The 57,671-nt window shown below is 32.6% G+C and carries 58 protein-coding genes, 1 tRNA gene, 1 rRNA gene, 1 riboswitch and 4 other annotated features (1 of these 65 running past the window's edge); of the genes, 1 reads left to right on the top strand and 59 read right to left on the bottom strand.

Annotated elements, in window-relative coordinates; translation table 11 throughout:
- From rpsH to K8M07_RS08025, 44 genes are all read right to left on the bottom strand, one after another.
- Positions 1-62: the 5' portion of a 30S ribosomal protein S8 gene (gene rpsH, locus K8M07_RS08240; RefSeq protein WP_223377660.1), read on the bottom strand. It extends 334 nt beyond the left edge of the window; only the first 62 of its 396 coding nucleotides appear in the window; the start codon lies at positions 60-62; the stop codon falls past the left edge of the window.
- Positions 63-93: 31 nt separating this feature from the next.
- The gene (locus tag K8M07_RS08235; protein WP_005583198.1) at positions 94-279 is read right to left on the bottom strand and encodes a type Z 30S ribosomal protein S14; all 186 of its coding nucleotides are present in this window, start codon (positions 277-279) and stop codon (positions 94-96) included.
- An 18-nt stretch (positions 280-297) separates the two neighbouring features.
- Positions 298-840 carry a 50S ribosomal protein L5 gene (rplE, locus tag K8M07_RS08230; protein ID WP_223377658.1) on the bottom strand — a complete coding sequence of 181 codons (543 nt, stop codon included), beginning with the start codon at positions 838-840 and terminating at the stop codon, positions 298-300.
- Between the two features lie 29 nt (positions 841-869).
- Positions 870-1,181, bottom strand: coding sequence for a 50S ribosomal protein L24 (rplX, locus tag K8M07_RS08225; RefSeq protein WP_223377657.1), 312 nt, complete (start codon positions 1,179-1,181; stop codon positions 870-872).
- Between the two features lie 15 nt (positions 1,182-1,196).
- Positions 1,197-1,565: a 50S ribosomal protein L14 gene (gene rplN / locus K8M07_RS08220; RefSeq protein ID WP_223377655.1), complete on the bottom strand. Its 369-nt coding sequence runs from the start codon at positions 1,563-1,565 to the stop codon at positions 1,197-1,199.
- Between the two features lie 28 nt (positions 1,566-1,593).
- Positions 1,594-1,848, bottom strand: coding sequence for a 30S ribosomal protein S17 (rpsQ, locus tag K8M07_RS08215; protein WP_223377653.1), 255 nt, complete (start codon positions 1,846-1,848; stop codon positions 1,594-1,596).
- Between the two features lie 6 nt (positions 1,849-1,854).
- Positions 1,855-2,061: a 50S ribosomal protein L29 gene (rpmC, locus tag K8M07_RS08210; RefSeq protein WP_223377651.1), complete on the bottom strand. Its 207-nt coding sequence runs from the start codon at positions 2,059-2,061 to the stop codon at positions 1,855-1,857.
- Positions 2,051-2,494 carry a 50S ribosomal protein L16 gene (rplP, locus tag K8M07_RS08205; RefSeq protein ID WP_223377649.1) on the bottom strand — a complete coding sequence of 148 codons (444 nt, stop codon included), beginning with the start codon at positions 2,492-2,494 and terminating at the stop codon, positions 2,051-2,053. The genes rpmC and rplP overlap by 11 nt, the downstream gene beginning before the upstream one ends.
- A gap of 33 nt (positions 2,495-2,527) precedes the next feature.
- Entirely contained in the window at positions 2,528-3,208 is a 681-nt protein-coding gene (gene rpsC / locus K8M07_RS08200) for a 30S ribosomal protein S3 (protein ID WP_223377647.1), read from the bottom strand.
- A gap of 15 nt (positions 3,209-3,223) precedes the next feature.
- Positions 3,224-3,559, bottom strand: coding sequence for a 50S ribosomal protein L22 (rplV, locus tag K8M07_RS08195; RefSeq protein WP_223377646.1), 336 nt, complete (start codon positions 3,557-3,559; stop codon positions 3,224-3,226).
- 37 nt (positions 3,560-3,596) lie between these two features.
- Positions 3,597-3,881, bottom strand: a complete 285-nt coding sequence (rpsS, locus tag K8M07_RS08190; RefSeq protein ID WP_223377644.1) for a 30S ribosomal protein S19 — start codon at positions 3,879-3,881, stop codon at positions 3,597-3,599.
- A gap of 31 nt (positions 3,882-3,912) precedes the next feature.
- Positions 3,913-4,743, bottom strand: a complete 831-nt coding sequence (gene rplB / locus K8M07_RS08185; RefSeq protein WP_223377642.1) for a 50S ribosomal protein L2 — start codon at positions 4,741-4,743, stop codon at positions 3,913-3,915.
- A 30-nt stretch (positions 4,744-4,773) separates the two neighbouring features.
- Entirely contained in the window at positions 4,774-5,064 is a 291-nt protein-coding gene (gene rplW / locus K8M07_RS08180; protein WP_223377640.1) for a 50S ribosomal protein L23, read from the bottom strand.
- On the bottom strand, positions 5,064-5,687 hold the full coding sequence (gene rplD, locus K8M07_RS08175) for a 50S ribosomal protein L4 (RefSeq protein WP_223377638.1): 624 nt from the start codon (positions 5,685-5,687) through the stop codon (positions 5,064-5,066). Before rplD ends, rplW begins: the two co-directional genes overlap by 1 nt.
- 30 nt (positions 5,688-5,717) lie before the next feature.
- Positions 5,718-6,347, bottom strand: coding sequence for a 50S ribosomal protein L3 (gene rplC, locus K8M07_RS08170; protein ID WP_223377636.1), 630 nt, complete (start codon positions 6,345-6,347; stop codon positions 5,718-5,720).
- 57 nt (positions 6,348-6,404) lie between these two features.
- On the bottom strand, positions 6,405-6,722 hold the full coding sequence (rpsJ, locus tag K8M07_RS08165; RefSeq protein WP_223377635.1) for a 30S ribosomal protein S10: 318 nt from the start codon (positions 6,720-6,722) through the stop codon (positions 6,405-6,407).
- A gap of 386 nt (positions 6,723-7,108) precedes the next feature.
- Complete coding sequence (gene tuf / locus K8M07_RS08160) at positions 7,109-8,302, bottom strand: elongation factor Tu (protein WP_223377609.1); 1,194 nt, start codon at positions 8,300-8,302, stop codon at positions 7,109-7,111.
- 26 nt (positions 8,303-8,328) lie between these two features.
- Positions 8,329-10,401, bottom strand: a complete 2,073-nt coding sequence (gene fusA, locus K8M07_RS08155) for an elongation factor G (RefSeq protein WP_223377633.1) — start codon at positions 10,399-10,401, stop codon at positions 8,329-8,331.
- Positions 10,402-10,464: 63 nt separating this feature from the next.
- The gene (rpsG, locus tag K8M07_RS08150) at positions 10,465-10,935 is read right to left on the bottom strand and encodes a 30S ribosomal protein S7 (protein WP_223377631.1); all 471 of its coding nucleotides are present in this window, start codon (positions 10,933-10,935) and stop codon (positions 10,465-10,467) included.
- Between the two features lie 121 nt (positions 10,936-11,056).
- Complete coding sequence (rpsL, locus tag K8M07_RS08145) at positions 11,057-11,470, bottom strand: 30S ribosomal protein S12 (RefSeq protein WP_223377629.1); 414 nt, start codon at positions 11,468-11,470, stop codon at positions 11,057-11,059.
- Positions 11,471-11,503: 33 nt separating this feature from the next.
- Positions 11,504-11,746, bottom strand: a complete 243-nt coding sequence (locus K8M07_RS08140; RefSeq protein WP_223377627.1) for a ribosomal L7Ae/L30e/S12e/Gadd45 family protein — start codon at positions 11,744-11,746, stop codon at positions 11,504-11,506.
- Between the two features lie 111 nt (positions 11,747-11,857).
- Positions 11,858-15,409, bottom strand: a complete 3,552-nt coding sequence (gene rpoC / locus K8M07_RS08135; protein ID WP_223377625.1) for a DNA-directed RNA polymerase subunit beta' — start codon at positions 15,407-15,409, stop codon at positions 11,858-11,860.
- A 50-nt stretch (positions 15,410-15,459) separates the two neighbouring features.
- Complete coding sequence (rpoB, locus tag K8M07_RS08130) at positions 15,460-19,107, bottom strand: DNA-directed RNA polymerase subunit beta (RefSeq protein WP_223377623.1); 3,648 nt, start codon at positions 19,105-19,107, stop codon at positions 15,460-15,462.
- 363 nt (positions 19,108-19,470) lie between these two features.
- Complete coding sequence (rplL, locus tag K8M07_RS08125; RefSeq protein WP_223377621.1) at positions 19,471-19,857, bottom strand: 50S ribosomal protein L7/L12; 387 nt, start codon at positions 19,855-19,857, stop codon at positions 19,471-19,473.
- Between the two features lie 35 nt (positions 19,858-19,892).
- The gene (gene rplJ / locus K8M07_RS08120) at positions 19,893-20,429 is read right to left on the bottom strand and encodes a 50S ribosomal protein L10 (RefSeq protein ID WP_223377619.1); all 537 of its coding nucleotides are present in this window, start codon (positions 20,427-20,429) and stop codon (positions 19,893-19,895) included.
- Positions 20,430-20,445: 16 nt separating this feature from the next.
- Positions 20,446-20,583, bottom strand: a sequence feature (ribosomal protein L10 leader region).
- A gap of 45 nt (positions 20,584-20,628) precedes the next feature.
- Entirely contained in the window at positions 20,629-21,348 is a 720-nt protein-coding gene (gene rplA, locus K8M07_RS08115; protein ID WP_223377617.1) for a 50S ribosomal protein L1, read from the bottom strand.
- A 51-nt stretch (positions 21,349-21,399) separates the two neighbouring features.
- Positions 21,400-21,825 (bottom strand): 50S ribosomal protein L11, encoded by a 426-nt coding sequence (gene rplK / locus K8M07_RS08110; protein WP_223377615.1) that lies wholly within the window; start codon positions 21,823-21,825, stop codon positions 21,400-21,402.
- A 96-nt stretch (positions 21,826-21,921) separates the two neighbouring features.
- Complete coding sequence (gene nusG, locus K8M07_RS08105) at positions 21,922-22,473, bottom strand: transcription termination/antitermination protein NusG (protein WP_223377748.1); 552 nt, start codon at positions 22,471-22,473, stop codon at positions 21,922-21,924.
- A gap of 39 nt (positions 22,474-22,512) precedes the next feature.
- Positions 22,513-22,716 (bottom strand): preprotein translocase subunit SecE, encoded by a 204-nt coding sequence (secE, locus tag K8M07_RS08100; RefSeq protein ID WP_223377613.1) that lies wholly within the window; start codon positions 22,714-22,716, stop codon positions 22,513-22,515.
- Between the two features lie 30 nt (positions 22,717-22,746).
- Positions 22,747-22,896 (bottom strand): 50S ribosomal protein L33, encoded by a 150-nt coding sequence (gene rpmG, locus K8M07_RS08095; RefSeq protein WP_223377611.1) that lies wholly within the window; start codon positions 22,894-22,896, stop codon positions 22,747-22,749.
- Between the two features lie 253 nt (positions 22,897-23,149).
- Positions 23,150-24,343 carry an elongation factor Tu gene (gene tuf / locus K8M07_RS08090; protein ID WP_223377609.1) on the bottom strand — a complete coding sequence of 398 codons (1,194 nt, stop codon included), beginning with the start codon at positions 24,341-24,343 and terminating at the stop codon, positions 23,150-23,152.
- A gap of 63 nt (positions 24,344-24,406) precedes the next feature.
- Positions 24,407-24,482: transfer RNA gene (locus K8M07_RS08085), tRNA-Thr, on the bottom strand.
- 56 nt (positions 24,483-24,538) lie between these two features.
- Positions 24,539-25,186 (bottom strand): RNA polymerase sporulation sigma factor SigH, encoded by a 648-nt coding sequence (sigH, locus tag K8M07_RS08080; RefSeq protein WP_223377607.1) that lies wholly within the window; start codon positions 25,184-25,186, stop codon positions 24,539-24,541.
- Between the two features lie 79 nt (positions 25,187-25,265).
- Positions 25,266-25,799, bottom strand: coding sequence for an NYN domain-containing protein (locus K8M07_RS08075; protein WP_223377599.1), 534 nt, complete (start codon positions 25,797-25,799; stop codon positions 25,266-25,268).
- Entirely contained in the window at positions 25,783-26,529 is a 747-nt protein-coding gene (rlmB, locus tag K8M07_RS08070; protein ID WP_223377597.1) for a 23S rRNA (guanosine(2251)-2'-O)-methyltransferase RlmB, read from the bottom strand. Before rlmB ends, K8M07_RS08075 begins: the two co-directional genes overlap by 17 nt.
- 34 nt (positions 26,530-26,563) lie before the next feature.
- A complete protein-coding gene (gene thyX, locus K8M07_RS08065; protein ID WP_223377594.1) occupies positions 26,564-27,322 on the bottom strand; it encodes an FAD-dependent thymidylate synthase in 759 nt (252 codons plus the stop codon).
- A gap of 26 nt (positions 27,323-27,348) precedes the next feature.
- Complete coding sequence (gene cysS / locus K8M07_RS08060) at positions 27,349-28,746, bottom strand: cysteine--tRNA ligase (RefSeq protein ID WP_223377568.1); 1,398 nt, start codon at positions 28,744-28,746, stop codon at positions 27,349-27,351.
- A gap of 115 nt (positions 28,747-28,861) precedes the next feature.
- Positions 28,862-29,072 (bottom strand) — a binding site (T-box leader).
- Positions 29,073-29,132: 60 nt separating this feature from the next.
- On the bottom strand, positions 29,133-30,614 hold the full coding sequence (gene gltX / locus K8M07_RS08055) for a glutamate--tRNA ligase (protein WP_223377567.1): 1,482 nt from the start codon (positions 30,612-30,614) through the stop codon (positions 29,133-29,135).
- Positions 30,615-30,687: 73 nt separating this feature from the next.
- The gene (locus K8M07_RS08050; RefSeq protein ID WP_223377565.1) at positions 30,688-31,548 is read right to left on the bottom strand and encodes a DUF1002 domain-containing protein; all 861 of its coding nucleotides are present in this window, start codon (positions 31,546-31,548) and stop codon (positions 30,688-30,690) included.
- 322 nt (positions 31,549-31,870) lie between these two features.
- Positions 31,871-33,595, bottom strand: coding sequence for a proline--tRNA ligase (locus tag K8M07_RS08045; protein ID WP_223377564.1), 1,725 nt, complete (start codon positions 33,593-33,595; stop codon positions 31,871-31,873).
- A 71-nt stretch (positions 33,596-33,666) separates the two neighbouring features.
- Positions 33,667-33,901 (bottom strand) — a binding site (T-box leader).
- Between the two features lie 55 nt (positions 33,902-33,956).
- Positions 33,957-34,433: a 2-C-methyl-D-erythritol 2,4-cyclodiphosphate synthase gene (ispF, locus tag K8M07_RS08040; RefSeq protein WP_223377562.1), complete on the bottom strand. Its 477-nt coding sequence runs from the start codon at positions 34,431-34,433 to the stop codon at positions 33,957-33,959.
- An 11-nt stretch (positions 34,434-34,444) separates the two neighbouring features.
- Positions 34,445-35,185: a 2-C-methyl-D-erythritol 4-phosphate cytidylyltransferase gene (gene ispD / locus K8M07_RS08035; RefSeq protein WP_223377560.1), complete on the bottom strand. Its 741-nt coding sequence runs from the start codon at positions 35,183-35,185 to the stop codon at positions 34,445-34,447.
- Positions 35,186-35,289: 104 nt separating this feature from the next.
- On the bottom strand, positions 35,290-36,387 hold the full coding sequence (locus K8M07_RS08030) for a PIN/TRAM domain-containing protein (RefSeq protein ID WP_223377558.1): 1,098 nt from the start codon (positions 36,385-36,387) through the stop codon (positions 35,290-35,292).
- An 80-nt stretch (positions 36,388-36,467) separates the two neighbouring features.
- Positions 36,468-36,950 carry a CarD family transcriptional regulator gene (locus K8M07_RS08025; protein ID WP_223377557.1) on the bottom strand — a complete coding sequence of 161 codons (483 nt, stop codon included), beginning with the start codon at positions 36,948-36,950 and terminating at the stop codon, positions 36,468-36,470.
- A gap of 222 nt (positions 36,951-37,172) precedes the next feature.
- On the opposite strand from K8M07_RS08025, the gene K8M07_RS08020 reads away from it, so the two are divergent.
- Entirely contained in the window at positions 37,173-37,595 is a 423-nt protein-coding gene (locus K8M07_RS08020) for a DUF1573 domain-containing protein (RefSeq protein WP_223377555.1), read from the top strand.
- Between the two features lie 48 nt (positions 37,596-37,643).
- Here K8M07_RS08020 and disA read toward each other — a convergent pair whose 3' ends face one another.
- The 15 genes from disA to rrf form a co-directional block, all read right to left on the bottom strand.
- On the bottom strand, positions 37,644-38,678 hold the full coding sequence (gene disA, locus K8M07_RS08015; protein ID WP_223377553.1) for a DNA integrity scanning diadenylate cyclase DisA: 1,035 nt from the start codon (positions 38,676-38,678) through the stop codon (positions 37,644-37,646).
- Between the two features lie 84 nt (positions 38,679-38,762).
- Entirely contained in the window at positions 38,763-40,151 is a 1,389-nt protein-coding gene (gene radA, locus K8M07_RS08010; protein ID WP_223377551.1) for a DNA repair protein RadA, read from the bottom strand.
- 116 nt (positions 40,152-40,267) lie between these two features.
- Entirely contained in the window at positions 40,268-42,712 is a 2,445-nt protein-coding gene (locus tag K8M07_RS08005) for an ATP-dependent Clp protease ATP-binding subunit (RefSeq protein WP_223377550.1), read from the bottom strand.
- A 12-nt stretch (positions 42,713-42,724) separates the two neighbouring features.
- On the bottom strand, positions 42,725-43,741 hold the full coding sequence (locus K8M07_RS08000) for a protein arginine kinase (RefSeq protein WP_223377548.1): 1,017 nt from the start codon (positions 43,739-43,741) through the stop codon (positions 42,725-42,727).
- Between the two features lie 5 nt (positions 43,742-43,746).
- Positions 43,747-44,259: a UvrB/UvrC motif-containing protein gene (locus K8M07_RS07995; protein ID WP_223377546.1), complete on the bottom strand. Its 513-nt coding sequence runs from the start codon at positions 44,257-44,259 to the stop codon at positions 43,747-43,749.
- Positions 44,260-44,274: 15 nt separating this feature from the next.
- Entirely contained in the window at positions 44,275-44,733 is a 459-nt protein-coding gene (locus K8M07_RS07990) for a CtsR family transcriptional regulator (RefSeq protein ID WP_223377545.1), read from the bottom strand.
- 84 nt (positions 44,734-44,817) lie between these two features.
- Positions 44,818-44,891: riboswitch (cyclic di-GMP riboswitch) on the bottom strand.
- 139 nt (positions 44,892-45,030) lie between these two features.
- The gene (gene fusA, locus K8M07_RS07985; protein ID WP_223377542.1) at positions 45,031-47,094 is read right to left on the bottom strand and encodes an elongation factor G; all 2,064 of its coding nucleotides are present in this window, start codon (positions 47,092-47,094) and stop codon (positions 45,031-45,033) included.
- A gap of 173 nt (positions 47,095-47,267) precedes the next feature.
- A complete protein-coding gene (locus K8M07_RS07980; RefSeq protein ID WP_317845486.1) occupies positions 47,268-47,588 on the bottom strand; it encodes a putative heavy metal-binding protein in 321 nt (106 codons plus the stop codon).
- Positions 47,589-47,764: 176 nt separating this feature from the next.
- Positions 47,765-50,875, bottom strand: a complete 3,111-nt coding sequence (gene ileS / locus K8M07_RS07975) for an isoleucine--tRNA ligase (RefSeq protein WP_223377539.1) — start codon at positions 50,873-50,875, stop codon at positions 47,765-47,767.
- Positions 50,876-50,923: 48 nt separating this feature from the next.
- Positions 50,924-51,146, bottom strand: a binding site (T-box leader).
- A 53-nt stretch (positions 51,147-51,199) separates the two neighbouring features.
- Positions 51,200-52,186 carry a lipoate--protein ligase gene (locus K8M07_RS07970; RefSeq protein WP_223377537.1) on the bottom strand — a complete coding sequence of 329 codons (987 nt, stop codon included), beginning with the start codon at positions 52,184-52,186 and terminating at the stop codon, positions 51,200-51,202.
- A 75-nt stretch (positions 52,187-52,261) separates the two neighbouring features.
- Positions 52,262-53,554 carry an NAD(P)H-dependent oxidoreductase gene (locus tag K8M07_RS07965; protein ID WP_223377535.1) on the bottom strand — a complete coding sequence of 431 codons (1,293 nt, stop codon included), beginning with the start codon at positions 53,552-53,554 and terminating at the stop codon, positions 52,262-52,264.
- Positions 53,555-53,578: 24 nt separating this feature from the next.
- Positions 53,579-54,805 carry an NAD(P)/FAD-dependent oxidoreductase gene (locus tag K8M07_RS07960; RefSeq protein ID WP_223377533.1) on the bottom strand — a complete coding sequence of 409 codons (1,227 nt, stop codon included), beginning with the start codon at positions 54,803-54,805 and terminating at the stop codon, positions 53,579-53,581.
- Positions 54,806-54,954: 149 nt separating this feature from the next.
- The gene (locus K8M07_RS07955; protein ID WP_223377531.1) at positions 54,955-56,211 is read right to left on the bottom strand and encodes a uracil-xanthine permease family protein; all 1,257 of its coding nucleotides are present in this window, start codon (positions 56,209-56,211) and stop codon (positions 54,955-54,957) included.
- 412 nt (positions 56,212-56,623) lie between these two features.
- Positions 56,624-57,016 carry a Fur family transcriptional regulator gene (locus K8M07_RS07950; protein WP_223377529.1) on the bottom strand — a complete coding sequence of 131 codons (393 nt, stop codon included), beginning with the start codon at positions 57,014-57,016 and terminating at the stop codon, positions 56,624-56,626.
- Positions 57,017-57,303: 287 nt separating this feature from the next.
- Positions 57,304-57,420 (bottom strand): 5S ribosomal RNA (gene rrf / locus K8M07_RS07945).
- Between the last annotated feature and the right edge of the window lie 251 nt (positions 57,421-57,671).

The following is a 57,671-nucleotide window of genomic DNA, read 5'->3' as shown; positions in this document are numbered from 1 at the left end:
TGTTTTACATTATTCCCGTTTCTTATTCTCGTTAACATATCTGCAATTGGGTCAGTCATCATAATTAGCTACCTCCTTTCAAGACATTAAATACTACCAACTCGCTTTTCTAACTCCAGGGATTTGACCTTTATATGCCAATTCTCTAAAACAAATACGACATATTCCGTATTTTCTTAAATAACCATGAGGTCTTCCACATATTTTGCATCTATTGTACTCTCTAGTACTAAATTTCGCTTTCCTTTTCTGTTTAGCGATCATTGACTTCTTTGCCAAAATATCCTTCCTCCTTTTCTATTTTTTAAATGGCATACCCATTAATTCTAAAAATGCTTTCGCTTCTTCATCTGTATTAGCAGTTGTAACTATTGATATATCTAGTCCTCTCACGCTTTCCACCATATCATATTCTATTTCTGGGAAAATCAATTGTTCCTTTATTCCCAATGCATAATTGCCTCTACCGTCAAATGATGAACCACTTATTCCTCTAAAATCCCTAACTCTTGGTAATGAAATGTTTGCTAATTTATCTAAAAAGTCATACATCTTTTTTCCTCTTAAGGTTACCTTAGTACCCACATTCATACCTTTACGAATCTTAAAGTTAGAAATTGATTTTTTTGCTTTTGTTACTACTGGTTTTTGACCTGTGATAAGTTCCAATTCTTTAACCGCATTCTCTAAAGCCTTTGGATTGTCTTTAGCTTCTCCAACCCCCATGTTTATTATAATCTTTTCAAGTTTTGGAACCTCCATAACACTTTTATATTTAAACATCTCCATTAGAGCTGGTATAACTTCATTTTTATATTTTTCTTTCAATCTGGAAGTCATTCCTATTACCTCCTTTCAATAGTACATTATTAATCCAATACTTCTCCACATTTTTTACATATTCTAACCTTCGAACCATTATCTAGAAATTTATGTCCTACTCTAACTCCTGTTTTATCTTTACTGCAATAGTACATAACCTTTGATGCATTCATTGGCCCTTCTTTAGTAATTCTTCCTCCTTGTTGATTAGCTCCTTGTGCCTTGACATGCTTAGTAGTCATATTTAATCCTTCAACGATTACTTTATTTTCTTTAGGTAATACTTTTAGAACCTTACCTTTTTTGCCTTTGTCTTTTCCAGAAATAACCACCACGGTATCTCCATTCTTAACATGCATACTATACACCTCCTCTTATAATACTTCCGGTGCTAAGGATATTATTTTCATGTAATTTCCTCTTCTTAATTCTCTTGTTACTGGGCCAAATATACGCGTTCCAGCTGGATTATTATCATCTTTTATAATAACTGCTGCATTATCGTCAAATTTAATATAAGATCCGTCATTTCTTCTTACACCGTGCTTAGTCCTTACGACTACAGCTTTAACTACTTCTCCTTTTTTAACAACTCCTCCAGGTGTTGCACTTTTAACAGAGCAAACTACAACGTCTCCTATTTTGGCATACTTCTTATTAGTTCCTCCTAATACTCTAATAACTTGCAACTCTTTTGCACCTGAATTATCAGCAACTTTCATTCTGCTTTCTACTTGAATCATTGGATACCCTCCTTTCCAGGTATAAGGACTATTTTGCTTTTTCTATAATATTTACAAGTCTCCAACATTTATCTTTACTTAATGGTCTAGTTTCCATTATTTTCACTACGTCTCCAACTTTGCACTCATTGTTTTCATCGTGAGCTTTAAATTTTGTAGTCTTCTTAATTTGTTTTTTATATAAAGGGTGTGTTACGAATGTTTCAACAGCAACTACTATTGTCTTATCCATTTTATCGCTTACAACTTCACCTGTTCTTACTTTACGGTTTCCTCTTTCCATATGAGGTTAGACCTCCTTTCTTATACCTAATTCTCGTTCCCTGATTATAGTTTTAATTCGAGCAATATTTTTTCTTACCGTTTTTATTCTCATAGGGTTATCTAATTGACCTGTAGCCAATTGAAAACGCAAGTTAAATAATTCATTTTTAAAATCTAACAATTTTGTATTTAACTCTTGATCTGTCATTTGGCGAATTTCCTTAGCCTTCATTAGCTTCACCACCCTTTTCTCCACTATCCTCACGAGTTACAAATTTAGTCTTTATAGGCAATTTGTGTGCTGCCAACCTCATGGCTTCTCTTGCTACTTCTTCAGATACTCCTCCCATTTCAAATAGGATCCTTCCAGGTTTAACCACTGCTACCCAATACTCAGGAGCTCCTTTACCTGAACCCATTCTAGTTTCAGCAGGTTTTTCAGTGACTGGTTTATCAGGAAATACTTTTATCCAGATATTTCCTCCCCTTTTGATGGATCTTGTCATGGCACGTCTAGCTGCTTCTATTTGATTAGAAGTTATCCATACTGGTTCAAGAGCTTGTAGTCCATATTCACCATAAGTAAGCTTATTCCCTCTGGTTGCATTTCCTTTCATTCTTCCTCTATGAACTCTACGATATTTTACTCTTTTAGGCATTAACATTTTACCTTCCTCCTTCCTACAGCTACTTATAATCTATTTTCTTTTATTCTTTTCTCGATTTTTTTCTTCTTCATCTACTTTTTTAGTAGGAAGAACTTCTCCTTTATATATCCAAACCTTTACTCCCAATTTTCCATAGGTAGTATCTGCTTCAGTAAATCCATAATCTATATCAGCTCTTAAAGTTTGAAGAGGTATTGTTCCTTCACTATAGCCTTCAGTCCTTGCCATATCAGCTCCACCAAGTCTACCAGATATAGATGTCTTTATTCCTTTAGCACCTGATCTCATAGTTCTTTGGATCGCTTGTTTCATAGCTCTCCTGAATGAAACTCTTCTCTCAAGTTGAGATGCAATATTTTCTGCCACTAACTGAGCATCTAGTTCTAGTACTTTTACTTCCTCTACGTTTATGATTACATTTTTACCTGTAAGCTTTTCAATTTCTTTTCTTAATATTTCGACACCAGAACCACCTTTACCTATTACCATGCCAGGTTTAGCTGTATATACGGACAACTTAATTCTATTAGCAGCTCTCTCTACCTCTATTTTAGAAATTCCAGCTATATATAGCTTTTTCTTAATATATTTACGAATTTCATGATCTTCAATTAAGAGTTCGTTGAAGTTCTTCTTATCGGCATACCATTTTGAATCCCAATCTTTTATTACCCCAACTCTTAATCCATGTGGGTTTACCTTTTGACCCATTTTATCCCTCCTTTTCTACTCTTTTTCGTCTACTACTACTCCTATATGGCTAGTTCTTTTTATTAAAGGATAAGCCATTCCTTTTGCTTTTGGTCTCCATCTTTTGAGCTGAGGACCATCGTTAGCATAGGCTTCTTTAATATATAAATTGTCTCTATCCATATTAAAATTGTTTTCCGCATTTGCAATAGCTGAATTCAAAACTTTTTCAAGTTCTTTTGCACCTTTCTTCGGTGTAAATCTTAGAATTGATAGGGCTTCATCTACTTGTTTGCCTCTAATCTCATTGCATATATAATTTACCTTTAGAGGTGAAATTCTTATATATTTAGCTATAGCTCTGGCTTCCATGCTAATTCCCTCCTTTATCCTCTATTTCAATGCTATTCTATTTTAACGCTGTTGACTTTTCAGTCTTACTACCATGGCCTCTAAACGTTCTAGTAGGCACAAATTCGCCAAGTTTATGTCCTACCATATCCTCAGTAATATATATTGGTACATGTTTTCTACCATCATGTACTGCTATAGTATGACCGATCATTTGGGGAAATACAGTGGAACGACGTGACCAAGTCTTAATAACTTTTTTATTGTTATTTTTATTTAATTCTTCTATCTTCTTAAGAAGATGTTCATCACAAAAAGGACCCTTCTTCAAAGATCTACCCATTACTATTCCTCCTTTCAGATAACGACATAAACTATTTTTTCCTTCTTCTTACAATATATTTGTCAGATTTTTTATTCTTAGATCTAGTTTTATATCCTATAGTTGGTTTACCCCATGGAGTTACTGGAGATGGCATACCTATAGGTGCTCTTCCTTCTCCACCGCCATGTGGATGATCTACTGGATTCATTACACTTCCTCTAACTGAAGGTCTTCTACCTTTATGTCTGTTTTTCCCAGCTTTACCTAGTGTTAAGTTCTCATGATCAACATTTCCTACTTGACCAATTGTTGCACGACAATCTAATAATACAAGCCTAAATTCTCCTGATGGCAATCTAAGTTGTGCATATCTTCCTTCTTTAGCCATCAATTGAGCTTCAGAACCAGCAGACCTAGCTAATTGTCCTCCCTTGCCTGGTGTAAGTTCAATATTATGAACAGTAGTACCTACAGGTATATTTCTAAGAGGTAAGGTATTACCTATTTTTATATCAGCATCTACTCCTGATTCTATTATATCTCCAACTTTTAATTTATTTGGAGCAAGTATATATCTCTTTTCACCATCAGCATAGTTAATAAGTGCAATGTTTGCAGTTCTATTTGGATCATATTCTATTGCTGCAACTTTCCCTGGTACTCCATCTTTATTCCTTCTAAAATCGATAATTCTATATTTTTTCTTTGCTCCGCCTCCTCTATAGCGTGCAGTTATCCTACCTTGTGAGTTTCTTCCGCCTGTCTTTTTCAAACTAACAACCAGTGATTTTTCAGGTTTTCTCTTAGTAATCTCTTCAAATGAGGAAACAGTCATTTGACGAATTGCTGGGGAAGTTGCTTTGTATTTTTTAATACCCATTAGTATTCCCTCCTTTTTATAAAAACTTTACTACATTCCTTCAAAGAATTCTATTTCCTTAGAATCTTCGGTTAAAGTAACTATTGCTTTTTTCCAATTTGGTCTCCTTCCGGTGTGTACTCCCATTCTCTTTTTCTTTCCTAGCATATTCATGGTATTTACCTTTTTAACTTTAACATCAAATATCTTCTCTATGGCTTTTTTTATTTCTGATTTGTTTGCTCTTCTATCAACCTTAAAAGTATATTTGCCTTCAGCCATAGAATCCATACTTGCCTCTGTAATTATAGGTTTAATGATGATATCGTGTGGAATACGCATTATGCATACACCTCCTCCACTTTCTTTACTGCATCTTTAGTTATGATAAAAGAATCAGATTTTAATATATCATAGACATTTAACGTATTAACCAATGCAGTTTGTACATTAGGAATATTTCTCGCAGATTTGACTATGTTTATATCCTTTTTATCCATTACAATAATAACTTTTTTACCAGCATTAACATTAGCTAATATCTTTGCCATCTCTTTAGTTTTAGGTTCTTCTAAACTTAACTGATCTAATACAATTATTTCATTATCTAAAACTTTTGAACTTAATGCTGATTTCATTGCAAGTCTTTTAACTTTCTTAGGTACTTTAAAACTATAATCTCTTGGCTTTGGTGCAAAGACAACTCCGCCACCAGTCCATTGTGGTGATCTTATGCTACCTTGGCGAGCTCTACCAGTACCTTTCTGTCTCCATGGTTTTCTTCCTCCACCTCTTACATCAGCCCTTGTCTTAGCTGACTGGGTTCCTTGCCTTTTGTTAGCAAGTTGACTCTTTACTACTTGATGAAGTGCATCATGATTTACATCTATGCCAAATATATTTTCATTTAATTCTATTTCTTCTACTTGTTCACCTAACATATTATGAACATTCACCTTAGGCATGCTACATCCTCCTTTCCTAACACTACGCTACTATTTATTTAGAACAGATTTTCTAATTGTTATTAATCCGCCCTTTGGCCCTGGAATAGCACCTTTTATTAATAATAGATTTCTATCTGCATCTACTCTTACAACTTCAAGATTTTGAACTGTTACTCTCTCATTGCCCATTCTTCCAGGCCCTTTTCTTCCTTTAAATACCCTACCTGGATATGCAGCCGCAGATCTTGCTCCCCCTCCTCTATGGTATTTTGAACCATGCGTTTCAGGTCCTCTGCCATAATTATGTCTTTTAATAGTTCCTTGAGTTCCTTTTCCCTTAGATGTTCCTACAACATCTATTTTGTCTCCTTCTTCAAATATATCAACTTTAATCTCTTGACCTATTTCAAAATCATCTATATTATCTATTTTAAACTCTTTAGTATATTTTTTATATTCTACTTCCGCTTTGTCAAAGTGGCCTTTCATAGGTTTATTAACCCTATCTTCTTTCACTTCTCCAAAGCCTACTTGAATTGCGTTATAACCGTCTTTTTCTTCAGTTTTCTTTTGAATCACTTTTAGCGGTCCTGCTTCTATTACTGTAACTGGAATAAATATTCCATCTTCGTCAAAAATTTGAGTCATTCCTACTTTTCTACCTAATATATTTTTCATACTACACCTCCTATTTTCCTACAGCGGATTACTCTTGTTGGTAATCATCCTAAGAAATTATAGCTTAATCTCAATATCAACTCCAGCTGGTAAATTTAACTTCATTAATGAATCTACCGTTTTTTGATTTGGATTAAGAATATCTATCAATCTCTTGTGTGTTCTCTGTTCAAATTGTTCTCTTGAATCCTTATACTTATGAACTGCTCGTAAAATTGTAATAACTTCTTTCTCTGTTGGTAGTGGCACTGGCCCCGATACATTGGCACCTGTTCTCTTAGCAGTCTCCACTATCTTCTGAGCTGAATTGTCTAACAATTCATGATCATAAGCTTTTAATCTAATTCTTATTTTTTGTTTACTACTGTTTGCCATTTAATTCCCTCCTTCTATCGCATGTTAGCATTTTTACATGCGACATAGAATTGCCAATACACACTTCCAGGTGTGTTGCGCATAGGGCAATTCCAGTCGCCCGATTTTAAACCGGACATTCTCAACAAAAATTCCCCTAACATTCAATTATATAAACAATCACAATGATTTCCAAAATATACTTAAAGAATTGAATGTCAAGCAACCTTTTGTATCATCGCAATGTCTAAAATAAAACACTAATATAGTTTATAGTAAATTAGACAAAAACTCAAGTGTTTTTTTAATATAAATTAATTTTTTTATTATTTTTTTACTTGCTTCTTATACTAAATAAAATATCAAAAGAAGGGGCGTTGTATCCCCCTCTTAAATATCAATTTTAATTATTCAATAACCTTAGTAACAACTCCAGAACCTACAGTTCTTCCACCTTCACGTATTGAAAATCTTAATCCTTCTTCTATCGCTATTGGTGTTATTAATTCAATAGTAAACTTTGCATTGTCTCCTGGCATTACCATTTCTACTCCTTCATCTAATTCTATGTTTCCTGTTACGTCTGTTGTTCTGAAGTAGAATTGTGGTCTGTATCCATTAAAGAATGGAGTATGTCTTCCTCCTTCTTCTTTTTTCAATACATATACTTCTGATTCGAATTTTGTATGTGGTGTTATTGTTCCTGGTTTTGCTAATACTTGACCTCTTTCTATGTCTGTTCTTTGTACCCCTCTTAATAATGCTCCTATGTTGTCTCCTGCTTGTGCTTCGTCTAATGTCTTTCTGAACATTTCTACTCCTGTTACTACTACTGTTCTGGATTCATTTGTTAATCCTACTATTTCTACATTATCTCCTGTTTTTACTACTCCTCTTTCTACTCTTCCTGTTGCTACTGTTCCTCTTCCTGTTATACTGAATACATCTTCTATTGGCATTAGGAATGGTTTGTCTGTATCCCTTTCTGGAGCTGGAATTGTTTCATCTACTGCTTTCATCAATTCTAATATCTTGTCTCCCCATTCACTGCTTGGATCTTCTAGTGCTTTTAATGCTGAACCTATTATTATTGGTGTATTGTCCCCATCAAATTCATATTCTGATAACAATTCTCTTACTTCCATTTCTACTAATTCAATTAATTCTTCGTCATCTACCATGTCTGCTTTGTTTAAGAATACTATTATGTTTGGTACCCCTACGTTTCTTGATAGTAGAATATGTTCTCTTGTTTGTGGCATTGGTCCATCTGCTGCTGATACTACTAATATCGCCCCATCCATTTGTGCTGCTCCTGTAATCATGTTCTTTACATAGTCAGCGTGGCCTGGACAGTCTACGTGTGCATAGTGACGATTTTCTGTTTCATATTCTACGTGAGCTGTAGATATTGTTATTCCTCTTTCTCTTTCCTCTGGTGCTTTATCTATGTTGTCAAATGCTACAGTTTCTCCTGTTCCTAATCTATCGTTTAGCACTCTTGTTATGGCTGCTGTTAATGTTGTCTTACCATGGTCTACGTGACCTATTGTCCCTATATTAATATGGGGTTTTGTTCTTTCATATTTTGCTTTTGACATCTTTTATTCCTCCTTAGCAAATATTATTATTTATGACCCAGTATTTTTTCTGCAATATTATTTGGTACTGGATTATAGTGATCAAATTGCATTGTATAAACTGCTCTACCTTGGGTGTTAGAACGAAGGTCTGTTGCATATCCAAACATTTCTCCTAATGGTACAAATGCTCTTACTACTTGAACACCATCTCTTGGATTCATTCCCTCAATTCTACCTCGTCTTGAATTAATGTCTCCTATTACATCACCCATGTATTCCTCTGGCACAATAACTTCTACCTTCATCATTGGCTCTAATAATTCTGGTTTTGCTCTTTGCATAGCTTCCTTGAAAGCCATAGAACCAGCTATCTTAAATGCCATTTCTGATGAGTCGACTTCATGATATGAACCATCGTAAAGTGTAACCTTTACATCTACTACTGGGTATCCACCAAGAATACCTGATTGCATAGCTTCCTGTATCCCAGCATCAACAGATGGTATATATTCTTTAGGTATAGCTCCTCCTACTATCTTGTTAATAAATTCATATCCCTTGCCAGATTCTTGTGGTTCAATCTTTATCTTAACATGGCCATATTGACCTCGGCCACCAGATTGTCTTACATATTTTGTATCAGTTTCTGCAGAGGTTGAAATAGATTCTTTATAAGCTACCTGAGGGCTACCTACTGTAGCTTCTACTTTAAATTCCCTAAGTAACCTGTCTACGATTATTTCAAGATGCAATTCTCCCATACCTGCAATTATAATTTGTCCTGTTTCATCATTTGTAAATGTTCTAAATGTAGGGTCCTCTTCAGCAAGTTTTGCTAAAGCTATGCTCATCTTTTCTTGGCTAGCTTTTGATTTTGGTTCAATAGCTACTTCTATTACAGGCTCAGGGAATTCCATAGTTTCTAATATTATTTGATTATTTTCATCACATAATGTATCTCCTGTGGAAGTATCCTTAAGCCCAACTGCTGCTGCAATATCTCCTGCATAAATTTCATCAACTTCTTGTCTTTTGTTAGCATGCATTAATAGGATTCTTCCTACTCTTTCTCTTTTACCTTTTATAGAATTATAAACATAAGATCCTGCTTTAAGTGTACCTGAATACACCCTAAAATATGCAAGTTTTCCAACATAAGGGTCAGTTACTATTTTAAATGCTAGTGCAGAAAATGGTTCATCATCGGATGAATGTCTCTCTAACGTTTCATCTGAAGAACCAACTGAAATACCTTTTATAGATGGTATATCAACTGGTGATGGTGAAAAATCTACTATCGCATCTAATAAAGGTTGAACTCCCTTATTCTTATAAGCAGTACCACATAATACTGGTACAATATCTACATTAATTGTAGCAGTTCTTATTGCATCTATAATCTCTTGAGGTTCTATTTCTTCTCCTTCAAGATATTTCATCATTACATCTTCATTATAATCAGCTATATTTTCCAATAGACTTTCCCTATACTCTTCTGCCAAATCTTTTAACTCCTCAGGGATATCAACTACTTCTATATCCTGGCCAAGATCATCATTATATACCCTAGCATTCATATTTATTAGGTCAATGATGCCTGTAAAGTTATCTTCTTTACCAATAGGTAATTGTATGGGGACAGGATTGGTTTTTAGTCTATCCTTCATCATATCTACGACTCTAAAGAAATCTGCTCCAACTATATCCATCTTGTTGACAAAAGCCATTCGAGGAATATGATACTTATCAGCTTGCCTCCAAACTGTTTCTGATTGAGGTTCTACCCCTCCTTTTGCGCAAAAAACTGCTACTGCGCCATCTAAAACTCTAAGAGATCTTTCAACTTCTACAGTGAAATCCACGTGCCCTGGCGTATCAATTATGTTAATCCTATGATCTCTCCAATGACATGTAGTGGCAGCAGATGTAATAGTAATTCCTCTTTCCTGTTCTTGTTCCATCCAATCCATTTGAGCAGCGCCTTCGTGTGTCTCTCCTATTTTATGAATCTTTCCAGTGTAAAACAATATTCTTTCTGTGGTAGTTGTTTTTCCTGCATCTATATGGGCCATTATTCCTATATTTCGTGTTTTTTCTAATGCAAATTCTCTAGGCACAATAATTCCTCCTTCCTGATTCTATGTCCCCTTTTACATATTTCATTATCTGTTATCAAAATGCTACCATCTATAATGCGCGAATGCTTTATTAGATTCCGCCATTCTATGAGTATCTTCTCTCTTTTTGACACTAGCACCTGTATTATTAGCTGCATCCATTATCTCTTTAGATAATCTTTCTTTCATAGTTTTCTCGCCTCTTGCTCTTGCATAACCAACAAGCCAACGAAGCCCTAAAGTTTCTCTTCTTTCTGGTCTTACCTCTACTGGCACTTGGTAAGTTGCTCCACCAATACGTCTTGCTTTAACTTCTAAAACCGGCATTATATTGTTCATAGCTTTATAAAAAACTTCAAGTGCATCTTCACCAGTTTTCTCTGCTACTAAGTCAAATGCACCATATACTATGTCTTGAGCGATTCCCTTCTTACCATCCAGCATAATGTTATTAATCAATTTAGTAACAACTTTATCGTTGTATATAGGATCTGGTGTTACTTCTCTTTTTGCTATATATCCTTTTCTAGGCACTTTACTTCCCTCCTTAACTATATATACAGTAAATTCATTGGTACTCGACAGCATAAGACTGCCGTTGTGCACATAAATGCATTTATATTAAATGGATTAATTCCATGGCATCATTGCACAATTATTTTTTAGGTTTTTTAGCTCCATATTTGGATCTACTTTGCATTCTATCTTCCACTCCAGCAGTATCCAATGTACCTCTAACTATATGATATCTAACTCCTGGAAGGTCCTTAACTCTTCCACCTCTTATAAGAACAACACTATGTTCTTGTAAATTATGGCCAATTCCAGGAATATACGCATTAACTTCTGCACCATTTGTAAGTCTAACTCTTGCTATTTTTCTTAAAGCTGAATTAGGCTTTTTAGGTGTAACAGTCCTAACAGCTGTACAAACTCCTCTTCTTTGTGGTGAGTTGACTGTAGTTGTCTCTTTTGTTAATGAATTATAGTTTACACCCAATGCTGGAGATTTAGATTTTTCTATGACTCTTTTTCTACCTTTCTTAATCAACTGATTAATTGTTGGCATATTTGCACCTCCTTCAAAAGTTATAATATAATATTATTTTAATATAGCAGCGCTAGCTGCATTAACATCTATGTTGCAACATTTACCTAGTTTTTCCATTGTGTCTATATATATTATTTCAACATTTTCCTTATTACAATTTTTAATTATTTCGCTTGTTATTTTTTCATCCGCATCTTTAGCTATATATACTTTTCTTACTTTTCCCTTAGCTAATGCTCTTTTTACTTGCTTTGTTCCAACTATCTTTTTACCAGAGTCAAACGTTGCCTGCATAAGTGTACTCCTCCTTTTAACATTTTAAAGATTATGTGGATGATATCATCCACATAATCTTTATGTTGTCAAAGAGCTAACTTCATTTTTACGCACTTATATATTTTACCATCACTTAATTTCAGTGTCAACATTATTTTCTTCTAATGTTTCAATTTCTTTATCAATTTCTACATCTTCTTTATCTTCATATACTACATCTATATTTTTATACCTTCTCATGCCTGTTCCAGCAGGAATCAATTTCCCAATTATTACATTCTCTTTGAGTCCTATTAGATGATCTTTTTTTCCTTTTATGGCTGCTTCAGTCAATACTCTAGTAGTCTCTTGGAATGAAGCTGCAGAAAGGAAAGATTCCGTGGATAATGAAGCCTTAGTTATACCGAGAAGAGCTCTCCTCCCTGTTGCAGGCTTCTGTCCATTTTGTTTGATCTTTTCATTTATTGCTTCAAATTCATAGATATTTACAAGACTTCCTGGTAATAAATCTGTATCACCTGCATCTTCAATTCTTACTTTGTTTAGCATCTGTCTTACTATTACTTCTATATGCTTATCATTTATATCTACACCTTGTAGCCTATACACTCTTTGAACTTCTTTTACAAGATATCTTTGTACTCCCTGTGCTCCATTGATCTTCAATATGTCATGAGGATTTACTGATCCTTCTGTTATTTCATCTCCCGCTTCAACAAAGTCTCCAGGTCTTACCTTTAATCTAGAACCATAAGGAATATTATATGATTTACTGTTCCCATCTTTGGATGTAATAGTGATCTCTCTCTTCTTCTTATTGTCATTTATGCTTACTTCTCCAGATATTTCGGTAATAATAGCAAGTCCTTTAGGTTTTCTAGCTTCAAATAGTTCTTCTACCCTTGGCAAACCTTGAGTAATATCATCACCAGCTACTCCTCCTGTATGGAATGTACGCATTGTAAGTTGAGTACCAGGCTCACCTATGGATTGAGCTGCAATAGTACCTACTGCCTCTCCTACATTGACTGGATCCCCTGTAGCTAAGTTCCTACCATAACAATGAGCACACACTCCATGACGAGTTTTACAACCTAAAACAGATCTAACCTTCACTTCCTTTATACCTAGCTCTTCTATTTTTTCAGCTGCCTCTTCCACAATCATAGTACCTTTTTTAACTAATATTTCTCCTGTTTCAGGATTTATTATATCTTCAGCTGAATATCTACCAGCTATTCTATCTTTAAGATCTTCTATTACCTCTTTGCCATTCATAAATGCCCTAGCTGCTAGATATTGATCAGTTCCACAGTCATCTTCTCTTACTATAACATCTTGACTAACATCTACTAATCTTCTAGTTAAATAACCAGAATCTGCTGTCCTCAAGGCTGTATCTGCCAATCCTTTTCTAGAACCGTGCGTTGATACGAAGAATTCTAATACATCTAATCCTTCTCTAAAGTTTGATGTTATAGGTATTTCTATAGTTTGCCCAGAAGCACTAGCCATTAAACCTCTCATCCCAGCTAATTGCCTGATTTGGTTTCTACTACCTCTAGCTCCAGAATGAGCCATTATAAATACATTATTCATAGAATCTAAGTTGTTCATCAATTCTTCAGTAATTTCCTCTGTTGTTCTATTCCATATTTCGATTACTTTTTCATATCTTTCCTCATTTGAAATCAATCCTCTTCTATAGGATTTCTCAAATTTATCTACTTCTTCTTCTGCTTTGCTAATTAACTCTTCTTTTTTGTCTGGTACAATTACATCTTCCATACTTATAGTTATAGCACCTTTTGTAGAATATTCATATCCTAATTCTTTAATATTATCCAACATCGCCGCCGTAACTGTATTTCCATGTTTTCTATAACATCTCTCTACAATAAGTCCTAAAGCTTTTTTATCAACTAGCATATCTATTTCTAAGGAATACTTATCAACTTCTCTATCTACAAACCCTAAATCCTGTGGTATATGTTCATTAAATATAAATCTTCCTACTGTACTTTCTACTAAAACTCCCCTATCATCTTTATCTAATTTTTTCCTTACTTTTACCTTAGAATGTACATCTATATCGTTATTATAATAAGCATGAATCATCTCATCATAATCTTTAAATATCTTATTTTCTGCTTTCCCATCAGGATAATCAACGGTTAAATAATAACTACCCAATACCATATCTTGAGTTGGTGTGGTAATTGGCTTCCCATCTTTTGGTGCAAGAATATTATTTACAGATAACATCAGAAGTCTTGCTTCAGCTTGTGCTTCAGTTGATAATGGTACGTGTACTGCCATCTGATCTCCATCAAAGTCAGCATTATATGCTGTACAAACAAGAGGATGCAATTTTATAGCTTTTCCTTCAACCAATACAGGTTCAAAAGCTTGAATTCCTAGTCTATGAAGGGTAGGTGCCCTATTCAATAATACAGGATGATCCTTTATTACTTCATCTAATACATCCCACACTGCTGGTTTCATTCTTTCTACCATACGTTTGGCAGATTTAATATTGTGAGCAGAGCCTTCTTCTACTAGTTTTTTCATTACAAAAGGCTTAAACAATTCTAAAGCCATTTTTTTTGGTAATCCACATTGGTAAAATTTCAATTCTGGACCAACCACTATAACAGAACGTCCAGAATAATCCACTCTCTTACCAAGCAAGTTCTGCCTAAATCTACCTTGCTTACCCTTCAACATATCTGATAGGGATTTAAGTGGTCTATTCCCTGGTCCTGTCACTGGTCTTCCTCTACGTCCATTGTCAATCAAAGCATCTACAGCCTCTTGAAGCATTCTTTTTTCATTTCTAACAATAATATCTGGTGCCCCTAAATCCAACAATCTCTTTAGTCTATTATTTCTATTAATTACTCTTCTATAAAGATCATTCAAATCTGAAGTAGCAAATCTACCACCATCTAATTGAACCATAGGCCTTAACTCTGGTGGTATAACTGGTATAACATCTAATATCATCCACTCAGGTCTATTGCCAGATTCTCTAAATGCTTCTACAACTTCAAGCCTTCTAATAATTCTTATTCTCTTTTGTCCTGAGGCTTCTTTTAACTGTAACCTTAAATCTGATGCTTCTTTATCTAAATCTATCTTGGAAAGCAGTTTTTTCATTGCTTCTGCTCCCATTCCAGCCTTGAAATTATTACCATGTTTTTCTAAAGCTTCTCTGTATTCTGCTTCTGATAATAGCTGTTTCTCATATAAAGGAGTATCTCCACCTTCAGTTACTATATATGATGCGAAATAAAGAACTTTTTCCAATGAACGAGGAGACATATCTAACATAAGTCCCATTCTACTTGGAATTCCTTTAAAATACCAAATATGAGATACTGGAGCCGCCAATTCTATATGTCCCATTCTTTCCCTTCTAACCTTGGATTTAGTTACTTCAACTCCACATCTATCACAAACTACTCCTTTATATCTTATTCTTTTATACTTCCCGCAATGGCATTCCCAATCCTTAGTAGGACCAAATATTTTCTCACAGAAAAGCCCTTCTTTTTCAGGCTTTAAAGTTCTATAATTTATAGTTTCTGGTTTTTTTACTTCTCCCTTTGACCATTGTCTTATTTTTTCAGGGGATGCAAGAGCAATTCTTATTGAATCAAAATTATTTAATTCAAACAAGGAGCTTTCTCTCCTTTCTATAATAAATTCTAATAAGTATACTTTAAACCTTAATTAGTATTATCATTTTCATCTTCAATGATGAATCTTCTATTTATCTCTTCTTCATATTCATCATCGTCACCTACATATCTACTTTCTGTTAAATCATCATCCATTAATTCTAAATCCGTACCATCATCTACAGATTCCTTAATTTCGATTTCATCGTCTTCACTCAATACCTTAACATCTAAAGCCAAACTCTGTAATTCCTTTATCAGTACCTTGAAAGATTCTGGAACACCAGGCTCTGGTATATTTTCTCCCTTTACAATTGCTTCATAAGTTTTAACCCTACCTACTACATCATCAGACTTTACAGTTAATATTTCCTGCAAAATATTAGAAGCACCATACGCCTCTAATGCCCAAACTTCCATTTCTCCAAATCTCTGGCCTCCAAACTGTGCTTTTCCTCCAAGAGGTTGTTGAGTTACAAGAGAATATGGTCCTGTAGATCTTGCATGAATCTTATCATCTACTAAATGATGTAGTTTTAACATATACATATACCCTACAGTTACAGGATTGTTGAAAAGCTCTCCATTTCTTCCATCCTTTAGTTGTATCTTCCCACTTCTAGGGTATCCTGCTTCTTCAAGGGCTTCTATTATATCATCATCACTTGCTCCATCAAATACTGGTGTTGCTACATGCCAACCCAATTTTTTAGCTGCCAATCCTAAATGCATTTCTAAAACCTGACCCAGATTCATCCTAGAAGGTACTCCTAGCGGATTTAAAACTACTTCTATCGGTGTTCCATCAGGTAAATATGGCATATCTTCTTCCGGAAGTATTCTAGATATAACACCTTTGTTTCCGTGACGTCCACACATCTTATCTCCAACATTTATCTTTCTCTTAGTTGCTACATATACTCTTACCATTTTATTTACTCCTGGAGACAACTCATCTCCTTCATCTCTTGAGAATATTTTTACATCTACAACAATTCCAGATTCACCATGTGGTACTCTCAAAGATGTATCTCTAACTTCTCTTGCTTTTTCTCCAAATATTGCTCTTAGCAAGCGTTCTTCAGCTGTTAACTCTGTTTCTCCTTTTGGAGTTACTTTCCCTACTAATATATCTCCAGAGTCTACTTCAGCTCCTATTCTTATTATTCCATTCTCATCCAAATCCTTGAGCATATCTTCTCCCACATTTGGAATATCTCTTGTAATCTCCTCAGAGCCAAGCTTTGTATCCCTTGCTTCTGATTCGTACTCCTCAATATGAATAGAGGTTAGAGTATCATTGATAACCAATTTTTCATTTATTAATATAGCATCTTCATAGTTATAGCCTTCCCAAGTCATAAATGCTACTAATAGGTTTTTCCCTAATGCAATTTCACCAAGTTCTGTACTAGGTCCATCTGCAATAACGTCTCCTTTTTCAACTCTTTCATCCTTTTCGACTATTGGTCTTTGATTTATTGTAGTACCATGATTAGAACGTTTGAATTTTAATAGTTTATATTTATCAACTTGACCGTCTTCATCTCGCCTTATTAATATTTCATTAGAACTAACTCTTATTACAGTACCTGAATTCTTTGCTATCACTACAACTCCTGAATCTTTTGCCGCCTTATATTCTATACCAGTACCAATAATCGGTGCCTCCGTGTCTATTAGTGGAACAGCTTGACGTTGCATATTAGCACCCATAAGTGCCCTATTAGCATCATCATTCTCCAAAAATGGAATCATAGATGTTCCTATAGATACAATTTGTTTAGGTGATACATCCATATAATCAACTTCGTCACTTGGATAAATGTCTACTTCTCCACCATTACCTCGAGCAATTACCCTTCTATTTACAAACCTATTTTCTTCATCTAATTTCTCATTGGATTGGGCAATAATAAATTCGTCTTCCACATCGGCAGTTAAATATTCAACTTCATTTAATACTACTCCTCTTTCCTTGTCTACTTTTCTATAAGGTGATTCTAAAAATCCGTATTCGTTTATTGTTGCATAGGAGGCTAAAGATGTTATAAGCCCTATGTTTGGTCCTTCTGGAGTCTCTATAGGACACATCCTTCCATAATGAGAATTGTGAACATCTCTTACCTCAAATGAAGCCCTATCTCTGCTTAATCCACCAGGTCCAAGAGCAGACATTCTTCTTTTATGAGTCAATTCAGCTAATGGATTGGTTTGATCCATAAACTGAGACAATTGACTACTACCAAAAAATTCTTTAATAGAAGCCGCTACTGGTCTTATATTGATTAATGCTTGAGGAGTTGCTACATCTATATCTTGGATTGTCATTCTTTCTCTAACAACCCTTTCCATTCTAGATAGTCCTATTCTAAATTGATTTTGTAAAAGTTCTCCTACGGAACGCAATCTCCTGTTGCCTAAATGATCAATGTCATCTGTCTTACCTATTCCATTAAATAAGTTGAATTCATAGTTAATGCTTGCAATTATATCTTCATGAATAATATGTTTAGGAGAAATTTCCTTTATTCTCTCTTTTATAGCCGCCTTTAACTCTTCAGGATCATCATAAGTATCAACAAGTTCCTTCATAATAGGATAATACACTTTCTCTTTTAAACCAAATTCTTCTAAAGTAAATGGCAAGTCAAATGCTTCCTTATTCACAAAATGATTTCCTATTACACAAATCACTTTACTATCATCTGTTAAAATGTTTACTCGATTTATCCCGCTATTTTCAATATCTATAGCTTTCTGTCTTGTAATTTTTTCGCCAGCTGTTACAAATAATTCTCCCGTTTCTAGATCTTTTATATCCTCCGCTGCTTTTTTACCTATAATTCTATTATATAATGCTAATTTTTTATTAAACTTATATCTTCCTACCTTTGCCAAGTCATATCTTCTTGGATCAAAGAATAAATTATTTAATAGAGATTTTGCGCTATCTACAGTTGGTGGTTCACCCGGTCTCAATCTCTTATATATCTCTATTAATGCTTCTTCGTCTGAACTAGTATTATCTTTCTCTAATGTATTTAGAATCTGTTCAGTTTCTCCTAATAATTCTACGATCTCCGCATCAGACTTATAGCCTAATGCTCTCAAAAGAGTACTAACTGTTATTTTTCTAGTTCTGTCAATTCTAACATATACTACATTATTAGAATCCGTTTCATATTCAAGCCAAGCTCCTCGATTAGGAATAACAGTTGAAGAATAAAGCTTCTTACCTACTTTATCAATTTCTTCAGCATAATATACTCCTGGAGATCTAACTAGCTGACTTACTACCACCCTTTCAGCGCCATTAATTATGAATGTTCCTTTTTCTGTCATCAAAGGGAAATCCCCCATAAATACTTCTTGTTCTTTTACCTCTCCTGTTTCTTTGTTTATAAGGCGCACTTTTACCTTTAAAGGTGCGGAAAAATTTGCATCCCTTTCTCTTGCCTCATCTTCATTGTATTTTACTTCATCATTGATATGATAATCTACGAACTCTAAAATTAAATTACCAGTATAATCTTGTATTGGAGAAATATCATTAAACACCTCTTTTAGCCCATCTTCCACAAACCACTTATACGAACTTTTTTGTACTTCAATTAAGTCTGGAAGATCTAATATTTCATCAATACGAGAATAACTCATCCTAACGCGTTTTCCATATTTTACAGGATGTACCATGCATAATTCACCCCTCATTAAACTAAAATAGCCAAAAGCAAATAATAACTTTTGGTAATGTAAACTAAAGTAAATATATTATAATATTGACATATCCGTAGTTTTTTATACAATAAGGTATATTTTCACGTTTAATAGCATCTATATATGTTACCATAGTGTATATGCCATGTCAAGAACTTTATCTTATTTTTTGATATCCTACCATATAATAAATAGAATGAATATTAAGAAAAGGTTCTCAGTTGTTATAATAATTAGTGAGGAGACCTTTTCTTAAAATTCTATTTTAATATAGTTCATTCATTTCTATAGATTAGATTATAAAAAAAAGCTTTCATAATGAAAGCTTTTTTTGCTATATTATTTAAGCTCTATAGTTGCTCCAACTTCTTCTAATTTAGTTTTTATTTCTTCAGCTTCGTCTTTAGAAACACCTTCTTTAACAGCTTTAGGTGCACCGTCAACTAATGCTTTAGCTTCTTTTAATCCTAATCCAGTTATTTCTCTAACAGCTTTTATAACCTTAATCTTTTCTCCGCCTACTTCCGCTAGCATAACATCAAATTCTGATTTTTCTTCTGCAGTAGCTTCTCCTCCACCTGCTGCTGGTGCTGCTGCTACTGCTGCTACTGGAGCAGATGCACTTACCCCAAATTCTTCTTCTAATTCCTTTACTAATTCTGATAATTCTAAAACAGTTAAATTTTTAACTTCTTCCATTAAATTTAATACTTTTTCACTTGCCATTATAATATCCCTCCATAATTTTCTGATTTTAATATTTATGCTTCTTGAGCTTCTTGTTTTTCTTTCACTGCATTTAATGCATATATAAGATTTCTAATAGTTCCTTGAAGAACATTAGCAAAACCTGAAATTGGTGCATTTAATCCACCAAGTGTTTGTGCAATAAGAACTTCTTTCGATGGTAAATTTGCTAAACGCTTGATCTCATCTATACCAACAATATTACCATCTACTATACCAGCTTTAATTTCAAAGTTTTCATGTTCCTTTGAAAATTCACTGGTAACCTTAGCTGGTTGTACTGAATCTTCATAACCAAAAGCAATTGCGTTTGGCCCTGATAGATACTGGTTAAATTCTTCATAACCTGCATCTTTAAAAGCAAATCTCATCATTGTGTTTTTATAAACTTTATAATCAACACCTGCTTCTCTATACTTTTGTCTTAATTCAGTAAGTTCTTCTACATTTAGTCCTCTATAGTCGACTAAAACAACACCTTGAGATTTTTCAACCTTATCTTTAATCTCTTGAACTATTTGCTTTTTTTGTTCTAAGACTTTTTCCTTCAATAATTTCACCTCCTAAAGGTAAACAAATAAAGGTCTCTCCGTAGACACGGAGAGACCTAATCTATAATTTCATAATTAGTTTTCGATCTCACCTCGGTAGGAATTTTAAACCAAATAAGGTCCCTACTGTCTACGGTAATTTATTTATTAATTAACGTTAAGATTATATCAGCAATCTTTATCTTAGTCAATAAATATTTTATTCTTTATTAGGCCCAAGCTTATCAACCAATTGTTGAGGATTTATCTTTATTCCGGGACCCATCGTGCTTGCTATTACAACATTTCTTAAATATTTTCCTTTTGCTGCAGCTGGTTTAGCCTTGATTATTTCTTCCATAATAGTTGAAAAGTTTTCTACCAATTTATCTGTTCCAAATGAAACTTTTCCTATTGGCACATTTATTATACTTGATTTATCAACTCTATATTCTACTTTACCAGCTTTGATTTCTTTTACAGCTTTTTCTATTTCAAATGTAACTGTTCCTGATTTTGGATTTGGCATTAATCCCTTCGGTCCTAATACTCTACCTAGTTTACCTACAACTCCCATCATATCAGGTGTAGCAACTACTACATCAAAGTCAATCCAACCTTCATTTTGAATTTTCCCAACAAATTCTTCTGCTCCAACAAAGTCTGCTCCAGCTTCTTCTGCTTCTTGTGCTTTTTCTCCCTTCGCAAACACTAAAACTTTTCTAGTCTTTCCTGTCCCATGAGGTAATACTACTGCACCTCTTACTTGTTGATCTGCATGTCTTGGATCTACTCCAAGTCTTATCGACAATTCTACTGTTTCATCAAAGTTAGCTTTCGCTGTTTTTTGAACTAACTCCATTGCTTCTCGTGGAGCATATAGATTAGTCTTATCAACTAACTCAATGCTTTCTTGATATTTTTTACCTCTTTTTTTCACTTCTATACCTCCTTGTGGTTTTAACGGAATGTCCTCCCACTAACTATAAATTTATTCTTCAACAACAACTCCCATGCTTCTAGCTGTTCCTGCTATCATTCTCATAGCAGCTTCTATACTGCTTGCATTTAAATCGGGCATCTTCACTTCAGCAATTTCTTTTACTTTATCCTTCGATATCGTGGATACTTTCGTCTTGTTTGGTTCACCAGAACCTGATTCAATCCCTACAGCTTTCTTTATCAATACTGAAACAGGTGGTGTTTTAGTAACGAAAGTAAATGATCTATCCTGATAAACTGTAAGAACTACTGGTATTATCATCCCAGCTTGATCTGCAGTCTTTGCATTGAACTCCTTAGTAAATTGCATAATATTTACTCCATGAGGTCCTAATGCAGTTCCTACAGGTGGCGCTGGTGTAGCCTTGCCAGCTGGTATTTGCAATTTTACTACAGCTATGACCTTTTTTGCCATATTAATTCCACCTCCTAAATTCCAATGTGGTTTAGCGGGATAATCCCTCCCACCTAAATATCTATCTAAAAAGCTTATTAGCTTTTATGAACACCGTTATAACTTTTCTACTTGATCAAAATCCAATTCTACTAATGTTTCTCTTCCAAACATAGATACATATACTTTAACTTTCTTTTTCTCAAAGTTAATGCTTTCAACTGTTCCCATAAAATTCTCAAATGGCCCAGTAATCACCTTTACAACATCATTTGGTTTTAAATCTATAGATGGTGCCGTCTTATCCTGAACTCCTAAAGCTTTTACTTCCTCATCACTTAGAGGAATCGGTTTTGAACCAGGTCCTACAAATCCTGTGACTCCTCTTGTGTTTCTTACAAGATACCATGATACATCGTTTACTATCATTTTTACAATTACATATCCAGGGAAAAGTTTTCTTTCTTTGAATTTCTTTTTCCCACCTTTGGTATCGATATATTCTTCTGTAGGTACTGCTATTTCAAATATATCATCAACCATTCCTCTGTTTTCTACCATCTTTTCAATATTTGCTTTTACCTTTTTTTCATGACCAGAATAAGTATGGACCACATACCATTTAGCTTTCTTAGCCCTTTCTGCTCTACTTTCACCCTTATCCGTCATATTCGCGGGGACCAAATCGGTCCTTCCCTCCTTCTTCAATTATATAATTAATGATAGTATACGCTGTATTCCAAAATCAAAAATCCATACAAATAATGCAACTATAGCACTAACTAAAATTACTATCAAAGTATAATTTATTAATTCTCTTTTATTAGGCCAAGTAACTTTTTTAATTTCAGCTTTAACGCCTTTAAAATATGTTCTTATTTTACTCTTTTTAATACCGGTTTGAGCTGACATAACCTCACTTCCTTACCTAATTTTTATTATCTACTTAGTTTCCTTATGAATAGTATGTGTTTTACAAAACTTGCAATACTTTTTGAGTTCTATTCTTTCTGAATTGTTTCTTTTATTTTTAGATGTTGTATAATTTCTTTGCTTACATTCAGTACAAGCCAATATTACTCTATCACGCATTTGCTACACCCCCTACACGAAAGTATATATCTTAATCAAGTTGATTTCAGACATAATAATCCACCGTTAACTGCATTACTTAATATAAATTATCACAAATTAAAAATTATGTCAACAAAAATAATCCTTCTAATCATCAGTTTACTCTAATAATTTTATCCGCTTTAATCTGAAATTATCCAAATTATTACTTTTTATTACTTTAAAAAAGGCTGGGCCTAAAGGCCTAGCCTTTCTTCATAGCCAATTTTAATTATTCAATAACCTTAGTAACAACTCCAGAACCTACAGTTCTTCCACCTTCACGTATTGAAAATCTTAATCCTTCTTCTATCGCTATTGGTGTTATTAATTCAATAGTAAACTTTGCATTGTCTCCTGGCATTACCATTTCTACTCCTTCATCTAATTCTATGTTTCCTGTTACGTCTGTTGTTCTGAAGTAGAATTGTGGTCTGTATCCATTAAAGAATGGAGTATGTCTTCCTCCTTCTTCTTTTTTCAATACATATACTTCTGATTCGAATTTTGTATGTGGTGTTATTGTTCCTGGTTTTGCTAATACTTGACCTCTTTCTATGTCTGTTCTTTGTACCCCTCTTAATAATGCTCCTATGTTGTCTCCTGCTTGTGCTTCGTCTAATGTCTTTCTGAACATTTCTACTCCTGTTACTACTACTGTTCTGGATTCATTTGTTAATCCTACTATTTCTACATTATCTCCTGTTTTTACTACTCCTCTTTCTACTCTTCCTGTTGCTACTGTTCCTCTTCCTGTTATACTGAATACATCTTCTATTGGCATTAGGAATGGTTTGTCTGTATCCCTTTCTGGAGCTGGAATTGTTTCATCTACTGCTTTCATCAATTCTAATATCTTGTCTCCCCATTCACTGCTTGGATCTTCTAGTGCTTTTAATGCTGAACCTATTATTATTGGTGTATTGTCCCCATCAAATTCATATTCTGATAACAATTCTCTTACTTCCATTTCTACTAATTCAATTAATTCTTCGTCATCTACCATGTCTGCTTTGTTTAAGAATACTATTATGTTTGGTACCCCTACGTTTCTTGATAGTAGAATATGTTCTCTTGTTTGTGGCATTGGTCCATCTGCTGCTGATACTACTAATATCGCCCCATCCATTTGTGCTGCTCCTGTAATCATGTTCTTTACATAGTCAGCGTGGCCTGGACAGTCTACGTGTGCATAGTGACGATTTTCTGTTTCATATTCTACGTGAGCTGTAGATATTGTTATTCCTCTTTCTCTTTCCTCTGGTGCTTTATCTATGTTGTCAAATGCTACAGTTTCTCCTGTTCCTAATCTATCGTTTAGCACTCTTGTTATGGCTGCTGTTAATGTTGTCTTACCATGGTCTACGTGACCTATTGTCCCTATATTAATATGGGGTTTTGTTCTTTCATATTTTGCTTTTGACATCTTTTATTCCTCCTTAGCAAATATTATTATTCTTATGGAAACTCCTCCGGGTGTTTTTTTATATGGAGCCCATGACCGGACTTGAACCGGTGACCTCTTGCTTACCATGCAAGTGCTCCACCGTCTGAGCTACATGGGCATCAAAACCACTAAAAAACATTTTACTACCTAGATATTTCGTTGTCAATAGAGAAATTAAGATTCCCTTAATTCTAAATATCTTTCTAGTTTTCTTTTTACTCTTTGGAGTGCATTATCAATGCTCTTAACATGTCTGTCCAATTCTTTAGCAATCTCCTGATAGGATTTACCATCCAAATATGCTATTAGCACTTCCCACTCCAAATCGCTTAAAAGTTCTACAATCTTACTTTCAATTGAGTATAACTCTTCGCTGCTAATTATCAATTCTTCTGGATTAGTTATTCTAGCAGGCGACACTACATCTAACAAAGTCCTATCTGATTCCTCGTCATATATTGGTTTGTTCAACGAAATATAAGAATTTAACGGAATATGTTTCTGTCTAGTAGCAGTTTTTATTGCTGTAATTATTTGTCTTGTAATGCATAGTTCTGCAAAGGCTTTAAATGAAGCAAGCTTGTCTCTTCTATAATCACGTGTAGCCTTATAAAGCCCAATCATTCCTTCTTGTATTATATCCTCATTATCAGCTCCTATCAAAAAATATGCTCTAGCTTTTAGCTTAACAAAACTTTTATATTTTTTCATAAGATATTCCATTGCTTTAGAATCACCAGTTTTTGCCTTTTCTACTATATCTTCATCTTCCATATTATCATAAATAGTTGTATCCACCCCGTAACTTAATCCAATAGCCACCAAACATCCCCTCCAAAAGTATGTTTGAATTTTACCCCTAATTAATTAAATTATAAATAAATTGGCTCCAATAGTCAAGTCATTCCTGGTCTTTTGCCCATTTATATAGTTTTTTTAAAGTATCTTCATCCAATCTTCCTATTAACAATTCATTTTTGCTATTCTCAGTATTTTTCTTTCTCTTTATCATTCTTTTTTGATCAGATATTTCAGCTTTTAACTCTCTCGCAGAGATTCTAGTACCACCTCTGCCTAGTATTATCTGTTGTTCCATCCAATCCGATGTAGCCACTCTTACACGCTTAGTCCTACCTATTTCGTCTAGAACCTTCTCTATATATTGATCTGCCGTTTCATTTTCCCTTGTATACACTATATCTATATCTTTAAAATTTTCTTTTTTACCACTATTTCCTTTTACCATATGTGCATCAAATACTACTATGACTTTAATTGCTGAATAATATTGATATTCTGCCATTATTTCAACTAACTCTTCTCTAGCTACCTCCAAACTCAAACTACTTAATTCTCTTAAGTTATCCCAGGAATTTATAATGTTATATCCATCAACAAATAGATATTCATTATATCTATTACTTTTTCTTCTCATGGCACTGTCTTACTACTTCATATATTAGAATAGAGGTAGCATTAGAAGCGTTAAGAGAAGAAATATGCCCAAACATAGGAATCTTCAATAAAAAATCACATTTCTTCTTAACGAGACTTGACAATCCTTTACCTTCACTTCCTATTACTAGGGCAACAGATCCCTTTAAATCAGTATTGAAATAATAATTTTTGCCTTCAGCATCAGCTCCATATATCCATAGTCCTTGCTCTTTCAATTTGTCTATAGTATTAGATATATTGTTAACTTTTGCAATCATCATATGTTCTACTGCTCCAGCAGAACTTTTATATACTGTTTGCGTTACATGAGCAGATCTTCTTTTAGGTATAATAATTCCATGAACTCCTGCACATTCAGCAGTTCTAATAATGGCTCCTAAATTATGAGGATCTTCAATCCCGTCGAGGATTAATAAGAATGGTGACTCTCCTAATTTTGTTACTTTATTCAAAATATCATCTAAGAAACAGTAAGAATATGGAGCGACTAAAGCTGCAACACCTTGATGTGAATTTCCCTGGGATATCTGATCAAGTTTATCCTTATAAACATGTTGTAATATGATATTCCTACTCTTTGCTATCCCTATTATCTTATTGATAGAACCTTTTAGTTCCCCCTTAACAACTAATATTTTTTCTACTTCTTTATCAGATTTTAATATCTCCAATACAGGATTTCTTCCTACTATATATTCTTCTTTCATACTCTACTCCTACTTTCTATATTGTTCATTGGAATTAAAAATTCTTAAATTCCTTCCTTACCTCTCTTATTTTCCCACAAGTCATTCTGCCTTCTGTACAAGGTCCAGCTATGCAAGCAGGTCCTGCATCTTTAAATAAATTTGGGTATACCTTTTTAACTAATTTAAGCATCTCTGTTGCTAACTTTCTTATTTCCCATTGAGCTCTATTACAACATCTTAATCTGAAGAAATTTAGTAAGGACCTGGCATTCATAGTGAAAACTATCTTTGTTTCACAAGCATTAGGAAATACATATCTTGCATCCTCTATTGCCTTTTTTTCAGACTTTTGTTGAGCTTCTTTTTTATCCATCCCATTACTTAATAATCTTTTCAAATGATTATCATAAAGTATTTTAGTTATTTCATTATAACATTGCTGGTCTCTTTCCATAGCATCAATGAATACCTTCTTCGCCTCTTTATCTTCTTCAATAGAAGGAGGAATTACATACTCAAACTGGTCTAATTTGACATACCTCTGAGATTGTTGTGAGTAACTTGCTATCCTATGTCTAACGAGCTGATGAGTCAATGTTCTAGAAACTCCCTCTACTCCGAAAGTAAAATTTACATGTTCTATGGGAGACTCATGCCCTAAGTTCATTAACATCTTCAAAAATTTTTCAGTATTTTTATGGTTGAGATTTTCCTCTATATTTTCAATTCCAACCGATGAATAGCATAACTTAGCGGCAGAAGCAATTAGCTTCTCGCCATCAAGCGTGTATCTTAATAATTCAACTTTCATAAATTCCCCCCCTTATCTTGTGCTACTTATATCCTTTTCCATTTAACTCCTTCTTGTGTATCCTCCAATAAAATTCCTCTTTCCTTTAATTCATCTCTGATTTCATCCGCTAATTGATAATTTTTATCTTTTCTTGCTTGAGTTCTTTTCTTAATTAATTCTAATATTTCATCTTCTAACATCTCTTCTTTTTTGGACAATATACCTAATACATTAGATAATTTCATCAAGTTATCATAGGTATATTGTATCACAATCTTTGATGATTTTTCATCAAAATTGGAATTTGTATACTTAATTATATCAAATATGCTTGCTATCGCATCCGCAGTATTTAAATCATCTTCCATACTATTAATAAAGTTTTTTATAAATACATCTATTTGTCTTTGCATCTCTTTCTCTTCTAAATTCAAATCTCTTTTTTCAACTTTAGACAATAGATACTCCAAATTATTCTTTCCGTTATACAATCTCTCTAATCCTTTTTGAGATTGCTCCATGAGTTCCCTACTGAAATTGACCGGATTTCTATAATGAGCTGATAGTATAAAAAATCTTAAAACTTCTAAATCGAATTCTTCGCTTATTTCCCTTACAGTAAAGAAGTTGAATTCAGATTTAGACATTTTTTTATTATCCACGTTTATCATAGCATTGTGCAACCAATACTTAGCAAAAGGTTTCTCGGTTAAAGTTTCTGATTGAGCAATTTCATTTTCGTGATGAGGAAATTGTAAATCCTCCCCGCCAGCATGAATATCTATGGTTTCTCCTAATATCTGTTTAGCCATTACAGAACATTCAATATGCCATCCAGGTCTACCTCTCCCCCACGGACTATTCCAAGAAGGTTCACCTTTTTTGGCTTTTTTCCAGAGAGCAAAATCCATAGGATTTTTCTTTTCTTCATTTACATCTATCCTAGCACCACTTTTTAATTCGTCTACGTTCTTTCTTGATAATTTACCATAATCCTTGGACTTTGTTATGTCAAAATACACATTTCCATTTATATTATAAGCAGCTCTTTTTTTGACCAATTCATCGACAAATTCTACTATTCTTTCAATATATTCTGTTGCTCTAGGATGTATAGTATTCTCTTCATATAAAGATAAGCCTTCTGCATCTTTTATAAATTCATCAATGTACTTATCTGCAAGGTCTTTTACTGTAGTGGGCTCCTCCTTAGCTCTGTCTATCAATTTATCATCGACATCTGTGAAGTTAACCACATATTTTACCTTGTATCCTTTATGAATTAAATATCTTCTTAAAGTATCAAATACTACAAGAGGCCTAGCATTTCCCACGTGAATATAATTATATACTGTGGGTCCACATACATATATGGTTACCTCTTCATCTTTAATTGGTTTAAACTCTTCCTTTTTTCTTGTTAAAGTATTATACAATTTCATTATAAAACCTCCTCTCTTATTTAATGCACAATACGAAATTATGCAGTCGTTCCTGCCAATTGTTTGTTGTTTTTTAATTAATGAATTGTACATTAATAAATAAACCGCCTCTAATTAAAGAGACGGTTAACCCGCGGTTCCACTCTATTTGATACATACCCACTTTACTACGTATAACGCCGTTAACCGTATGCCTTACTAATATATTCAGACGATAAGTTCAAAGGTGCATTTCAACTATAGCTTATACTTAAAGCTCTTTTCAGCCTACGAGAGCTTTTCTCTTTAAGGAGTCTATAGTTTACTTTCCCTATCATCACTCTTTTCATTCATGTATTTACATTAATTTTACTTTAAATTCATTTTGCATTCAAGTAAACTTAACATTACATATAGTTTTCTTTTACATATTTTATTCTGCTGATTATATTTTGTTTCCCCAAAAGATAGATTATACTCACTAATTCTGGTCCATGATTATTTCCAGTTAGTGCAATTCGTGTTGGCATATATAGCTTTTTGCCCTTTATGCCGGTACTTTTTTGAATCTTTTTCATTATTCCTTTAGCAAATTCTTCATCTACTTCATCGACTTTACTTAATTCTTCTTTCATAGCATTTAAAACAGTAGAAGTTTCTTCAAGCTTTAACATATTTAACGCTTCATCATCTTCAGGTTGTATTTTATTATTAAAGAAAACTTCTACCTTTTCAGTTATCTCAGAAAGATTTGATAAACCTTCCCTAACTGTTTCTACTAAAGTTTTTATCCAATCATAATTTTCTTCTATAAATTTATTATCTATATGGTCTGTTAATTTTAAATACGGGATAGACATCTTTGTAAGCTTATCTAAATCATAATTTCTTATATAATGTCCATTTACCCAATCTAATTTATCTTTATCAAATATTCCTCCTGTTTTTGACACTCTTTCGAATTTGAATTTCTCAATTAATTCTTCCATTGTAAGTAGTTCTTCATTATCTTCCGGACTCCATCCAACTAAGGCTAAATAATTTATTAAACCTTCTGGAAGATACCCTTTTCCTCTAAAGTCACCCACGGATACATCTCCATGACGTTTACTTAATTTCTTTCTTTCCTTATTAAGAACTGTAGGTAGATGAACATAGATAGGCTTATCCCATCCGAATACTTCATACAAATATACATGTTTTGGTGTTGATGGTAACCATTCTTCTCCTCTTACGATATGGGTTATTCCCATTAAATGATCATCTATTACTACTGCCATATGATAAGTAGGATACCCATCTGACTTTAATAGTACTTGATCGTCTAGATCTTCAGTGTTTATTGTTATATTACCCCTTACCATATCCTTAAACTCTATATTCTTATTTGGAGGTAATTTAAGTCTAACTACATATTCTTCACCATTGGCTATTTTTTCTTTTGCTTCTTCTAAACTTAAGCTTCTGCAAAGTCCATCATATCTAGGTATAAGCCCTTTGATTTTCTGTTCTTCTCTGACCTTGTCTAATCTTTCTTTAGTACAGAAACAATAATATGCATAGCCCTTCTCAATTAACTGATCTACATATTTTTTATATATATCTAATCTTTCAGACTGAATATATGGTCCGAATTCTCCTCTTTGAACTATCTTACCTTCTTCTAAAAATACACCTTCATCATGTTCGACACCTGCCCATTGTAAAGATTCTATTAGATTTTCAATAGCACCTTCTACATATCTAGTTCTATCAGTGTCCTCAATTCTTAAAACAAACTTACCCTTATTATGCCTTGCAAAAAGATAATTATATAAAGCAGTCCTCAGTCCACCTATATGTAGATACCCTGTTGGACTTGGCGCAAATCTTACTCTGACTTCTTTCAAAATATATCCTCCTTCCATTTTCACTTATATATTATATATTAGTTAATTTTAAGTGTAAATGTATCTATTAGCATTATTCAAATATTCTCCTAAAAAAGTCAACTATAAAATCTATTATTCTCTGTAATAATGATTTTATCTCTGTATTTTCTTCCGATATCTCATTAATTCTACCTGCAATATCACTTAGTTGATCTTTTATATGATCTATATCTAAATCTAATCTTGATATTCCTTTCATAAGTGATATTATTTCATCTATCTGCTCCTGTGTCAATTCTATAGATAAGTCTTCTGATACCTGTTTTATAACATCCTCTATAGAATTCTCATCTTTTATATTATTTTCAATTATATACATTTTCACATTATTTATAAGCTCTTGAGCCTTTTCCTTTCCTATAGTACTTCCTAATTTAGCAGTCTTAGCTATTTCTTCACTAGAAATACTTTTTTCTTCTTCTGAAATCTCTTCACCAGTAATATCTTCAAAAGCCTTTAATACCCCTGTTAAGGCTGCTGTTCCTGACGCTTTCATAGGACACGCAACAATTATCTTTGCATCCTCAATTCCTGCAGTTACACAAGCATTCTTATACATATCTTCAGTTACCCAAGTTATATTGTCTGTTTTTTCAACTGTAATGCCTTCTCCTTCTGGAAGTTTTTCAACATACACTGAAGATATAGCTTTAGATCCTATAAGACTTTCATCAATATAATCACCAAAGTATTCTCTCTCCTCTTGATTAGTAACTTCTATTACCTTAACATCTTCATTTGCACCAAAAAATTCTAGCATCTCTTGTTTCTGCTCCTGAGTTAAATCTTGTCCTAATGAAACAACTTCATTATCTGTCTTCCCAGCAAAGACTACAATGCTCGAAGAAATAATTATACTTAACAATATAATAATAGAAATAACTTTCTTCATTATTAATTCCTCCAATTTAAAATAGATTTTTAAATAGAATATCTTATTTATTTAAATATTGCAACCTTGTTAGAATTATGCTCCAACTTGATAAATATTTGTACTGTCATTTTATTCATTAATAGAACACATATCCAAGTTAATAATATCATACATATCATTTAATAAGAGAGTATAGTTATATTTAGAAATATTATACTAGTAGCATTAGGATGTCTATTACCAGCTAATTTATTAAACCTAATAGACATTGATATATGAAATGCAGATAAAAAGCAAATTGAAAATAAAGCTGTGGGTAACCCACAGCTTTATTTTCAATTTAAAGTTTAAAATCTTCTTTTTTAAACTCTTCTCTTATCCTGTCCATTATTTCATCTGTTGAAATTTCAACTTTGTCACTTTCTTTTCTTAGTGAATATTCAACTATATTTTCATTTGCCTTCTTTCCGACTGTGATCCTGATGGGAATTCCTATTAAATCCCTATCATTAAATTTAACTCCTGCTCTTTCCTTTCTGTCATCTAAAAGTACTTCTAGTCCTTCATTTACTAATTTTTTATATATCTTTTCACCTAATTCCTTTTGCTCTTCTTTCTTAGTATTTATAATTGTTATTATAACTTGATAAGGTGCAACAACTAAAGGCCAAATAATGCCATTATCATCATGATATTGCTCAACTATGGCCGCCATAGATCTAGATATTCCTACATTATAAGATCCCATCAAAAATGGTTTTTCTTTACCATTTTCATCTAGAAAAGTAGCATTTAAAGATGAGCTATACTTTATCCCAAGTTGAAGCATACTTCCTACTTCTATCCCTCTATCAATCATCAAATGTTCTCCACATTTTGGACATATATCTCCTTCTTTTATCATTAATAAATCTTCCACTACTTCACCATCAAAATCTCTATCATAGTTTGCATTTTTTATATGATAATCCGTTTGATTTCCTCCTACAATTAAATTTTTCATTTTAGTGATTCTTGAATCTATAAGAAGTCTTACATCTTCTTTTAATCCTATAGGTCCTGCAAATCCTTTTTTAGCGTTTGTTATTGTTTCAACTGTATATTCATCCGCCATTTCTAGCTCATGCTCTGGAATTCCTAGATAATTGCATAGTTTAGTTTCGTTCAATTCTCTATCTCCTGGTATCATTACTACAATAGGTTCTTCTCCAGCTGTATATATTAAAGCTTTACCAAAATTGTTTTTCCCCATCTTGAAAAATTCTTCTAAGTCTTCAATAGTTTTTGCATTTGGTGTATGAACTTTTTCCATCTCTTTTTCTTCTACGTTTTGTTGTTGGATGTTATATACTACCTTGGTCTTTTTATCTGTTGCTGCATAATCACAGTTATTACAATATGCAATTAGATCTTCTCCTGTATCTGACATAGCTATAAATTCATGAGAATTATTACCTTCCATAGCATCAAAATTATCTTCTGCTATTCTATATTTTAATTTAAGTCTTGTAAATATCTTTTCATAAGCTTTCCACATCTGCATATATGAGTTTGTCATACCTCTTTCATCTATATCAAAGCTATAGGCATCTTTCACTATAAATTCTCTGGATTTAACGACTCCAAACCTAGGCCTTTTTTCATCTATATATTTAGTCTGAATTTGATATAGATTTAAAGGCAATTGTTTATACGATTTAATCTCATCTTTAATCAAGTTCGCAAAGTATTCATCATGAGTTGGTCCGAGACAAAACTCTCTTGTATTTCTATCCTTTAATTTAAACATTTCAGGTCCAAAATTCTCCCATCTGCCAGTAGCTTCCCATAGTTCCTTTGGTTGAATAGCAGACATTAACAATTCCTGAGATCCTGTCTTATCCATTTCTTCTCTCACAATATTTTCTATCTTACGTATAACTCTATATCCAAGTGGTAGATAAGAATATATTCCTGATATAAGTTTGCGCATCATTCCTGCCCTCAATAATAACTGATGGCTTGGAATTTCTGCTTCCGCTGGTACCTCCCTCAAGGTTGGCATATACATGTTGAACATTCTCATTTTTATCCCTCCTCAAATTTCTGATATAAAAATTTATTTTTTAAACAATAAAAAAACTCTCACCTCCATATAATAGAGACGAAAGTTCTGCTTCCGTGGTACCACTCTAATAGACTTTAGCAAAAAGTCCACTCAAACAGTTTAACGCAACTAACGTTTAAGCTTATCAAGGAGGCATAGAAGCCTATCCATAATTCAGCTTAAAAACTCTAGGACGGGTTGGTATTAAGAAGGCCAGAAATCTTCCACCAAATGATTTCCTCTCTGCGACCATTAATACTTACTATTTCCTATCATAGCATAATATTTAATTATTATTAATAATACTAAATGATACACATTCTGTCAAATAATTTTGTTATTATTTTATAGGAAAAACCAAGCAAGTACTATATGCAGCAATTCCTTCTTTTCTACCTTCAAATCCTAAGTTTTCCGTAGTCGTAGCTTTAATATTGATATTTAACCTATCAGTATTTAAAACAGTTGAAATATTTTCCCTCATACTTTCTATATACGGGGCCATTTTAGGACTTTGAGCAACAATTATTGAATCAATATTTCCTATTTTATAATTTGATTCATTCATAATGTTATACACCTTTTGTAGTAATGTCATACTTGAGATATCTTTATATTGATTATCAGTATCTGGAAAGTGTTTACCAATATCACCTAACCCTAATGCACCTAAAATACTATCCATAATAGCATGTACTAAAACATCAGCATCTGAATGCCCTAATAACCCCTCTTCAAAGGGAATATTTACTCCTCCAATAATCAGCTTTCTTCCTTCTGTCAATTGATGAACATCATAACCTATTCCTATTTTCATATTCTTCCACCCTACCTAGTTTGAAAAGCAAACCTTTTATTTCTGTAAATTGTATCTCTATCCTTTAATATGGATTCCGCTATTATTAAATCCTCTGGGGTAGTTATCTTTATGTTTTCATAATTTCCCATTATAACTTTTACATTTATTCCTAATCTTTCAACTAACATACTATCATCAGTACCTACAAATTTATCTTCTATAGCTTTTCTATAGCCTTCCATAATTATTTCTTTTTTAAAACATTGCGGAGTTTGTGCTGCCCATAAAAGATCCCTTTTTGGAGTATTGTCAATATCCTTATTATTAGCAACTATTTTTATTGTATCTTTAACAGGAGTTCCTATGACGCAAGCTCCATACTTTATTGCTCCTTTTATACTATCTATAATATTTTTAACCTTTACAAAAGGTCTTGCACCATCATGAGATAATACTATATTAGTTTTTCTATCTAGTGCTAGTATTCCATTGTAAACAGATTCTTGTCTTTCTCTGCCACCTCGAACAATCTTTGATACTTTTCTAAATTTATATCTTTTAATTATTTCTTTCTTACAATAATTTATTTCATCCTCTTTTGCTACTATAATTATTTCATCTACATATTTACACTTTTCAAATTTCTCAACAGTATGAGCAAGTATAGGCTTATCATTTAGATATATGAATTGTTTATTTATTTTACTTCCCATTCTATTACTCATTCCAGCTGCTGCAATTATAACTGAGATATATTGGTTTTTATACATTTATTTCACCTCTCAAATATTATAGCATATATGGCTAAAACATTAAACATTTTACTAGTTATATTGTCCAAAAATGTAAAAATATAAAGGCCAAGTTCTGGCCTTTATATCGCTTTATCAACCAATGTTTTAGGCTTAGCAAATATCATTCTTCCTGCTGAAGTCTGCAATACGCTTGTTACTAATACATCTATAGTCTCTCCAATATGTTTTTTACCACTTTCTACTACTATCATGGTCCCATCATCCAGGTAAGCTAATCCTTGCCCAGACTCTTTACCATCCTTAATAACCTGAACTATCATTTGTTCTCCTGGTAATACTACTGGTTTGATCGCGTTAGCTAATTCATTGATATTTAAAACACTAATATTTTGAACTTCAGCTACTTTATTTAAATTATAATCATTTGTTATAATTTTGCCATTTAATAATTGAGTCAACTTTAATAATTTAGAGTCTACTTCTTTAATATCATCAAACTTTTTATCATGAATTATTACTTCTATATCTAGTTCTTTCTGTATCTTATTTAATATATCTAGTCCTCTCCTGCCTCTATTTCTCTTAAGTGAATCTGAAGAATCTGCTATATGTTGTAATTCTTCCAATACAAATTCGGGTATAATTAAAGGTCCTTCAATAAAACCAGTTTTGCATAAATCTGCTATCCTTCCATCTATAATTACACTTGTATCAAGTATCTTAGGGCAAGACTTACTTTCTGTGTCTACTTTCATTTTATCAGAACTCTTTCTAATATTACCCATTGTATTTACAATATCGCCTTTTTTCCTATTTGGGATCTTAACACCTAAATACCCAAATATTCCATACAAGATTATAGATATTACTACGCCCAAATACGGAATTTCAAGTTTATAAAAGGGTTGACTCAGTAAATAAGCAATTATCAATCCAATTATTAATCCAATAGATCCTAAAGCAATTTCAATAACTGAAACCTGTTGAAGTTCAGATTCAACTAATTGAACTAATCTCTTTCCGCCTTTTTTAATCTTTGGAGATAATAAGAAAAATATAATTCCAAAAATCAAGCTAACGCCTAAATAAAATATTAAATTTAACCAACCTCTATTTGATAGATTTATTATGTCTAATGCAATAAGTCCTGCTAGCATACCATAGCCGATTAATAACCCTATCAAGGTAATAATGCCTCGAATAATTTTATCAGCCATTAGTCCTCACCTCCTATAGTATATTTATTACCATTTAAACAAATTATATAACAAAAATCTAGTACTATTTTTTATTTCTTTTATATACAATTAACTGTTCTATCAATTAATTTTTCTGTTTCTTCTTGGTTTGAATCCACCGCTAACACAATCTCACTTACAAGCATTTGTTTAGCATTGTTAAGCATTTTTCTTTCTCCTGTAGAAAGAGTTTTTTCAGCATCTCTAAGCATCAAATTTCTAACAACAGCTGCGATCTCAAATATATCTCCAGATTTAATTTTTTCCATATTTATTCTATAACGTCTATTCCAATTTTGAGGCATTTTAGTTTTATCCCCTTTTAAGATAGTCAATACTTTTTCAAATTCCTCATTGCCAATTATCTCTCTTATCCCAATTTCCTCTATATTGTCTACAGGTATCATTACTCTCATGTCGCCTATAGGCATTCTCATTATATAATATTTCCTTTTTTCGCCTAAAATTTCTCTTTCTTCTATCCCTTCAATTACTCCTGCGCCATGCATAGGATAAACTATTTTATCTCCAATATTAAACATAATATAACCTCCTATCTCATTATCCATATGTTCTCATGTTATATTATACTATACTAGTCAATGATTGTAAAGATTATATTTTACCACATTAATATTTCAATTGTCAACTGTTTATTTCTTTTTTTATTTTTAAAATATATTGTCAGAAACATTTGACAACAACTTGTCTTAATCAGTATAATAAAATCATAACTAATAATCATTTGACAGGGGTGGAACTATATGGACACAAATTCAAATATCGTAAATATCCAAAAAGATATTAGTTGCGATGATTTTCAAGAAAAAGTAGATGATGTACTTATAAGACACAAGAGCATTTTGGATATAATAACAAAGCTAGATGAATATACTGCTAGAATAAATAGAGCAGTAATCAAATCTGTTACTACATGTGGATGTATTGAAATCAAAGCTACGCAACAAGATTACAACAAAGATTCATTAGAAGAAATAAAAAACAGTATGAAAGATCATTTAGAAGGACACTTATGTCCTAATTGTCAAGAAATACTTAATGAAGAAGTTGGAGCTTACCTTTTTTATTTATCTGCCCTCTGCAATGTTTTAGACATAAATATATCAGATGCTATGGCAAGAGAGTACGACAATATGAAAACATTAGGTATTTTTAATCTCAAATAAAACTTAAAGGCTAAGGCAATAAATTGCCTTAGCCACTTTATTGTTTTTTTAAAAATTATTTCTGATGCTTTTCAACCCTTCAATTATATTAATAGCTCTTACTTTTCCTACTCCTTCAACTATTTCTAATTGTTGGCGTGAAGCCTCTATGATTTTTTTTAAGCATCCAAATGTAAAAATTATATTTTCTAATACCTTAGGGGGGATTCTAGGAATCTTGTTTAATACTCTATACCCTTTTGGCTGTACTTTACAATCCAATGTTTCTCTACCTCTATCATATCCTAATAAATTTGCAATTAGATCCAGCTTTAATAATTGCTCAGAATCGAGCTTTTCAATTCCATCAAGCACAGTTGTATAATCTTTACATTCATTATTGATGTAATCCCTTATAAGATTAATTCTATCAGACTCAATACCATCCATCAACTCTACAGCTTGCATATCTAGCAGTCTTCCTTCTGTCCCTAACTCAGATATATACATATTGATTTCATTGCTGATTCTCCAAACTCTTTCCACCTTCTGTACCACACCACATAAGTCATAGAGTGTTACGGAATCTTTGAATTCTAAAAACGTTAAATCAACCATTGCTTTATCTAATACTTCTCTATACTTTTCTAAAGTTTTAACAGCTTGATTTGCTTTGTTTAAGATTTCGTTAATATCTTTTAAAACATATTTATAATTAGATTTATATAAAGTTATAACACGTCTTCTTTCAGATACAGCAATTACCAAGACTCCTGTTTGCTTTGCCACTTTTTCTGCAGTCTTATGCCGAGTACCAGTCTCTTTGGAAATAATATATTGACAAGGATACAGTTGTGTATTTGCATACAATAACCTTTTGCAATCACTGTCCAAAATAATTGCCCCATCCATTTTAGCTAACTCATATAGATAAGCAGGAGTATACTCACTATTGATATAAAACCCATCATAAACAATATCCAAAACTTCCTTAGTGTTCCCAACCACTATCAATGCGCCAATATTTGCATTGAGTATATTATCCAAACCTTCCCTTAATGGAGTTCCTGGGGCTACTAACTTTAAAGTTTTATATAAATCCATATAATATCCTCCAAACCCTTTTCCTGTAGATATTATATGGAATAGATGAAATTTAAATTCTATTTATAAGCTATATATTTCTGCCTAGTTAAAAATATGATCAATTACTTCTTTCAAAGTCTTTAATGATACTACATCAATATTTTTAAATTTTATATTATGTGTTAACACATTTTCTGGTATATATACTCTTCTAAATCCCATTCTATCTAATTCCTTAACCCTTGATTCTATAGAAGGAACTTTTTTTAGTTCTCCAGTAAGCCCAACATCTGCAATAAATACTATATCATTGGGTATCCCTCTCTTTTCCACAGATGAAACTATACTCATTATAATTGCCAAATTTACAGACTGTTCACTTAGTCTCAAACCTCCTGTAGTTTTAATTACCACATTTTTATCATATAGACTGATATTACCTCTTTGTTCTAATATAGATATTAAAGTACTCAGTTGATCCTTTCTCAGACATTCCCCTATTCTAGCAGGATAAGGAGTGAAGGATTGAGATACTAAACTTTCTATCTCAACTATAATTTGTCTTGAGCCTTCCTTTATAACCGATAATGCACTTCCTGGTACTATATCTCCTTCTTCTCTTTTTGTAATAAAAAATTCTGAGGGATTATCTATAGGTACCATGCCTGCATCTTCCATAGAAAATAGCCCGATTTCTCCTGTTCTTCCAAACCTATTCTTTGTTGACATTAGTGTTCTTAATTGCTCATCACTTTCTCCTTCAAGATAAATAACTGTATCAACTAAATGTTCTAATGTTCTAAGCCCAGCCATCTCATTAGCCTTGGTCATATGTCCTACCATTATAATAGCCTTTGGACTATTTTTATCTTTTGCTAAATCCACTAAAGAATTAGCACATTCAACAGTTTGAACAGGTGAGCCAGCTCTCGAACTAAATTCGCTTAACACAAAGGTTTGTATACTGTCCACGATAACTAAATCCGGGTCGATTTTTTTCACAGATTTCAACACATTATCCATATCAGTATCAGATAGTATCCAAATATTCTCTGGCATTTCATTAAATATCCTATTAGATCTATCTCTTATTTGAGTTTCACTTTCTTCACCAGAAGCATATAATACCTTATATCCTTTCTTTGCAATATCATATGATATCTCCAACAGCAAAGTGGACTTTCCCGCTCCTGGTCGAGCTGTCAAAATTGTTACAGAATCTCTTACGATACCACCACCTAGCACCCTGTTGAACTCTTCAATTCCAGTTATTATTCTTTGATTAATATTCAAATCGATATCAGATAGTTTTACCGGTGATATGTTTCTAGTGCTTTGAGTTTGACCATTATTAAAGGCATTCTTCCCCTTTTTAGCATCTACCACTACTTCTTGTATAGTATTCCACGCACCACATTGTGAACAGAATCCTGACCACTTAATGGTTTCATGGCCACATTCGGTACACCTATATATAGTCTTTTTCTTCATTTTTCCTCCTTTGACATTACACTTTTACTTTATTATATCATAAATATAAAACCAAGGTCATAATTACATTATAACCTTGGTCCATTACTTTACTCTCACATAATATTAGCATAAAACTATAACTTAGCTATATTATCTTTTTCAAATACTAATTTATTGTCTTTATAATCTATTATAATATTGTCATTCTTCGAAACATTACCTTTTAGCATTTCTTCTGCTAACTGATCTTCTATCATCTTTGTTATAGTTCTTTCAAGAGGCCTTGCCCCATATACAGGATCAAAACCTTCTTTGCTTATATAATCTATAGTATCCTCGGTAACCTTTATGTTAATGTCTAATTTATTCATCCTGTTTTCTAAATCTCCTACCATTATATTTACAATGGATTTCACATCTTCTTCTACTAATGAGTGGAATACTATCACTTCATCTACTCTATTTAAGAACTCAGGTCTGAATGTTCTTTTTAATTCATCCATTATGGTTTCTTTCATTCTTTCATATTCCTCTTTTTGTTCTTCTCCTACTGCAGTAAATCCTAATACATTTTGTTTCCTAATAGTTGTAGCTCCTACATTAGACGACATTATTATTATTGTATTTTTAAAATTAACGGTACGTCCTTTTGAATCTGTTAACCTGCCATCATCTAAAATCTGCAACAATATATTGAATACATCTGGATGAGCCTTTTCTATTTCATCAAAAAGTACGACAGAATAAGGTTTTCTTCTAACTGCTTCAGTTAATTGGCCACCTTCATCAAAACCTACATATCCTGGAGGGGAACCAATAAGTCGCGATACAGAGTGTTTTTCCATATATTCACTCATATCAATTCTTATCATTAAATCCTCATCACCAAACATCGTTTCTGCCAAAGATTTAGCTAAATAGGTTTTTCCTACTCCTGTTGGTCCTACAAATATAAATGTTCCAACAGGTTTTTTTGGATCCTTTAATCCTACTCTTGCTCTTCTAATTGCATTAGATACTGCTTTTACTGCTTGTTCTTGTCCTACCACCCTTTTATGAAGTTCTTCTTCAAGATTTAATAACCTTTGACTTTCTTCTGTAGTCATCTTATTTACTGGCACTCCAGTCCAATCAGATACAATTTTAGCTATTTCATCATATCCTAGTATCATATTGGAACTTTGTTTCTCTTGTTGCCATTTATTCTTCTCATTTTCTAATTGTTCTTTAATTCGCTTCTCTTCATCTCTAATTTGTGCTGCCTTTTCATAGTTTTGAGTACTTATAGCTCCTTCTTTTTCTTGTGACAATTCTTCTAGCTTTTCCTCTAAATCCTTTAAACCATCTGGAGCAACAAATGAGTTTATTCTCATCATAGATGCTGCCTCATCTATCAAATCTATAGCTTTATCAGGTAAAAATCTGTCTGTAATATACCTATTAGATAATTCTGCGGCAGCTTTAATGGCTTCATCAGATATCTTAACGCCATGGTGAGCTTCATATTTATCTCTCAATCCTTCAAGTATTTGAATCGTATCCTTCACAGTAGGCTCTTCTACTATTATAGGCTGGAATCTTCTCTCCAATGCAGAATCCTTTTCTATATACTTTCTGTATTCATCAATAGTAGTCGCACCTATTACTTGAAGTTCTCCTCTAGCTAAAACTGGCTTTAATATATTTGAAGCATCTATAGCACCTTCTGCTGCACCTGCTCCAACTATGGTATGAAGCTCATCAATAAATAGTATGATATCTCCATTTTCTTTTATTTCATTCATTGTTGACTTCAATCTTTCTTCGAATTCTCCTCTATACTTAGAACCTGCAAGCATACCAGGTAAGTCTAAAGTCATTACTTGCTTATCCTTTATAATCTCAGGTACTTTCCCTTCTACAATTTTTTGAGCCAGTCCTTCAGCAATAGCAGTTTTACCTACTCCAGGTTCTCCAATAAGCACAGGATTATTTTTTGTTCTTCTACTCAATACCTGGATTACTCTTTCTATCTCTTTCGATCTCCCTATAACCGGGTCTATCTTACCATCATTTGCAAGCTTAGTTAAGTCCCTTCCATATTTATCTAGATTTGGAGTTGAACCTTCACCTCGTTGTTGAAAAGGAGATTGTTTAGATTGACTTTCCGCTAACATTTTTAGCAGGCTATCTTTTAATTTTGCTATATCCACCCCTAATTTCTTTAAAATTACAATAGCAACTCCTTCATTTTCATCCAATAATCCTAACAGTATATGTTCAGTACCAATATAATTATGGCCTAATTTCCTGGCTTGCACAAAACTCAACTCAAATATTCTTTTTGTTCTAGGAGTAAATCCCATAATATCAGCATCAAAGCTTCCTCCTCCTACCGTCCTTATAACTTCTTCTCTTGTTTTTTCTAGATCAATACCTACTTTCTTTAGGGCCGTAGCTGCAACCCCTTCAGATTCTGCAATTAATCCTAATAATATATGTTCTGTACCTACATAGTCATGTCTTAATCTCTTTGCTTCTTCTTGAGCTAATAATATGGCTTTTTGAGCTCTTTCAGTAAATCTACCAAACATAGCCATGCTATCCCTCCTCTATATTTTTTCTCTTATATAATTAGCCCTAATAATATCTCTTTTTTCTTCAGTTAATTCCTTACTGGCATACCTTTGTATAGAAGCAGGTTGTATTTCAATCATTAAATTCGCTATTTTTTTGTAATCTACATCATTAATTATACCCATTTCCTTTCCTAGTCTTACATTAGAAAGATGTTTCATTGCTTCTTTTGAAGACATCTTTCTTGCATATCTCAAAGTTCCTAAAGATCTAAAAATTTTATCCTCTATCTCATTTTTTCTTTTCTCAAGTAAATTATTCCTAACATCTCTTTCTCTATTTATTATTTGATATATTACACTCTTTAATTTCCTTATTATTTCTTCTTCATTCTCTCCTAGGGTCATCTGATTAGATATTTGATATAGATCTCCTATTGCTTCAGTACCTTCTCCATAGAGGCCTCTTACAGTTAACCCTATCTTGCTAAATCCTCTAATCAAGTTATCCACATGTCCTGTAAGAGTTAGAGAAGGTATATGAACCATAGCAGAAGCTCTAAGGCCAGTACCCACATTGGTGGGACAAGCTGTTAAATATCCATATCTATCGTGATAAGCATAATCCAACGAGCTCTCTAAAAAATCATCCATTTTACTGATCAATTTCCAGCCTTCTTCAAAATTTAATCCTGGAAAAAGAACCTGCACCCTTAAATGGTCTTCTTCATTTATCATTATCGTTATGTTTTCATTATCTTTTAGCAAAAAACTACTATAGTCTGACTTCTGTAATAATCCAGGGCTGATCAAATGTTCTTCTATATATGCTACCCTTTCAACAGGTGTCAAACTATTTATCTTTAAAAATTTATAGTTGACATCATCTGATAAATCTTTCATAACATTTAATACTTCTTGAGTAAGTTTATCTGCTTCTTTGATATCCATTTTCTGTGGGAATCGATAGTTTGTCAAGTTTCTAGCAATTCTTATTCTTGTACTAACTACTACATCTTCTTCAAGGCCTGTTCCTTCAACCCATTTTACCATCCCCATCACTCCTCATTTCCATTAAACTTTTTCTCTAATTCTTTTATCCTGTCTCTTACCTTAGCTGCTTCTTCAAAAGCTTCCTTAGCAACAAGTTCATCTAATTTTCTCTTTAATTTTTCAATTTCTCTTTTTGTTGCTACTGCAGCATTAGCCCTACGAGGTACTTTTCCTGTATGTTCATCATGCCCATGTATTCCTCTAAATAAAGGATTCAAATTTGGTTCGAAAGTTTCATAACATTGTGCACATCCAAATTTTCCAGTTTTTCTAAATTCTGAATAATTCAGACCACAAAATGGACATTCTATATTGCTAACTTGTTTTTTAGGTACCCCTTCTTGGAAATTATCAATTAAATCAGTTAATAGTTTATGAAACGAAAATGTAGTATCAAATCCAAATTCACTATTGTTCATAGCGCAGTCTTCGCATAAATGTAGCTCTTCTACCTTTCCATTTATTATCTTAGTATAATGGACAGTAGCTTGGTTTTTATTGCACATTTGACATAACATTATAAAACCTCCTAATCACATCAATAGAATAAGGAACATATTCTTAAGTATATCCGCTCTTACTCTATTTCTATTCTTAGTAATAGCACTTAAGGCTGTATCTTCTATAGATGCCTTCATTATACTTTCCTCTCTCTCAGTAATTGCTTTCTCCTCTCTTAGTGTTTCAATTATATGATATGCTTTATTTTTAGTGATTGAATCTCCTACTACATTTCTTATCAAATTTTCTATATGAGGATCTCCTTCAATTTTTACTTTCATAATCTTAATATACCCGCCACCGCCTCGTCTACTCTCTATATAGTAGCCTTTATAAGGAGTAAACCTTGTCGTAAGGACATAATTTATTTGAGAAGGAGCGCAACCAAATCTTTGAGCCATCTCATTTCTACCTATTTCAACAATACCATTCTCTGCTTCTTCTAACATTTCCTTAATGAACCTTTCAATAACATTACTTATCCTTGGCAAAATATCACCCCTTTGACTTTGACTTACTTTGTCCTTCACTATATATTATTATACATCTTTATGAAAATTTCAATACTTATTTTTGCAAATAACTGGCTACCTTTTAAAATCCTATAGCTTTGCATCCTTAAATTTCCCTAAGTTCGCCTTTGTCTATTGATATTCTATAAGTATATATTAATACACTTGTTGGAAATTGTAAACACTAACTTTATTTCAAATAATTTATCAATGTCTACCGATATTAAACCTAAAAAGGTTTGACGGATAAAAGTCAAACCTTTTTAAAACTATATACTATTCTTTTTCAACTTTAGCTTCTTCTATTATTTTTTGAGCAATACTTGATGGAACTTCTTCGTACCTAATAAATTCCATCGAAAAACTACCTCTTGCTTGTGTCATGCTTTTTAAGTCTATAGCATACTCAAATAATTCTGCTTGTGGAGCTTCTGCAATAACCAGTTGGCTGCCATCTTTTTGTGACTCCATACCTAAAATCTTACCTCTGCGTTTATTCATATCACCCATTATATCTCCCATGTATTCTTCAGGAATTATTACTTCCACCTTCATAATAGGCTCTAATAGTATAGGATTAGCTTGTTCGATACCCTTTTTAAATGCAAGAGAAGCAGCGATCTTAAATGCCATCTCATTAGAATCTACTGGATGATATGAACCATCAAATAATGTAGCCTTAACATTTACTACTGGGCATCCAGCAAGAACACCTTTTTCTAAACATTCTCTTAATCCTTTTTCTACTGCTGGAAAATAATTCTTAGGAACAGCTCCACCAAAAACTTCTTCCTCAAATATGAAGTCCTCTTCTGTAGGTTCAAACCTTATATGAACATCACCATATTGTCCTGCTCCACCTGATTGCTTCTTATGCTTCCCTTGTACACTAGAAGTTCCTTTAATTGTTTCTCTGTAAGCAACTTTTGGTTTAGTTAAAGTTACTTCAACTCCAAAATTATTTTTCAATTTATCTATTATAACAGTTAACTGCATATTCCCTTGCCCGCCAATTAACAACTGTTTTGTTTCAGAATTTCTTTTTACAACAAAAGTTGGATCTTCTTCTGTTAACTTATTTAAAGATGATCCTATTTTTTCCTCATCTTCCTTTGCCTTTGGCTCTACCGCTAAGAACAATGTTGGTTGTGGATATTCGATCTTATCATATACAATTGGATTAGACTTATTACATAAAGTATCTCCTGTTTGTGTTACTTGTAATTTAGAAGTAGCTCCAATATCTCCAGCGACTATTTCAGATGATTCTAATTGATTTTTACCCCTAAGTACGAATAAGCCCCCTAACTTTTCAAATTCGTCTTTTACTGAATTATATATTTCTTGATCTTTGGTTATTTTCCCTGAGAGTACCTTAAATAGAGAAAGTTTTCCTACGAATGGATCTACAATAGTTTTAAATACTATTGCAGAAAATGGTTCGTTAACGTCTAATTTTCTCTCAACTTTTTCTTCACCTTTGTATCCGATATTAGATTTTACCGATATTGGGCTTGGCATATATTTTTCAAAAAGTTCCAATATCATATTAACACCAATAGCTTTTTCAGCTGATCCAACTATTAACGGAACTAAATCTCCACTATTAATCGCAAGGTTAAGCCCTTTTTTAATTTCTTCTTCTGTAAACCCTTCACCTTCAAAGTATTTTTCCAACAATTCTTCATCTGTCTCTGCAACCTTTTCCATCAAGGATTCTCTAACAGCCTCAATTTCACTTCCCATTTCTGTCGGTATGTCTACTTTTTTAGAATCTTTTCCACTATATTCAAAAGCTACTTTATCAATTACATCAACTAGTCCTTTAAATGTTTCTCCTTGTCCTATTGGTAATGTAAGAGGTACTACTTTATTCCCAAATTGACTTTTAATATTATCTAAAATTTTTTTAAAGTCAACGTTTTCTTTATCCATTTTATTTAAAAATATAGCTTTTGGAAGATTATGCTTTGTAGCATATTTCCAAGATTTTTCTGTTCCAACTTCTACTCCTGACGAAGCGTCTACTACTATTAAGGCACTTTCACTTGCTCTTAATGCACCATATACCTCCCCAACAAAATCAAAATATCCAGGAGTATCTAAAAAATTGAATTTATTATCATTCCATTCTACAGGAATTGCAGATGTTCCAATTGAAAACTTTTTTGTGATTTCTTCCTTATCAAAATCAGATACAGTATTTCCATCATCAACTCTGCCTTGCCTCTTAATTACTCCTGTAGCATATAATATGGCTTCTGTTAAAGTTGTTTTCCCACTGCCACCATGTCCAATTAAAGCTACGTTTCTCATTTGTTCAGTTTGATATACTCTCATTAGTCACTTTCCCCCTTAACCAACATTTTATTGTTATAGCCAAATATTTAAAATTCATAAAATATTTTAGTCTTAAAAATCATTATAATCATCTTTTTTAGATTATATCATGAAATCGCTATTTATCATAGTATTTTTTATTATCAAACAGTAGCGACAGTTCTGAACATTTATTATTCAGCTACTACTGCTGTTCCAGAAGCAGTAACCATAAGCATATTACCACCCTGCCCTAGTACTTCGTAATCTATATCAACTCCAACGACAGCATTTGCACCAAGTTGTAATGCTCTATGCTCCATTTCCTTTATAGCACTTTCTCTTGCCTCAATTAATTCACCTTCGTAGGATTTAGAACGTCCACCAAAAATATTGGACAATCCTGCAGTAAAATCCTTAATAAAATCAACTCCTGAAACTACTTCTCCAAAAACTATTCCCTTATATTCAACTATTTTTTTACCCTCAACACTATTTGTTGTAGTTGATATCATCAAATCCACCTCTTTCTCAATAATTTTTAATCATTAAAAATAATTTTTAAATAATTATTCTTATTATTTATATTCTACAATGACAAATAAATTCCTTCTTACTCTATAAAAAAGTAGATGACAATGTCATCTACTTTTAATTTCTAAACAGTTAAAATAATTTTTACTGTTTAATATTATTTAACTTTTTCTAATTTAATCCCTGTAGTATGTCCATTTAAATCCTGTTGCTTAAATGAATCATCAGTTACCCTTTTAACAGAAAGAGCTAGAGTTTCACTTTTAATATAATCTTCAAATATATCTACTGCTTCTTTTATGTCCTTATCTCCATCATAATAAATATTGATATTGTCTAAAACATCGTATCCATTATTTTTCCTCATTTGTTGAACCTTAGATATAAATTCCCTTGCATATCCTTCATTTATTAAATCATCGGTTAAAGTTGTATCTAGAATTACAAACAAGTTATCTTCCATCGCTACGTCAAATCCTTCTTTTGCAGATATAGTAACCATTACATAATCTTTTGTAATTTCTACATCTTCTCCATCTAGATTCAAGACTACCTTTTTACCTGCATCTAATTTTTCTACAGTTTCACGGGGATCAACCTCATTTAATGCTTTGCTAAAAGATTTTACTTTAGAACCTAGTATAGGTCCTACTACTTTAAAGTTTGGCTTTAAGGAGTAATTCATAAATTGGCTTAAATTCTTTTCAAATATCACTTCTTTTACATTTAATTCTTCTTTAATTAGAGGTACTAGATCCTTTATTTTTTTCTCATATTTTCCATCAATTAATACTTCCTTTAGCGGTTGACGTACCTTTATTCTTGCCGATTCTCTAGAAGCTCTACCTAGTCCAACCAAGTTCCTAACTAAATCCATTTTCTCTTCTAACTGAAGATCTATTAATTCTTCATTATGTTCTGGATAATAATCTAAGTGTACTGATTTTTCTTCAGTCAAACTTCTATATAACTCTTCAGAAGTGAATGGTACAAATGGTGCTATCACTTTACTTATGCCTACCAGTATTTCATATGTTGTGTTATATACCGCTTTTTTGTCACTGTTTAATTTTGTTGACCAAAAACGTCTTCTAGAACGTCTTATATACCAGTTAGATAAATCTTCTACAACAAATTCTTGTATAGCCCTTACTACTCTCGTTAATTCAAAATTATCCATATCTACTTTTACTTGTTTTACTAAATTATTATATTTTGAAAGAATCCATCTATCTATTTCTTCCCTATCTTCATATTTTATGAAAAATTCTCTTGGATCTACATCATCGGTATTAGCATATAAAGAGAAGAAATTATATATATTTCTTATACTCCTGAAAAACTTACTCTCTATTTCTCTTAATCCATCTTCATCAAATTTTGTTGGTGTCCATGGTGGTGATACATAAATCAAATACCATCTTAAAGCATCTGCACCATATTTATCAAACAACTTAAATGGATCTACTGTGTTACCTTTGGATTTAGACATCTTTTTACCATCTTTATCTAGAATCAAATCGTTGACTAACACATTTTTATATGGTGATTTACCTGTTACAAATGTGGATATCGCAATTAATGAATAGAACCATCCTCGAGTCTGATCTATTCCTTCACATATATAATCTGCTGGGAATAGCTTATCAAAGTTTTCCTTGTTCTCAAAAGGATAATGATGTTGTGCAAATGGCATAGAACCACTATCGAACCATACATCTACTACATCTTTTACTCTAGTCATAGTACCATTACATTTTTCACATTTTAAATGTACATCATCCACATAAGGTCTATGAAGCTCTATGGATTCATCTATATCTTCTATTGCACTATCTACTAATTCTTTTCTAGATCCTACACTTGTAATATGTCCACAGTCTTCACATCTCCAAATAGGTAGTGGTGTGCCCCAATATCTTGTTCTCGATATGGCCCAATCCTTTAAATTCTCCAACCAATTGCCAAATCTCTTCTCTCCTACAAATTCTGGATACCAGTTGACACCATTATTGTTTTTAATCAATTTATCCTTTAATTTAGTTATCTCTATATACCAACTTGGTTTTGCATAGTATAAAAGCGGTGTATGACATCTCCAACAATGAGGATAATTATGAACCATTTTTTGTTTTTTATAAAGTTTTCCCTCATGCCTCAACCACTGAATTATTTCTGAATCTGCATCTATTACAAATTTCCCTTTCCAGATAGTATCGGTAAATTTACCTTCCTCATTTACTGGTTTTAATACTGGTAAATCATATCTAACTCCTGTATTATAGTCATCTTCACCAAAGGCTGGTGCTGAGTGAACAATTCCTGTACCATCCTCTGTAGTTACATAGTCTGCAACTGTTACAAAAAAGGCTTTTTTATCATCGCCTACTTCTATAAAAGGAATTAGTTGCTCATATTCTATATATTCTAAATCCTTACCTTTAAGCTCTTCTAATACTTCATAGTCTTCTCCTAATACCTTATCTGCTAAAACTTTGCCTACATAATATACTTCATCATTCTCTCTTACTTTTAAGTATGTTTCATCTGCATTAACAGTTAAACAGACATTGCTTGGTAATGTCCAGGGTGTTGTAGTCCAAGCCAAGAAGTATTCATCTTTATCTTTTAACTTAAACTTGACTATTACAGTTTCTGTCTTTATCTCCTCATATCCTTGTGCTACCTCATGAGATGCTAATCCTGTTCCGCATCTAGGACAATATGGAAGTATCTTATGCCCTTCATAGATTAATCCTTCTTTGAAGAATTCATTAAGAATCCACCAAACTGACTCAATATAATCATTTTCCAAAGTTATATATGGGTTATCCAAATCAATTTCGTATGCCATTCTAGTAGTCATTTCTCTCCATAATTTTTCATATTGAAATACTGATTCTTTACATTGCTCATTAAATTCTTTTATTCCATATTCCTCAATTTCATATTTATTATTTATGTTTAACTTTTTTTCCACTTCAATTTCTACTGGTAGACCATGAGTATCCCACCCAGCTTTTCGTTTTACTTGATATCCTTCCATTGTTTTATATCTACATACTAAATCCTTTAATGTCCTTGCCACTACATGATGAATTCCAGGTTTCCCATTGGCTGTTGGAGGTCCCTCGTAGAATATAAAAGGTCTGTTTTCATCTCTAGTTTCCACTGATTTATGAAGCAAATCAATTTGTTCCCAATATTTAGAAATGTTCTTTTCTCTCTGACTTACGGATTCATTAGATAATTCTCTAAACCTATTCAATTTTTTCATCCTCTCTTTAATTTTTATTAAAAAATCCCTAAGCATAAGCTTAGGGACGAATATTCGCGGTACCACCCAATTTGCAGGACATAAGTAATTAAATCCTGCCACTTCTTTATTATAACGCCATAGACGCAACATCTTACTGTTAATTTCAGATATTGTGCTCCAAAGTGATTTTCGTAAAAGGTTTTATTAATAATCTCTCAGCATATGATTATTTCTCTGTATAATAAATATCTTTTACTACTATCTTTATCATCGCATCTTTCATTGTATTTTGAATATTAATATACATCAAACTTACCAAGTTTGTCAAGTTATTTATATCAAACAACTCATCATTTCATCTCTAGAAATTCCTGAAAAATAATATCCTATATCTATAGTCTCTAAAAGCTCTTTTATTTCATCCTCTCTATATCTTACTCCAATAAATTTTTTCTCAACATCCAATATTTCTCCTCCACCAAAGAAATCCCCATAAAATTTGATTTCTTTTATTATGCCATCTACTACATATAATTTTGTCTCTACTTTTCCTGTTTTAAATCTTTTAGACTTTTCTATATTAAAATCAGGTGAGCTTCCAAAATTCCATTCCCAAGTATCATACTTTTCTTTCATTAATTTATTTATATTCAGATAATCTTTTTCTGTCAACTTGTATTGTCGAATCTCTTTATCACTTTCAAACATATGTTTTAATAGAAGTTGCTTGAAATCTTCTATTGTAATATCTTCATTTAGATGATCTTTAATATTTGTAACTCTACTTCTTACTGATTTTACCCCCTTAGACTCTATCTTATCCCTAGATACTTTTAAAGCATTTCCTAAGACATTTAAATCGGTATCATAAAGCATGGCTCCATGATGAAGAACTTTACCCTTTTTCATGTATTGAGCATTACCACAAAACTTCTGACCTTCTATAGTCAAATCATTTCTGCCAGTAAACTCAGCTTTTATTCCAAGCTTTTCTAACACCTCTATTACAGGCTTAGAAAAAGCTTCAAAATTGAAAGCAACTGACTCCTTATTCTTTGATATTATTGTGTAATTTAAATTGCCATAATCATGATAAACTGCACCCCCACCGGATAATCTTCTGACTACATTTATATTGTTTTTCCTCACATAATCTAAGTTAATTTCCTGTATGGTATTTTGATTCTTCCCAATGATTATGGATGGTTCGTTTATCCATAATAAAAATATATCATCAAATTGATCTAAATTATCAAACACATACTGTTCTAATGCTAAATTAAACTGAGGCCTGTTATCATTATTCTTTATATATATCATATAATTCCCCCAAATATATAGTAATATCTTTTATTTTAAACGATACTCAGCTAATTGTAAAATATTGTTTATAATTTAACCTATTGTCTTATCTTGCAATTTTCTCAATTTGTATATAGTCCTATCTGTGTCCAATTCTAACATATCATAGGTTATAAATTGGCCTTTTTTAACATCCTTTAATAGCTTTGTATTCTCATCAATAAGACATATAGGCACTAAATTCTCTTTCATCGCTACCTTATGCTCTTCAATACTACCATAAACAGTATATCCTCCAATACGATCTAACATATCTCCTGCCTTCAAATCCTTCTTTGCTACTGTCACTGTTTCAGCTATTGAACCCTTTGTAGGTGCAATAGTCGCTTCGTTATAATAGCAAGCCTCAAATATTGTTACTGGAGTTTCTAAACTTGTTAGATGATAAGGTCTATATAGTACATAATTAGGTCCTTTGCCCATATTCAAATATTCCATTTGTTTATGTACCTCCTCTAACTTTGTAGTAATTATAGCAAATACCCCTGGTGCAATTCCTTCTACAAAATCTACTACTCCATATTTATTTAAAACTCCACCCTCTTCTTTTAATCTTAAAACATCTGTTAAACTATTAATATCGCTTTCTATTCCATGACAGCCTCTAATATCTGGTACAAATCCTGTAGCATTTGCTAAAGATGTTAATTCAATCATAGTATTTGTTCCATCAACAAATTCTGCTAACATATGTGGTTTAAGATCTTTCTTCAATGCGTCCTCATATACCGTAGTAGGATTTGCATCAAAATTTAAAGGATTATTTTTACCCTTGCCAATAGCTAACACATCAAAGCCTAACCCTGTAGCAAAATTGTATAATTCCATTGTAGCTCCTGGTTCATCTCCCGCTGTTCCAGTATATACAACTTCTACTTTCTGAGCCCTTTCATATAAAATTGGCCCTACTACAGCATCCGCTTCTACATTCAACATGATTATATGTTTTTTGTTGTCTATAGCGTCAAGTGAAAGCTTTGCACCTACTTCTGGTACTCCTGTTGCATCTACTACTGCATCAATAATATTAGCCTTTGCTGCTAATTCTGTATTTTCGCTGACAACAAATTTGCCTTTTTCCAAGTAAAAATTAGCATCTTTAAGAGACTCTACAATAACCATATCATCTTTACTAACTCCTGATGATAGAAGTGCATCCACTGCTTTTTCAATATGCCTATTTATAACTAAAGAAGGTAACATCCCTTTTATTCTAGACATTTGATTTACAAGCCCTTTTCCCATCTTACCTGCTCCAACTATAGAAGTCCTTATATCTTTACCTTGTCTTGATAATTCTTTCAATTTTTCATTCATTGTAAACATAAGATTCATCCTTTCAATGTTCAATTATTTATTTGATGCAGATTTTTTACCCGCTACATATCCTGATGACCAGGCCCATTGTAGGTTAAAACCTCCACAATCTCCATCAACATCTACAACCTCTCCAGCAAAATACAAACCTTTTACTAATTTTGATTCCATAGTAGAACTATTTATTTCTTTAGTTTTAATACCTCCTGCTGTAATCTGTGCATCCTGCCAAGATTTGCTTCCAGCTACACTAAATCTTAAATCTGTTAATAAAATAGATAACCTTCTTATTTCTTCTTTACTTAAGTACGCAATTTGTTTGTCTCTATTTATTTCAGCCTCCCTAAGAATTGGAAGTATTAATCTCTTATTTATAAGTCCAATAAGCCCTATTTCTATAGTCTTTTTAGACATAAGTGAAAATCTGTATTGTAAGTATTCGTATAGTTCTTCTCTACTTTTAGTATTAATTATAGATATACCTAACCAAACTTTTAACCCTTTACTCAAATATTCATTAACAGTCCTGCTCAATTGAAGAATTGGAGGACCAGATATTCCATAATTAGTAAATAATATATCCCCTGTGTCCTCTTTAATAAATCCATTATTTTTATAAAGTTTAGCAGTACCTACAAATTTAACTCCATCTACTTTTTTAAAAAAATCTCCTTCTAATTTTAATTGAACTAATCCAGGAAAAGTTTCTACTATACTATGACCTAATTTTTCAGCTAAAATATAACCATTGCCATCTGACCCTGTATTAGGGGCAGCCCTTCCTCCTGTTGCAAGTATGACTCTATCTCCATGCATTTTACGTCCATCTTCTAAGATTATTATAAAATCATCATATTTTTTTATATCTGCAACATATGCATCTGTAATCACATCTACATTGATAGATTCTAATTCAAACCTCAGTACATCTAATATACTAGAACTTTGATAAGATAATGGAAATACTTTACCATTATCTTCAATTGCTGGTGTTATACCAAGTCGTTCAAAAAAATCCATGGTTCTATGTATATCAAATTGCGATATACAACTATGCGGAAATTTACTATTCTTTCCATAATAATTATCAATAGATAAATTTATATTAGTATAGTTACATCGTCCATTTCCTGTAGCTAATATTTTCTTTCCTACTCGATTATTTCTTTCTAGTACAGTTACATCTGCACCATGATTTCTTGCTGAAATTGCAGCCATCATTCCCGCTGCCCCTCCACCTACTACTAACACCTTTGTCATAAAAAACTTCCTCTCTAATTAAGGTTCCTCTTAACCTATTACAGCTTTTCCTTTACTAATTTTATACTTAATTTTTGATTTTGTCTAATAATTCATCCAAAATAATTAAAACCCATCTAAAATTTTAGATGGGTTTTAATTATTTTGTGTTATTGTTCTCCATTTCCATTCAATATAGCATTTAATAACATACCAACTATAGCTGCAAAACTTAGACCAGATACACTGATTGTGTCATTTACAGAAATTCCTAGAGTAATCCCAAATTTACTTTCTATTATTCCACTTCCAAGACCTAGTAATAATATTGTCCCTATTACCATCGTGTTTTTCCAGTTGAACTTTACTTCGCTTGATTTTATGGTTTTAGCACCTACTAAGGCTATCATACCAAATAGCATCAAACTTATTCCTCCCATTACTGGCTCTGGAATTGTTGTCAATACTGATCCTATTTTAGAAATAAATCCTAATGCTATAGCAAATACTGCCGCTAATCTTAATATTGATGGATCATAATTCTTGGTTATAGCTAAAACTCCTGTATTCTCCCCATAGGTTGTATTAGCTGGTCCTCCAATGAAAGCTGCTACAGTTGTAGCTAATCCATCTCCTAATAAAGTTCTGTTTAAACCTGGATTCTCTATAAAATTTTTACCTACAACTTGACCATTGGTAGTAATATCTCCTAAATGCTCCATAAATACTGCTAATACTACTGGAGCAATTATCGCTATTGCTCCTATATCAAATTTCGGAAGATTAAACGTTGGTATTGCTACAATTGGAGCACTACTGATTACATTTGTGTCTATTAGTCCTAGACTTAATGAAATTATATAACCTGATACTACGGCTATTAAAATTCCAAGTTGTTTTATAAATCCTTTACCTTTAAAGTTTATTATCAAAGCTATTCCCAATGTTATAGCAGCTGTTACATAATTTCCACTTGCCATGTCAAGAGCTGTTGGCATTAGATTTAAACCTATGCCTATTATCATTGGTCCTACTACCTGTGGTGGCAAATATTTCTTTATTCTATCCATCCCAATTTTCTTTACTAAAAAGGACATTAAGACATATATTAATCCCGCTATTACTATGCCACCTTGAGCATATGCTAAATCCCCATTATATAATTCTTTGACTGTTAGTATTACTGGGATAAACGCAAAAGATGAACCTAAAAATACTGGAACTTTACCATTAGTACAAAGATGGAATATTAAGGTTCCAAGACCTGCAGCTAATAAGGCTACTGATGGGTCAAATCCTGTTAAGATTGGCACCAACACAGTAGCACCAAACATAGCAATTAAATGTTGAAGAGCTAAAACCATCTTTTTAAAATTATTTAACAATGTTGTCTCTGGCTTGTTTCTACTAATTACATTTTCTGACATAAAAAAACCTCCTTTTTTAATTTTTGCAATCTCACATCACGAATTTGTTTGCTCCCTACGGTCGCACAAATTCGGAGTTCGTTGCGTTTAACCTACATCAGTTCACTTTCGTTCACTGTGTTAGGTCATAAAGGAGAGTTTTCTCTCCTTTTCAGCCTCTCTGGACTGAGTTAAAGGACTGTTAGATTGTAACTTGCATAAAAAACTTCTTGCAGGCAGCAAGAAGTTTTTTACATAATTGCATAACTATTCATTATATTATTACAATCTTGCCAGCCTCTCTGGACTGAGTTAAAGATTTACTCTTAAATTTTCTTAAACTATTATAGCATTATATCATTATTTATGCAACTCAATTTTATATTATTTGTTATTATCTTTTCATTAATTAAATTATCACACATAATCATAATTATGCTTTATTAATACAATTATTACATAATCCATGAAACATGATATCAACATCATTTACTTGAATTTTATTATTTTTTTCAATTAAATTATTTATTTTCAAATACTTTAATATTATTTCTTTATCATCTATATCCATAATAGTTTTACATCTTTCACATTTGAAATGTATGTGCAGAGGTTTCTTAGCATACATTTTTAATTCATAATAACTGGTATCATCAACTTTAAACTCTTTTAATATCTCTAGATTCACGAAAAGGTTTATACTTCTATATACCGTTGAGAACCCTATCCCTCCACACTTTAATGTATTATAAATTTTTTCTGCACTTAAATGTTCTTCTTTATTTTTAATAAACTCCGCTAATATCTCTTTTCGCTGAGAAGTCATCTTATACCCATTATCTTCTATTAAATTTTAAATTAATATAAAACTTTCATTTTTATAATTATCAGGTTTTTCCACTTTACCAACACCTTTTAAACTCTCTTTACAAACAAATCACATTTTTAACGAAATATGCTGTTTAAAAATTTCCATTTAGTTTTGGATTTGTGTTCGTTATATCTATATTATATATTATTATGAACATATGTCAATAAATATTGATATCGGTAATTTCCTAAAATTAAAAAAAACCCTACCTCGACCTACGAAATAGAGCTTTTTATCTATGTACTTGGCAGCGTCCTACTCTCCCAGGGCGTTACCACCCAAGTACCATCGGCGCTGAGAGGCTTAACTTCTGTGTTCGGTATGGTTACAGGTGTATCCCTCTCGCTATTGCCACCAAATGAACTTGCTTGCGCAAGAATACTGTTTTTTTGATTTTATTGTTCATTGGAAACTAGACAGTGTTCGCAGTTTCGCAACTCAAATCTATTTGCTCCCTTTGGTCGCATAGATTTGGTGCTCATTGCGTTTGACCTACTAAAGCTCACTTATCACTTCGCTAAGTTAGGTCATAAAAATTATATCTCTGGTCAAGCCCTCGACCTATTAGTACCTTTCAGCTTAAAGTATTACTACTCTTACACCTAAGGCC

Origin of the sequence: Schnuerera sp. xch1, assembly GCF_019931165.1 — a bacterium.
Lineage (GTDB): Bacteria > Bacillota > Clostridia > Tissierellales > Tepidimicrobiaceae > JAIOUP01.
The sequence above is the reverse complement of the archived record's forward strand: the minus strand, read 5'-3'. Positions and strand labels throughout refer to the sequence as shown.

Excerpts from the sequence above, each read along its gene's own strand:
- radA (WP_223377551.1), bottom strand. The coding sequence starts at position 40,151 with ATGAAGAAAAAGACTATATATAGGTGTACCGAATGTGGCCATGAAACC.
- rplX (WP_223377657.1), bottom strand. The coding sequence starts at position 1,181 with ATGCATGTTAAGAATGGAGATACCGTGGTGGTTATTTCTGGAAAAGAC.
- rplN (WP_223377655.1), bottom strand. The coding sequence starts at position 1,565 with ATGATTCAAGTAGAAAGCAGAATGAAAGTTGCTGATAATTCAGGTGCA.
- K8M07_RS07980 (WP_317845486.1), bottom strand. The coding sequence starts at position 47,588 with ATGATATCAACTACAACAAATAGTGTTGAGGGTAAAAAAATAGTTGAA.
- K8M07_RS08025 (WP_223377557.1), bottom strand. The coding sequence starts at position 36,950 with ATGTTTAATATTGGAGATAAAATAGTTTATCCTATGCATGGCGCAGGA.
- thyX (WP_223377594.1), bottom strand. The coding sequence starts at position 27,322 with ATGAAAGTTGAATTATTAAGATACACGCTTGATGGCGAGAAGCTAATT.
- K8M07_RS08000 (WP_223377548.1), bottom strand. The coding sequence starts at position 43,741 with ATGGTAAAATGGGTTGAAGGAACAGGCCTTGAAGAAGATGTAGTAGTT.
- ispD (WP_223377560.1), bottom strand. The coding sequence starts at position 35,185 with ATGTATAAAAACCAATATATCTCAGTTATAATTGCAGCAGCTGGAATG.
- K8M07_RS08005 (WP_223377550.1), bottom strand. The coding sequence starts at position 42,712 with ATGGCTATGTTTGGTAGATTTACTGAAAGAGCTCAAAAAGCCATATTA.
- K8M07_RS08030 (WP_223377558.1), bottom strand. The coding sequence starts at position 36,387 with ATGGCTGATAAAATTATTCGAGGCATTATTACCTTGATAGGGTTATTA.
- rplE (WP_223377658.1), bottom strand. The coding sequence starts at position 840 with ATGACTTCCAGATTGAAAGAAAAATATAAAAATGAAGTTATACCAGCT.
- rpsS (WP_223377644.1), bottom strand. The coding sequence starts at position 3,881 with ATGGGTAGATCTTTGAAGAAGGGTCCTTTTTGTGATGAACATCTTCTT.
- rplK (WP_223377615.1), bottom strand. The coding sequence starts at position 21,825 with ATGGCAAAAAAGGTCATAGCTGTAGTAAAATTGCAAATACCAGCTGGC.
- K8M07_RS07955 (WP_223377531.1), bottom strand. The coding sequence starts at position 56,211 with ATGTCAGAAAATGTAATTAGTAGAAACAAGCCAGAGACAACATTGTTA.
- rpsQ (WP_223377653.1), bottom strand. The coding sequence starts at position 1,848 with ATGGAAAGAGGAAACCGTAAAGTAAGAACAGGTGAAGTTGTAAGCGAT.
- tuf (WP_223377609.1), bottom strand. The coding sequence starts at position 8,302 with ATGTCAAAAGCAAAATATGAAAGAACAAAACCCCATATTAATATAGGG.
- rplW (WP_223377640.1), bottom strand. The coding sequence starts at position 5,064 with ATGCGTATTCCACACGATATCATCATTAAACCTATAATTACAGAGGCA.
- rpmG (WP_223377611.1), bottom strand. The coding sequence starts at position 22,896 with ATGCGTGATAGAGTAATATTGGCTTGTACTGAATGTAAGCAAAGAAAT.
- nusG (WP_223377748.1), bottom strand. The coding sequence starts at position 22,473 with ATGACGGATAAGGGTGAAAGTAGAGCAGAAAGGGCTAAGAAAGCTAAA.
- rplB (WP_223377642.1), bottom strand. The coding sequence starts at position 4,743 with ATGGGTATTAAAAAATACAAAGCAACTTCCCCAGCAATTCGTCAAATG.
- K8M07_RS08020 (WP_223377555.1), top strand. The coding sequence starts at position 37,173 with ATGGACACAAATTCAAATATCGTAAATATCCAAAAAGATATTAGTTGC.
- ispF (WP_223377562.1), bottom strand. The coding sequence starts at position 34,433 with ATGAAAATAGGAATAGGTTATGATGTTCATCAATTGACAGAAGGAAGA.
- K8M07_RS08075 (WP_223377599.1), bottom strand. The coding sequence starts at position 25,799 with ATGAGAAGAAAAAGTAATAGATATAATGAATATCTATTTGTTGATGGA.
- rplC (WP_223377636.1), bottom strand. The coding sequence starts at position 6,347 with ATGAAAAATATATTAGGTAGAAAAGTAGGAATGACTCAAATTTTTGAC.
- rplL (WP_223377621.1), bottom strand. The coding sequence starts at position 19,857 with ATGGCAAGTGAAAAAGTATTAAATTTAATGGAAGAAGTTAAAAATTTA.
- secE (WP_223377613.1), bottom strand. The coding sequence starts at position 22,716 with ATGTCAGCTCAAACCGGTATTAAAAAGAGTAAAATAAGAACATATTTT.
- fusA (WP_223377542.1), bottom strand. The coding sequence starts at position 47,094 with ATGAGAGTATATCAAACTGAACAAATGAGAAACGTAGCTTTAATTGGA.
- rlmB (WP_223377597.1), bottom strand. The coding sequence starts at position 26,529 with ATGAAAGAAGAATATATAGTAGGAAGAAATCCTGTATTGGAGATATTA.
- rpsJ (WP_223377635.1), bottom strand. The coding sequence starts at position 6,722 with ATGGCAAACAGTAGTAAACAAAAAATAAGAATTAGATTAAAAGCTTAT.
- rpsC (WP_223377647.1), bottom strand. The coding sequence starts at position 3,208 with ATGGGTCAAAAGGTAAACCCACATGGATTAAGAGTTGGGGTAATAAAA.
- K8M07_RS07965 (WP_223377535.1), bottom strand. The coding sequence starts at position 53,554 with ATGTTTACAATGAATGAAAAATTGAAAGAATTATCAAGACAAGGTAAA.
- disA (WP_223377553.1), bottom strand. The coding sequence starts at position 38,678 with ATGGATTTATATAAAACTTTAAAGTTAGTAGCCCCAGGAACTCCATTA.
- rplD (WP_223377638.1), bottom strand. The coding sequence starts at position 5,687 with ATGCCTAAGGTGAATGTTCATAATATGTTAGGTGAACAAGTAGAAGAA.
- K8M07_RS08045 (WP_223377564.1), bottom strand. The coding sequence starts at position 33,595 with ATGAGAATGTTCAACATGTATATGCCAACCTTGAGGGAGGTACCAGCG.
- K8M07_RS08050 (WP_223377565.1), bottom strand. The coding sequence starts at position 31,548 with ATGAAGAAAGTTATTTCTATTATTATATTGTTAAGTATAATTATTTCT.
- tuf (WP_223377609.1), bottom strand. The coding sequence starts at position 24,343 with ATGTCAAAAGCAAAATATGAAAGAACAAAACCCCATATTAATATAGGG.
- rpmC (WP_223377651.1), bottom strand. The coding sequence starts at position 2,061 with ATGAAGGCTAAGGAAATTCGCCAAATGACAGATCAAGAGTTAAATACA.
- rpsL (WP_223377629.1), bottom strand. The coding sequence starts at position 11,470 with ATGCCAACAATTAATCAGTTGATTAAGAAAGGTAGAAAAAGAGTCATA.
- K8M07_RS07960 (WP_223377533.1), bottom strand. The coding sequence starts at position 54,805 with ATGACAAAGGTGTTAGTAGTAGGTGGAGGGGCAGCGGGAATGATGGCT.
- K8M07_RS08140 (WP_223377627.1), bottom strand. The coding sequence starts at position 11,746 with ATGCAGGCAACGTTTGACTCTGGTAAAAAGATAGTTGGAACAAAGCAA.
- K8M07_RS07950 (WP_223377529.1), bottom strand. The coding sequence starts at position 57,016 with ATGACTTCTCAGCGAAAAGAGATATTAGCGGAGTTTATTAAAAATAAA.
- rplV (WP_223377646.1), bottom strand. The coding sequence starts at position 3,559 with ATGGAAGCCAGAGCTATAGCTAAATATATAAGAATTTCACCTCTAAAG.
- K8M07_RS07970 (WP_223377537.1), bottom strand. The coding sequence starts at position 52,186 with ATGATATATATAAAGAATAATGATAACAGGCCTCAGTTTAATTTAGCA.
- rpoB (WP_223377623.1), bottom strand. The coding sequence starts at position 19,107 with ATGGTACATCCTGTAAAATATGGAAAACGCGTTAGGATGAGTTATTCT.
- rplP (WP_223377649.1), bottom strand. The coding sequence starts at position 2,494 with ATGTTAATGCCTAAAAGAGTAAAATATCGTAGAGTTCATAGAGGAAGA.
- cysS (WP_223377568.1), bottom strand. The coding sequence starts at position 28,746 with ATGAAATTGTATAATACTTTAACAAGAAAAAAGGAAGAGTTTAAACCA.
- K8M07_RS07995 (WP_223377546.1), bottom strand. The coding sequence starts at position 44,259 with ATGTTATGTCAAATGTGCAATAAAAACCAAGCTACTGTCCATTATACT.